General features: G+C 69.6%; 37 protein-coding genes and 1 pseudogene (1 of these 38 running past the window's edge). 23 read left to right on the forward strand and 15 right to left on the reverse strand.

Features of this window, described 5'->3' with window-relative positions:
- Positions 1-459: 459 nt before the first annotated feature.
- Both ahcY and Q7C18_RS15160 read right to left on the reverse strand, forming a co-directional pair.
- Positions 460-1,935 carry an adenosylhomocysteinase gene (gene ahcY / locus Q7C18_RS15155; RefSeq protein WP_311026080.1) on the reverse strand — a complete coding sequence of 492 codons (1,476 nt, stop codon included), beginning with the start codon at positions 1,933-1,935 and terminating at the stop codon, positions 460-462.
- A complete protein-coding gene (locus Q7C18_RS15160; RefSeq protein WP_311026081.1) occupies positions 1,932-2,141 on the reverse strand; it encodes a hypothetical protein in 210 nt (69 codons plus the stop codon). Before Q7C18_RS15160 ends, ahcY begins: the two co-directional genes overlap by 4 nt.
- Positions 2,142-2,242: 101 nt before the next feature.
- Here Q7C18_RS15160 and Q7C18_RS15165 point away from each other — a divergent pair, with 101 nt between their 5' ends.
- Positions 2,243-3,901: an ATP-binding protein gene (locus Q7C18_RS15165; protein ID WP_311026082.1), complete on the forward strand. Its 1,659-nt coding sequence runs from the start codon at positions 2,243-2,245 to the stop codon at positions 3,899-3,901.
- Positions 3,902-3,957: 56 nt separating this feature from the next.
- Entirely contained in the window at positions 3,958-5,811 is a 1,854-nt protein-coding gene (locus tag Q7C18_RS15170; protein ID WP_311026083.1) for a glycosyltransferase, read from the forward strand.
- Here Q7C18_RS15170 and Q7C18_RS15175 read toward each other — a convergent pair.
- Both Q7C18_RS15175 and Q7C18_RS15180 read right to left on the reverse strand, forming a co-directional pair.
- On the reverse strand, positions 5,798-6,166 hold the full coding sequence (locus tag Q7C18_RS15175; RefSeq protein ID WP_311026084.1) for a response regulator: 369 nt from the start codon (positions 6,164-6,166) through the stop codon (positions 5,798-5,800). The genes Q7C18_RS15170 and Q7C18_RS15175 overlap by 14 nt on opposite strands.
- Before the next feature lie 60 nt (positions 6,167-6,226).
- Entirely contained in the window at positions 6,227-7,045 is an 819-nt protein-coding gene (locus Q7C18_RS15180) for an RDD family protein (RefSeq protein ID WP_311026085.1), read from the reverse strand.
- Positions 7,046-7,115: 70 nt separating this feature from the next.
- Here Q7C18_RS15180 and Q7C18_RS15185 point away from each other — a divergent pair, with 70 nt between their 5' ends.
- From Q7C18_RS15185 to Q7C18_RS15205, 5 genes and pseudogenes are all read left to right on the forward strand, one after another.
- Entirely contained in the window at positions 7,116-8,105 is a 990-nt protein-coding gene (locus tag Q7C18_RS15185) for a stage II sporulation protein M (protein WP_311026086.1), read from the forward strand.
- Positions 8,106-8,214: 109 nt separating this feature from the next.
- The gene (locus tag Q7C18_RS15190) at positions 8,215-9,576 is read left to right on the forward strand and encodes a TIGR01906 family membrane protein (protein ID WP_311026087.1); all 1,362 of its coding nucleotides are present in this window, start codon (positions 8,215-8,217) and stop codon (positions 9,574-9,576) included.
- A 182-nt stretch (positions 9,577-9,758) separates the two neighbouring features.
- Positions 9,759-10,139 (forward strand): annotated as a pseudogene (gene panD / locus Q7C18_RS15195) (aspartate 1-decarboxylase); the annotation flags it as partial.
- A 455-nt stretch (positions 10,140-10,594) separates the two neighbouring features.
- The gene (locus Q7C18_RS15200; protein ID WP_311026088.1) at positions 10,595-12,178 is read left to right on the forward strand and encodes a hypothetical protein; all 1,584 of its coding nucleotides are present in this window, start codon (positions 10,595-10,597) and stop codon (positions 12,176-12,178) included.
- Positions 12,175-13,194 carry a hypothetical protein gene (locus Q7C18_RS15205; RefSeq protein WP_311026089.1) on the forward strand — a complete coding sequence of 340 codons (1,020 nt, stop codon included), beginning with the start codon at positions 12,175-12,177 and terminating at the stop codon, positions 13,192-13,194. Before Q7C18_RS15200 ends, Q7C18_RS15205 begins: the two co-directional genes overlap by 4 nt.
- A gap of 27 nt (positions 13,195-13,221) precedes the next feature.
- On the opposite strand, the gene Q7C18_RS15210 is transcribed toward Q7C18_RS15205, so the two are convergent.
- Positions 13,222-14,412: a sugar-transfer associated ATP-grasp domain-containing protein gene (locus Q7C18_RS15210; RefSeq protein ID WP_311026090.1), complete on the reverse strand. Its 1,191-nt coding sequence runs from the start codon at positions 14,410-14,412 to the stop codon at positions 13,222-13,224.
- A 115-nt stretch (positions 14,413-14,527) separates the two neighbouring features.
- Between Q7C18_RS15210 and Q7C18_RS15215 the strand changes: the two genes are divergently transcribed.
- The 11 genes from Q7C18_RS15215 to Q7C18_RS15265 all read left to right on the forward strand — a co-directional run bounded on the left by Q7C18_RS15215 (position 14,528) and on the right by Q7C18_RS15265 (position 33,391).
- Positions 14,528-16,009, forward strand: coding sequence for an asparagine synthase-related protein (locus Q7C18_RS15215; protein WP_311026091.1), 1,482 nt, complete (start codon positions 14,528-14,530; stop codon positions 16,007-16,009).
- Positions 16,002-17,213: a hypothetical protein gene (locus Q7C18_RS15220; protein WP_311026092.1), complete on the forward strand. Its 1,212-nt coding sequence runs from the start codon at positions 16,002-16,004 to the stop codon at positions 17,211-17,213. Before Q7C18_RS15215 ends, Q7C18_RS15220 begins: the two co-directional genes overlap by 8 nt.
- Before the next feature lie 24 nt (positions 17,214-17,237).
- On the forward strand, positions 17,238-20,255 hold the full coding sequence (locus tag Q7C18_RS15225; RefSeq protein WP_311026093.1) for an acylphosphatase: 3,018 nt from the start codon (positions 17,238-17,240) through the stop codon (positions 20,253-20,255).
- 236 nt (positions 20,256-20,491) lie between these two features.
- Complete coding sequence (locus Q7C18_RS15230) at positions 20,492-21,442, forward strand: hypothetical protein (RefSeq protein ID WP_311026094.1); 951 nt, start codon at positions 20,492-20,494, stop codon at positions 21,440-21,442.
- Positions 21,443-21,551: 109 nt separating this feature from the next.
- Positions 21,552-23,336 (forward strand): ATP-grasp domain-containing protein, encoded by a 1,785-nt coding sequence (locus tag Q7C18_RS15235; protein WP_311026095.1) that lies wholly within the window; start codon positions 21,552-21,554, stop codon positions 23,334-23,336.
- 122 nt (positions 23,337-23,458) lie between these two features.
- The gene (locus Q7C18_RS15240; protein WP_311026096.1) at positions 23,459-25,582 is read left to right on the forward strand and encodes a PQQ-binding-like beta-propeller repeat protein; all 2,124 of its coding nucleotides are present in this window, start codon (positions 23,459-23,461) and stop codon (positions 25,580-25,582) included.
- Complete coding sequence (locus tag Q7C18_RS15245; RefSeq protein WP_311026097.1) at positions 25,579-26,868, forward strand: nucleotide sugar dehydrogenase; 1,290 nt, start codon at positions 25,579-25,581, stop codon at positions 26,866-26,868. Before Q7C18_RS15240 ends, Q7C18_RS15245 begins: the two co-directional genes overlap by 4 nt.
- Positions 26,869-26,880: 12 nt before the next feature.
- A complete protein-coding gene (locus Q7C18_RS15250) occupies positions 26,881-28,059 on the forward strand; it encodes a UDP-N-acetylglucosamine--LPS N-acetylglucosamine transferase (protein ID WP_311026098.1) in 1,179 nt (392 codons plus the stop codon).
- Positions 28,060-28,177: 118 nt separating this feature from the next.
- Positions 28,178-30,895 (forward strand): hypothetical protein, encoded by a 2,718-nt coding sequence (locus tag Q7C18_RS15255; RefSeq protein ID WP_311026099.1) that lies wholly within the window; start codon positions 28,178-28,180, stop codon positions 30,893-30,895.
- 17 nt (positions 30,896-30,912) lie between these two features.
- Positions 30,913-32,355: a hypothetical protein gene (locus tag Q7C18_RS15260; RefSeq protein ID WP_311026100.1), complete on the forward strand. Its 1,443-nt coding sequence runs from the start codon at positions 30,913-30,915 to the stop codon at positions 32,353-32,355.
- A gap of 100 nt (positions 32,356-32,455) precedes the next feature.
- The gene (locus tag Q7C18_RS15265; protein WP_311026101.1) at positions 32,456-33,391 is read left to right on the forward strand and encodes an alpha/beta hydrolase; all 936 of its coding nucleotides are present in this window, start codon (positions 32,456-32,458) and stop codon (positions 33,389-33,391) included.
- On the opposite strand, the gene Q7C18_RS15270 is transcribed toward Q7C18_RS15265, so the two are convergent.
- The 9 genes from Q7C18_RS15270 to Q7C18_RS15310 all read right to left on the reverse strand — a co-directional run bounded on the left by Q7C18_RS15270 (position 33,392) and on the right by Q7C18_RS15310 (position 50,856).
- Complete coding sequence (locus Q7C18_RS15270) at positions 33,392-34,447, reverse strand: hypothetical protein (RefSeq protein WP_311026102.1); 1,056 nt, start codon at positions 34,445-34,447, stop codon at positions 33,392-33,394. It abuts the gene before it with no gap.
- 88 nt (positions 34,448-34,535) lie between these two features.
- The gene (locus tag Q7C18_RS15275) at positions 34,536-37,304 is read right to left on the reverse strand and encodes a glycosyltransferase family A protein (RefSeq protein WP_311026103.1); all 2,769 of its coding nucleotides are present in this window, start codon (positions 37,302-37,304) and stop codon (positions 34,536-34,538) included.
- Positions 37,301-40,006 (reverse strand): glycosyltransferase, encoded by a 2,706-nt coding sequence (locus tag Q7C18_RS15280; RefSeq protein ID WP_311026104.1) that lies wholly within the window; start codon positions 40,004-40,006, stop codon positions 37,301-37,303. The genes Q7C18_RS15275 and Q7C18_RS15280 overlap by 4 nt, the downstream gene beginning before the upstream one ends.
- Positions 40,007-40,044: 38 nt before the next feature.
- Positions 40,045-40,668: a hypothetical protein gene (locus tag Q7C18_RS15285; protein WP_311026105.1), complete on the reverse strand. Its 624-nt coding sequence runs from the start codon at positions 40,666-40,668 to the stop codon at positions 40,045-40,047.
- A gap of 172 nt (positions 40,669-40,840) precedes the next feature.
- Complete coding sequence (locus Q7C18_RS15290) at positions 40,841-41,941, reverse strand: ATP-grasp domain-containing protein (protein ID WP_311026106.1); 1,101 nt, start codon at positions 41,939-41,941, stop codon at positions 40,841-40,843.
- The gene (locus tag Q7C18_RS15295; protein ID WP_311026107.1) at positions 41,938-44,724 is read right to left on the reverse strand and encodes a glycosyltransferase family A protein; all 2,787 of its coding nucleotides are present in this window, start codon (positions 44,722-44,724) and stop codon (positions 41,938-41,940) included. The genes Q7C18_RS15290 and Q7C18_RS15295 overlap by 4 nt, the downstream gene beginning before the upstream one ends.
- Positions 44,721-47,630 carry a glycosyltransferase gene (locus tag Q7C18_RS15300; RefSeq protein ID WP_311026108.1) on the reverse strand — a complete coding sequence of 970 codons (2,910 nt, stop codon included), beginning with the start codon at positions 47,628-47,630 and terminating at the stop codon, positions 44,721-44,723. Before Q7C18_RS15300 ends, Q7C18_RS15295 begins: the two co-directional genes overlap by 4 nt.
- A complete protein-coding gene (locus tag Q7C18_RS15305) occupies positions 47,627-48,052 on the reverse strand; it encodes a hypothetical protein (protein WP_311026109.1) in 426 nt (141 codons plus the stop codon). The genes Q7C18_RS15300 and Q7C18_RS15305 overlap by 4 nt, the downstream gene beginning before the upstream one ends.
- Positions 48,053-48,381: 329 nt before the next feature.
- The gene (locus tag Q7C18_RS15310) at positions 48,382-50,856 is read right to left on the reverse strand and encodes an acylphosphatase (RefSeq protein ID WP_311026110.1); all 2,475 of its coding nucleotides are present in this window, start codon (positions 50,854-50,856) and stop codon (positions 48,382-48,384) included.
- Between the two features lie 200 nt (positions 50,857-51,056).
- On the opposite strand from Q7C18_RS15310, the gene Q7C18_RS15315 reads away from it, so the two are divergent.
- Genes Q7C18_RS15315 through Q7C18_RS15325 form a run of 3 tightly spaced genes read left to right on the forward strand, consistent with a single transcriptional unit; the run spans position 51,057 to position 54,309 of the window.
- The gene (locus tag Q7C18_RS15315) at positions 51,057-51,512 is read left to right on the forward strand and encodes a hypothetical protein (RefSeq protein ID WP_311026111.1); all 456 of its coding nucleotides are present in this window, start codon (positions 51,057-51,059) and stop codon (positions 51,510-51,512) included.
- A gap of 8 nt (positions 51,513-51,520) precedes the next feature.
- Complete coding sequence (locus Q7C18_RS15320; protein ID WP_311026112.1) at positions 51,521-53,155, forward strand: hypothetical protein; 1,635 nt, start codon at positions 51,521-51,523, stop codon at positions 53,153-53,155.
- Positions 53,155-54,309, forward strand: a complete 1,155-nt coding sequence (locus Q7C18_RS15325; RefSeq protein ID WP_311026113.1) for a hypothetical protein — start codon at positions 53,155-53,157, stop codon at positions 54,307-54,309. The genes Q7C18_RS15320 and Q7C18_RS15325 overlap by 1 nt, the downstream gene beginning before the upstream one ends.
- A 12-nt stretch (positions 54,310-54,321) precedes the next feature.
- Here the strand turns inward: Q7C18_RS15325 and Q7C18_RS15330 are convergent, their stop codons facing one another.
- Positions 54,322-55,584, reverse strand: a complete 1,263-nt coding sequence (locus tag Q7C18_RS15330) for a sugar-transfer associated ATP-grasp domain-containing protein (RefSeq protein ID WP_311026114.1) — start codon at positions 55,582-55,584, stop codon at positions 54,322-54,324.
- A 110-nt stretch (positions 55,585-55,694) separates the two neighbouring features.
- Between Q7C18_RS15330 and Q7C18_RS15335 the strand changes: the two genes are divergently transcribed.
- Together Q7C18_RS15335 and Q7C18_RS15340 are read left to right on the forward strand one after the other, a co-directional pair.
- On the forward strand, positions 55,695-57,386 hold the full coding sequence (locus tag Q7C18_RS15335) for an asparagine synthase-related protein (protein WP_311026115.1): 1,692 nt from the start codon (positions 55,695-55,697) through the stop codon (positions 57,384-57,386).
- A gap of 9 nt (positions 57,387-57,395) precedes the next feature.
- On the forward strand, positions 57,396-57,671 hold the 5' portion of the coding sequence (locus tag Q7C18_RS15340) for a hypothetical protein (RefSeq protein WP_311026116.1). Its footprint extends 198 nt past the window's final position; only the first 276 of its 474 coding nucleotides appear in the window; it begins with the start codon at positions 57,396-57,398; the stop codon falls past the right edge of the window.

The raw sequence follows: 57,671 nt of genomic DNA on the forward strand, positions 1-57,671 counted from the left end.
CACTGAAGACGGTGGCACTGAAGACGGTGGCACGTTGGCCTCTACGGGTGTCACCGGTTTCGCTCTGTCGGCCATCGCAGCTGTGGCTGCTCTGAGCGTCGGCCTGGTCCTGGTCCGGCGCAGCAGGGTCCGGGCATGATGAGCTGAGGACCTGTCCCGATTCCGGTCCTGGACCAGGAGTGTGGCCCCCGCCGTTCATCGAAATGGCGGGGGCCACCTGTCTGGCCGGGCGAGTCAGCGGACGAGCCTGATGTGGAAGATGGCCATCGCGGGCTCACTGTCCCGTTCGTCCCGCATCCTTGCGAGTAGGCTGGCCATCTGGGATACGTCGGGTGATGGACTCCCCGCTGCAATGGCTTGCTGTCGAGTGCTGAGCGGGCCGGCTCATAGCCAGGGCCCGCCCCGGACACTCTGGTCGAGCGTCGGGGCGGGCCCTGTGCTGTCGGGCTCGGCTATGTGTCAGTAGCGGTAGTGCTCCGGCTTGTAGGGACCCGCGACATCGAGGCCGAGGTAGTCGGCCTGGTCCTTGGTCAGCTCGGTGAGCGTCGCACCCAGCGCGGGAAGGTGCAGACGTGCGACCTTCTCGTCGAGGATCTTCGGCAGGGTGTAGACCTCGTTCTGGTAGCTGCCGTCGCCGGGGCGGACCTTGTGGGACTTCGCGAAGATCTCGATCTGGGCGATCACCTGGTTGGCGAAGCTGGCACTCATCACGAAGCTGGGGTGGCCGGTGGCGTTGCCCAGATTCAGCAGGCGGCCCTCGGAGAGCACGATGATGGAGCGGCCGTCGGTCTCCGGGAAGACCCACTCGTGGACCTGCGGCTTGATCTCCACCTTCTCGATGCCGGGGATCGCGGCCAGTCCGGCCATATCGATCTCGTTGTCGAAGTGGCCGACGTTGCCGACGATGGCCTTGTCCTTCATCTGCTGCATCGCCTCGGCGGAGATGATGTCCTTGCCGCCCGTGGTGGTGATGAAGATGTCGCCGATGCCGACGACCTGATCCAGGGTGGACACCTGGTAACCGTCCATGGCGGCCTGCAGCGCGGTGATCGGGTCAATCTCGGTGACGATGACCCGGGCGCCCTGCCCGCGCAGCGCCTCGGCCGCGCCCTTGCCGACGTCGCCGTAGCCGCACACCACGGCGACCTTGCCGCCGATGAGCACATCGGTGGCGCGCATGATGCCGTCCGGAAGGGAGTGGCGGATCCCGTATTTGTTGTCGAACTTGGACTTGGTGACCGAGTCGTTGACGTTGATCGCCGGGAACAGCAGCTGGCCGTCACGCGCCAGCTGATAGAGGCGGTTCACCCCGGTGGTGGTCTCCTCGGTGACGCCCAGCAGGGTGTTGGCCACGCCCGTCCACCGGGAGGGGTTCTCCGCCAGGGAGGACCGCAGGGTCTCCAGGATGATCCGGTACTCCTCCGGGTCCTCCTCGGTGGCCGAGGGGACGGCGCCGGCGGCCTCGAACTCGACGCCCTTGTGCACGAGCAGGGTGGCGTCTCCGCCGTCGTCGAGGATGATGTTGGCACCCTGGGAGGGGTCCTCATCCACACCGGGCCAGGCGAAGATCTGGCTGGCGGTCCACCAGTACTCCTCCAGCGTCTCGTTCTTCCAGGCGAAGACCGGCACGCCCTGGGGGTCCTCAGGGGTCCCGTCACCGACGACGACGGCGGCGGCGGCCTCGTCCTGGGTGGAGAAGATGTTGCAGGAGGCCCAGCGGACCTCGGCGCCGAGGGCGGTGAGGGTCTCGATCAGCACGGCGGTCTGCACGGTCATGTGCAGGGAGCCGGCGATGCGGGCGCCGGCCAGCGGCTGGGACTCGCCGTACTCCTCGCGCAGGGCCATCAGGCCGGGCATCTCATGCTCGGCCAGGCGGATCTGGTGCCGGCCGGCCTCGTGCAGGGAGATGTCGGCGATCTTGTAGTCGAAGCTCATGGGGCGTGGGTCTCCTCGTCGGTGGTGCTGGAGGCGGCGTCGGCCAGGAGTCGGGGCACGCCGTGCTCGATGGGGTAGCGGATGGTGTCATCGCTGACGGAGACCAGGTGGTCGCCGTCCTGACGCAGCGGTGCCGCGGTCACGGGACAGCGCAGGATCTCGAGGACGTCGGGGGAGATGACGGTCGTCTGGGGTGCACTGGGCATGGATCCCAGCCTATCGCGGAGCGATGACGGGGGCCGGTGCCCACGTCACCTGCGGACACTCGCAGTGTCAGGAAGGGCTGCGCCCGTGAGATAGTTCCCGCATGCCGAGGATCGAGACCTTCGTCAATGCGCTCCTCCACAAGACTGCCGGGTCCGCCTTCATCTTTGTCCAGCAGATCACGTTCCTGGTGGTCCTAGCCGTTCCCAGTGTCTCGTTGGCGGTCTCCGCTCCTGGGCCCTCGACGTGGACGTTGGTGGCTGTGGGCCTCAGCCTGCCGGCTGCCGGTGTCGTGCTGCTGCTGTGGCTTCGCAGCCGGGGTGTGCCCCGTCGTCTCGAGGTGCTCCTGCCCACCACGAGCATCGTGGCCTGCGGCATCTGCAGGATCGCGACGTACCCGGATGGAGCCATGCTCTCCACTCTGGTTCTCGTGCCGTCCCTGTGGCTCGTGGCCCGGTTCCGGGTCCGCGGCGCGGTGGTGGCCACGGTGACTGTGATCGTCTCCGTCACATTGCCTTCCTTGGTGCTGTATGTGGAGGATGTGACGTTCACAGATGTCGCCCGGTACTCGGGCCTGCCTGTCACCCTGGTGCTGATCTGTGCTGCGGTTCTGGGCCCGCTGCAACAGCTGGAAGCCAGCCGGAGGACGGCGGAACGTGCTCTGGTCCGGGAGCAGGAGCTCCGTCAGGACGTGGAGAAGTCGGACAGGAGATTGGCGGGGGTCCTCGAGAACCTGAACGTCGGTGTGCTGGTGATGGACGCCGAAGGACACGACGTCATGATGAACAAGGCCCAGCGGGAGATCCACGCGATCGTCTCCCCGGACTCCAATACGGACAGAACTGAGGCGGGTCACCTGATCTTCCACTCGGATGGAAGCCCCGTGGAGCCTGAGGCGCGACCGGCGGTTCGGGCCAACCGGGGGGAGGACTTCGACAGATTCGTCTTCCTTGCGGGAGCTCCAGGGGCGGATCAGCGAACCATCTCCTGCAGCTCGCGTGCGGTCCTGAAGCCGGACGGCAGCCGGGAGTCCGCCGTGCTGATCTTCCGCGATGTGACGGAGGAGCACTCGGCGCTCGAGATCCAGCGGAAGGTGATCGCTTCCGTGTCCCATGAGATGCGGACCCCGCTGACGTCGATGATCGGCTTCGCCGACCTCGCCGACGATGCGCTGGAGGACATTCCGTGGTCCTCGCAACGTGGCGTCGCCTCGGAGCACCTGGCGGTCATCCGGCGCAATGGCGAGAAGCTGGAACGGCTGGTCCGGGACCTGCTGGACGAACAGCAGGCGGCCCTGCGGGTGATGACGCTGAACAAGGAGCCCTTCGACATCGGGCTCTTAGTTTCGCAGTGTCTCGAGGCGGCGAGGCCGTCTGCAGTGCGCCATGGCATTCAGCTGGACGTGGAGAGCCGCGGCCCGTGTGTGGTGTCGGCCGATCGGTCGCGGATCACCCAGGTGCTGGACAACCTCATCGAGAACGCCGTGAAGTACGGACGAGAGGACGGTCGTGTCAGCGTCACGGTGCGGCAGACCGCCGAAGGAGCCGTCGTCGAGGTCGCAGACGACGGCCCTGGCATGACCCAGAAGGAGGCGAGCCAAGTCTTCGTTCCGTTCTACCGGGCGGCGTCTGCCAGGAGGTCCGTGGTCGGCGGTGCCGGCCTGGGACTGGCCCTGGTGCACAGCATCGTGGAGGCCCATGGCGGGACCATCAGCGTGACGTCAGCCCCGGATGAGGGGACGACCTTCAGAGTTATCCTGTGATAGTACCGTGGCCGGAGCAACGCCCGAGCCGGGAATCGACGATGTGCGGAGGGTGAATGCCCGAGACTGACGCCGCTGACGCGAACCGCCCGTCGCGTGTACGGGTGCCGCTGCTCGCTTTCGTGGGCTGCGTGGTCTATGGGGCGATGGCCGCGGTGGTCTTCTGCTTCTCCGGGGCGTTCGGCACCTTCGGGGACTCCCCGTGGCGCGACGCAGCATTGGTGATCGTCACCGGGATCTCTGCGTTGGCGCTGACCTATGTCAGCCTGCTGGTCGTCACCTATGTGAGGCGTCGCCCGAGCCGGTCGGGGGACCTCGAGGATCTGAGCTGGCATGTGATGATCCCGTGTCGGGACGAGGAGAGCGTCATCGCTGAGACGGTCTCCGCGGCCCGCAGCAGCTTTCCGGGCATGCACGTGTGGGTCATCGACGATGCCAGTGAGGACGCCACAGCAACGATCGTGACGGGTCTGAGCGACTTCGACGACAAGGTGCACCTGATCTCCCGACGTCGACCTCACGCCCGGACGGGAAAGGGCGACGCCCTCAACAGTGCGTATCGGGTCATCGCCGATTGGGTCGCAGAACACTCCACGGACTGCCGACGCACGATCATCGGGGTGCTGGATGCGGACGGCTTCCTGTCAGACAACGCTTTGGACCTGTTGGCCGGCCCCGATGCCTTCGGTGACGAGTCCGTCGGAGCGGTTCAACTCGAAGTCTGGATGAAGAACCGGGATGACAAGCGGCCACGCCCGACCTCGGGGAGGCTGGTCAACTGGCTGGGTCGGGTATTGGTGCGGCTGCAGGACATCGAGTTCCGCACCTCGAACTCTGCGATGCAGATGCTGCGCGTCCAGACCGGGACGGTGGGGATGGGAGGCAACGGCCAATTCACCCGACTGTCCGTCCTGGCCGATCTCGACGACGCGTTCGGTCAGCCATGGGGCCAGAAGCTGTGCGAAGACTATGAACTGGGCCTGAACATCCTGGCACGCGGCCACCGGACGCACTACATCCCTGATGCCCACGTCTCGCAGGAGGCGCTGCCGTTCGGCAGGCGTCTGCTGACCCAGCGGACCCGGTGGTCCCAGGGGAACCTCGAATGCGCGAGCAACCTCCGGGACCTGCGCAGGAGCAGCCACGTACAGGGTGCCGGCTTGGCAGAGATCCACTACTTCATGGCGCAGCCGTGGCTCATCATGATCAACCTGCTGCTGGGTCCGGCCCTGCTGGTCCACGCGGTGGTCACGGGCAATGCTGGATTCGCCGCGGGGGAACCTCTGGAATGGATGATCCTGCTCGCCGCAGTCTTCATCGTGTTGCCCTACGCACTGTGGGGGCTGGTCTATCGTCGATCTTGCGAACCTGGACTCGGCGGCGGGCAGGCGGTCTTCCTGGGAGCCTGCTACCTCATATACGTGTACCTGACGTACCTGTATTACCCGCGTGCGATGGCGCGCATGCTCACCGGCCGCACCGGCTGGGCCAAGACGCTGCGCAATGCCGATGCCGTCGACCTCGGCCCGATACCCGCTGTGCCTGCAGGACTGCTGGCGCATCCGCTGGTGTCAGCCACCGTCGTCGACGATCTCGCCGTGGAGCTCGGAGGCGACCGGGAGTCCTCTCGGGAGGTTCTGGGCATGTTCGCCGTGGTCTGGCCGCGGCGTTGGGCGAACCTCAGGCTCGCCGTATCCGCCGAGGACGAGGTGGCGATCCGCGATGCGCTCGGAAGCATCCGCGTGTCGTCCGACATGCTTGGCGCCGAGCGGCTTGCCCAGTGTGCTCGGGACGTGGAGGTGGTTCTCGAGGGGGGCGACCACGCGGAGGCCGATCAGAGCATGAAGATGCTGCATCGCGTGGGAGAGGAGACCGTGGAGGCTGTCCGGGGGATCGTCATCCCTCGGTGAGCAGCTCCGTCAGGGAGGCGCGGAGTTCCCGCGGCCTGAAGGGCTTCGTGATGTAGGCGTCCGTGCCGGCGTCGCGACCGGCGGCCTCGTCCGCGGCGGATGCCCGAGCGCTGATCATCACGATCTTCCCCGAGAACGAGTCGCGTACGCGTCGCACCAGCTGATGACCGTCCATGTCGGGGAGGCCCACGTCGACGCTCAGCAGCGAGTAGTCCGTGTGCTCGGCCAGCCGCAGGCCTTCTCCTCCCTCGGACACGGAGTCCACCTGAAAGCCCATCTGGGTGAGCACCATCTCCAGGAGCCGCCTGATGTCGTCATCGTCCTCAATGATCAGTGCCGTGGTGGCTGAGCCCATCGTCTCCGTCCTTCCGTCGAATAGGGCGTTGGGGCTGAGGTCCGAAGTGCTGGGAGACCGTCAGGAATACGGCAGCGTGTGCAGCCGGCGGCTGAGCTCTCCGGTGCGGTCCTGCTGGCGGCGCAGCCTCCGGTACTCGCGGTTGCGCCGCTCGGCCATGACGGCGATGAGGAAGTCCATGGACGACGACGGCGGCGGGGGAGGGGAGATGTGCGGGCGCAGCTGATCGGCGAGCTGGTCGGCGGTGCGGTGCAGCACGCCGAGGTTGTCCCCGCGGCCGGTGGTCTCCATGCGACGCAGCAGCCGGGAGATGCGCAGCGCGAGCCGGTCCGGGATGCGACCCAGGTCCGCAATCTGGGTCCAGGACGTCAGGTGCTGGGGCACCGGCAGCATCATGGGCTTCACCTTCGGCTGGCGGACCAGGATGCCGTAGGTGCCGGCGGCCATGTCGCCCAGACGCTTGCCGCGGGCGTTGATCATGCCGCAGAACAGCGGCAGCACCCCCAACGTCATGAAGATCTCCGGGAAGCCGATCAGCCCGCGGATCAGCGCATGGCGCAGCCGGACGGTGCCGCCGTCGTCGCGGACGATCCGCACCCCCATGATGAGCCGGCCCACCGAGCGCCCTCGGGAGAGCGTCTCGATGGTGATCGGTAGGATCACGAAGCACAGCACCACGGTGCTCAGGGAGAATGCTGCGTACATGGCAGGGTCCATGGTCTGGAAGATCTGCCCGGAGTAGTACCCGAAGAGCAGCTGGATGCCGATGTAGACCACCATGTAGAGGGCCAGATCGAGCAGCAGCGAGGTGCCGCGCACCGCCACGGAGGCTGGCGGCAGCTCAAGTCTGACGGCCTCGCCGGTGATCACGGTGCGCATGGCACCCACTGTACTGGGACCGACGTCGCACGTCAGCGTGTTGAGCCGGCCCTGGGTTAGGCTCGGTGCCGTGGACATCGATGCGTTCGTCGCCGTGCATCAGTCGGAATGGGACCGCCTGGCGGTCCTCTCCGACCAGCGCCGCCTGAGCGCGGCCGAGGCTGATGAGCTGCTGCGCCTCTATGAGCGCACCTCCACGCATCTGTCCATGGTGCAGGCGGTGGAGCCGGGGGGCTCCCTGGCCGCCGGGCTCTCCGCCCGGCTGGGGCGGGCCCGCACCCAGCTGACCGGCTCAGGCGGCAACGTCTTCGAAGGCATCGCCTACTTCTTCGCCCAGTCGCTGCCGGCGGCGTTCTATCGGATCCGCTGGCTGACTCTGATCCTGGGGGCGGCCTTCATCGCCGTGGCCGTGGGCTACGGCATCTGGACCTATCATCATCCGCAGCTCGACCTGCTGATGCCGGAGGCCGAGCGGGAGGCCTATGCCGGCTCCCAGTTCGAGGACTACTACTCCGAGCATCCCAACTCGTCCTTCGCCGCCCAGGTGTGGACCAACAACGCGTGGATCGCCGCCCAGGAGGTGGCCTTCGGTGTGACCGGGGTATGGGTGCCGTTCATCCTGTTCATCAACGCTCAGGGTGTGGGCATCGCCGGCGGCATCATGGCCGAGCAGGGCGCGGCCGACGTCTTCTGGCTAAACATCCTGCCGCATGGGCTGATGGAGATCACCGCGATCTTCATCGCCGGCGCCGCGGGCCTGCGGATCTTCTGGGCCTGGGTGGCGCCGGGGCAGCAGCGTCGCCTGACCTCCCTGGCCTATGAGGGGCGGCGGCTGATCACCGTGGCCGTGGGCCTGGTGATCGTGCTGCTGGTCTCCGGGATCGTGGAGGGCTTCGTCACGCCCAGCGCCCTGCCGTCGTGGCTGAAGATCGGCATCGGTGCGCTCGTGCTGGCCGCCTACTGGGTGTACACGCTGGTGCTGGGCGGCCGGGCGCACCGGGCCGGGGTCACCGGCGACCTGGGCCGCTACGACGCCGGGGCCCACGAGCTGACGGCCTGAGGCGGCGTCTCCCGGCCGACGGTTCCGACACTCTGCGGCAGGTCTCCACGGAAATGCCGTGTCAGGACCGTACGCTCGACAGTGGAAAGCACTGCGTGGAGAGGCGATCATGAGCGCGAATTCGAAGCGGCCTGAGAACGAGGAGACCGCCGGGACCGGCCACGACTTCGAGTCGGGTCTCGACTACGGCGCCTTCGCCGAGGACGCCCCGGACTTCCCGGAGGATCGGCTCGAGGGCACGGACCCGGACGGACCCCAGCACGAGGCGTCCGGCGACGCCGCCGCGCCGTCGGCCGACGAGGACGCCACGACGGCGGTGCCGCGTCCCGACCAGGACGCGACCCGCCCGCTGGACGACGTCGCGGCGGCAGAGCCTGCCCCTGAGCCTGCCCCCGAGCCTGCGGACTCGGACACTTCCGCGACGGCCGCGCTGCCGCGGACCGGAACTCCAGAGGGGACGGCCTCCCCCCAGACGGCGACCTCCCCGGAGTCGATCTCTGCGGCGGCCGAGGCCCCCGCGGCCGTCCCCGCTCCCGGGACGGCGTCGCCAGCCGCCTCGCCGGCTGCCGGTTCGCCTGCTCCGGCCGACTCGGAGGAGCCGTACCGGCCCTACGAGGCCACGACGACGGCCACGACCGTGCCGCGCCACGAGTCCGGGGAGGCGATCACGGATGCGGATCTGGACGAGGAGGTCGCCCGGGACAAGCGTGGCGTCTCCCGTTTCTTCCAGGTCCTGGTGGCGATCTTCGTGCCACTGATGATCACGGTCGCCGCCATCCGGTTGGTGGCCTCCCCGGTCTTCCTGTGGATCGCCTACAACCGGCCCGGGTTCCCCGAGGACACCGCAGGATTCGACGTCACTGACCGGCTGCTCTACGGCTCCTACGGCATGGACTATCTGTTCAACGCCGCCAACTCCCGGTACCTGGCGGAGCTCGCCCCGGGCGGGGAACCGCTGTTCACCGAGGCTGAGGTCAGCCACATGACCGATGTGAAGCTGGTCATGGTCTCTGCCATGGGCGGCGGACTCGTCCTGCTGCTGCTCACCCTGATCTTCGCCCTGCTGCTGCGTCGTTGGCGCCCCGGTGGAGTGGCCCGCGGCTTCTTCGCCGGAGCATGGGCGACCCTGGGGCTGATCGCTGCAGCCGCCGTCGTCGCGGTCCTGAGCTGGCAGCAGTTCTTCGACACCTTCCACCGCATCTTCTTCGCGGACGGCACCTGGACCTTCAGCCCGGACTCCACACTGATCCGGCTGTACCCGGAGCAGTTCTGGATGGACGCCGGCATCGCGGTGGTCGGGCTGGTCGCGCTCATCGCGGTGATCACTCTGATCGTCACGTGGCCCACCAAGCGTCGCCGTGCCCGGCGCAGGGCCCGCCTGGAGGAGGTCTACGCGATCCGGCGGGAGAAGCTGGTCGCCGAGCTGACCAAGGACGCCGAGTACTCCAACGCGCCGAGGGTGGGCCGCTGAGCGTCACCTTATCAGCGGCTGATCAGGAGCTGAGCAGTGCCACAGCAGGGGGCCTCGCCGGGTGGACCGGCGGGGCCCCTTGCGTGTGTGTACTCTCTAGTACTGTGTTGGAGGCGCAGACGCCGTCCTGCACATCGAGAGCACCATGGTCCGATCGGGCCGATGTCGAAAGGGAACCCCGCATGCTGAGAACCGTCATGGGTGGCAAGATTCACCGGGCCACGGTCACCCAGGCTGATCTCCACTACGTCGGGTCCGTCACGGTCGATCAGGACCTCCTCGACGCCGCGGGCATCCTCGAGGGCGAGCAGGTGCAGATCGTCGACATCACCAACGGGGCCCGGCTGGAGACCTACACCATCGCCGGAGAGCGGGGCTCCGGGGTGATCGGCATCAACGGCGCCGCCGCCCACCTGGTCGCCCCCGGTGACCTGGTGATCCTGATCTCCTACCAGATGGGAACCGCCGCGGAGATCGCCGAGCACACTCCGAAGGTCGTCCATGTCGACGGCGAGAACCGCATCGTGGCCCTGGGCGACGACGCCGCCGAGCCGGTGCCGGGTGCCGAGGGGCAGGTCTCGGGGCAGGATCCGCAGGAGACCGCGGCGACTCCGACGCTGAACCAGAGGCTGGAGACGCTGGAGAGCCAGCACGAGCAGACCCGAGCGCTGGTGAAGGACCTGGCAGAATCTCTGATGACCGAGCTGAAGTCGCAGGGCAAGCGGACGCGTGTCGACCTCAAGACCATCGTGCGCCGTCACTCCGGCCGCGGCGCGGCCGGCGCCGAGCAGTTGCGCGAAGCGGTGGATCTGCTCACTGCCGAGCTCCATCGGGTCCGCGGGGAGGCCGAGACCTCCTTCGATGCGCTGCACCGCGGTCTCCGTGACGCGCAGCGCCAGCAGGAGGCGGTCCAGGACCGGGCGCGCCGCATCCGGTACCAGGACGCGTTCTCCTCGATCCCTGGGACGACGGTGACGTGGGACGGCGCAGAGGGATCGCAGGGCGGTGCCGGCTGAGCATGCAGACACGTGCAGAGTTCGACGTCGTCCAGGTCTCCGACTTCAGGCTCCCCGGCGGCACAACGAGCAGCATCGCCGAGGAGGTGCGGGCCCAGTCGCAGGCGGGCCTCTCCACCGCGCTGATGCACGCCGCCGGGTCCGTCACGGGGTACCCCATCCCGTGGAGCACCCACATCCGCCGGATCCTCGACCTGCCCGGGGTCCATGTGGCCACCCCGCGGGACACCCTGCATGCGCGAGTGCTGGTCATCCGACACCCCACCGTCATCTGGTCCACTCCGTCGACCTTCGACGGAGTCACGGCTGACCAGGTGGTCGTGGTGGTCAACCATGCGGCCATCGACGGCGGCGGCACCCAGCACTATGACGTCGAGGCCACGGACCGGCGCGTCCGCGCCCTGTTCGGCAAGGACCCCATCTGGGCGCCTATCGGCCCGGTGGTCCGCGGCACGGTCCTGCAGCAGACCACCGCCGTGCCGCTGCGTGAGACCGACTGGGTCAACATCTTCCAGATGCCCGAGGGAGCGACCCTCCGTGAGGGCTTCGTCGGCACGAAGCCGGTGATCGGCCGTCATTCGCGCCCGCAGCCGGGCAAATGGCCGGACACCAAGGACGACATCCTGGCGGCTTACCCGAACTCGGCTGACTACGACGTCCAGATCCTCGGTGGGGCGAAGATCGCTCGGCGCAAGATCGGCTGGATCCCTGACCGCTGGACGGTGATCCCCTTCGGCGGGGAGGAGCCCTTCGACTTCCTGCGGCGCATCGACTTCTGGGTCTACATGCACCACCCGGACCTCCGGGAGGCCTTCGGCCGGGCGGCTATGGAGGCTCTCGCCGCCGGCTGCGTGGCGATCCTGCCTCCCTATATGAAGGAGCTCTTCGGCGACGCCGCCCTCTACGCCGAGCCCTCGGGTGTGCTGACGCTGGTGGATGAGCACTGGAGCTCTCCGGAGACGTTCCTGGAGCAGTCCCGCCGGGCCCAGGAGTTCGCCCGCGGATTCAGCCCGGAGATGCATCTTCGGCGCCTGCAGGAGCTCGGCGTCGAGGTCCCGGAGGAGCGCGACGTTGCGCCGCGGGACCGATGGCCCTCCTCGGGTGCGGAGCAGCCCGTTGCGACCGTCCTGCTGGGCCTGGACTCGGCAGGTCAAGAGCTCTCGCGCGGACTCGCCCGGGAGCTGCGTCGCAGCGGGGCGCCTGTGGTCACCGGCCAGCTGACCGACGAGGCAGCCCATCAGGCTCTGCAGGACGGGGAGATCCATCTGCCGGGTCCCGGGGCGTTCAACACTCCCGAGGAACAGGGCGACGGGACGTGGCGCCGGTACACCGTCCAGCGTCTGCGACTGCTCCTCGAGGCCGCCGATGCCCGTCGTGTGGTCTCCGTGGGCGGGTCCGTCCCCGAGCCCGTCATGGAGGCGCTGGCGGGGCGGCCGATCGAACACCACTGGGTGCGCCCGGAGGACGGCGCGCCCCTGGACGTGCAGCTGGCCGTGCGGATGAGTGCGGTGACCGCCGTCGACGCGGAGACGGCCCCGGAGGATCTGGCCCGGACCATTCACGAGGAGAGCACACTGTGGCGATGACCAGCACGATCACCGACCAGGCATCGGGTCCCTGGACCCGGACGCTCGAGCAGTGGACCCGGGCTCGATACCGGGACGCCCCGGTGCCGGTGCGCGACACCCTGCCCTTCGCTCCTCGGGAGGCTCCCAAGCCGAAGGCGTTCCAGAAGATCCCCGTCGTCATGATCGTGCTGACCCGACGGACGCGTCATCTCCACGCAGGCGTATGCCAGGCCGTGGAGATCATCCGTGAGTCCACCTACGGGTTCCGCGCCGTGGTCTTCACCGACGACGCCGTCTCCCCCGCGTTCGGAGCCGTCGACTGGGCGATCGAACACTGCCTGCCGGAGGACGCCCTGCACCGCCTGCAGCCCGGCAAGAACTGGTTGGAGACGGCCAGCGACCACCTGGAGTGGGCCCAGCGGGAGTACGGCGCCTCCCTGGTGCTGGCTCCGGACGACGAGGAGTCCGCCGTCGAGGCGGTGCACCGCCTCGCCGTCGCCTTCCGCGCGCCCGCCAAGATCGTGGACTCCGCCTGCGAACGTGCCAGAGCGGGGTTCACCGCCGCCGCCGACGTCCGTCACGGCCTGCGCGGCTGGTGGGAGACCCTGCCGGTGGGGCGGTCCGACGTCGTCGTGGAGTGGTCCGGGACGCAGATCAGCTGTGTGGTCCACCGTTCGGACACGGCCTCGCCCGAGTGCGTCGGAGCCGTGATCGACGCCACCGGGCGGGAGCCTTCCTCGGGGCTGGCCGTCGCCCACGCCTCCGGGTGGAGCACGGCGCACCTCATCGGATCCGCGGGGCAGAGCCGTGCTGCGGTCGTTCGGGCGGCGGGGGAGGGCCTCGCCGGCGACGGGCCGGTCGTGGAGTGTGTGACGGAGCCTGAAGCTCTGGCCGGCGACTGGAGCGGAATCGATGCCCGGCTGATCCTGGAGGCCGGCCGCGGGCGGCTGGTCACCCGCGTGGGTGCGGCCGTGGACTTCGCCGCGGAGCAGCTCCGCGAGGTGCTGGACGCGCTGCGCGCCGCCCACCGGTGAGCCGCAGGGCGCGGCCGGCCGTCAGCTTCAGAGGACGCCGCGTTTGAGGTAGTAGCTGCGGACCCGCTCGTCGGCGAGCAGCGGCCCGTGCACCTGGAGCACGTTCATCCCGGAGTTGATGTTGCCCTCCAGGATGACCGGACCATCGGGACTGATGATGATGTCCCAGCCGATGTACTCCATGAAGCTCAGGCGCCGCGAGGCATCCATGACGAGCTCCTTGGTCTCCTCCCAGAAGGGCACCGTGGTCCCGTCGATGGGCGCTCCGGAGTCCGGGTGCTCGGTGAACCACACCGGCTTCCGGCCCTCCGGCAGCTGGCCGGCCCGGCTGAGCCGCCCGGTGTCGATGTCGATCTTGGCGCTCAGCCCACCCTGCGTCCAGTTGTCCACGTGTCCCGAGCGGGCCGTGCCGATCCGCTGCACGGCCACGGCGATGAAGGGGTCCTTCCCCTGGTCCACGTCGGGCATGGTGAGGATGCGCAGCGTGTTGGTCGCCTCGGGGTTCAGGGCGGCCTGCGCCTCGTGCTGCTCGATGCCGCGCTCGAAGATCATCGGACGCTTCTGGTCCTGGATCCACTGGCGGATGTCGGAGAGGGTGACATCCTGGCCGTTCATCCGGAAGCCCGAGGACGTCCGGGTGATGGCGCGCACGCGGCGACCCTCGGCACCGCGCAGCGGCTTGACGAAGACCTTCTGGTCGACCTCCATATGGCTCTGTAGGAACACCTTCAGGGGGACGCGCCGGTCGTGGGGGAACAGGTTGACCCCGCCGCGCACATAGAGACCGAGCAGCGGGACGACGTCGGCTTTCAGCCCCAGGTGGTGCATCAGCAGGAAGAACGCGAACTTGTTGTCCAGCAGCTCCTGGAGGGTGGGGTGCACCATACGCTTGGTCCGGGTGTACCGCTGGACGTCGTTGATGTAGAGGGACGGGTCGTTCTTGTCCAGCTCGTACAGGGTGACGGACCGGGAGAGGAAGCCTCGCCGCCACCACAGGGGACGCCGGTGCGTCAGAGGAGCCTCCCAGCGGAACTCCTTGCGCAGGAACTTCCGGTAGTCCTCCCACGTGCGCTGCTTCTTCCGCACTGTGGAGCTGAACCGCCGACGCGTCTCGTCGGCCTCCTGAGCGAGATCGATCAGCTGGTCGCAGATCGTGGAGAGGCTCACGGGGAATCGGCGGTCCCGCGGAGCGGAATCGTCCTGACCGGAATGGTCCATGGGTGCTTCTGCCTCATATCAGGGTGCTCGGGTCTGGGCGCGCCGTCGGAGGGAGTCCCCGCGCCGCCTCTCAGAGCCACGGAACGGGGCGCGTCAGCGCGCTATGATCGTAGCAGTGCCAGCCCTCGACGCCTCCGCCCAGACGGTCCACGCGACCCCCTCCGCCGTCGCCCCTGTCTTCGTCCGGACCGGGCGGGTGAGTGCGGCATCCGACGACGCCGCACCGCCGTTCGCGGCCGATCGCCTCGACCTCCTGCTGGACGGGGAGTCCCCGCTGACCCCGGATTGGACTGCGTGGGCCGAGATCCTGGCCTTCGGCGCCCCGCTGGCGGGACGCACCCCGTTCCAGGAGATCCGCCGTCTGCAGCCGGGGGAGTCCGCGGGACGCCACGGCGACGAGGTGACGATTCGGCGCGGCACCTGGGACTGGGCCGAGATCGACCCGGAGCCGGGGCTGGATCCCCGCGCCCTGACGGACGACGTCTTGGAAGTCCTGCGCGCGCGGCTCGGGCGGGACGCCGACGTCGGCCCCCTTCTGCCGATGCTCTCCGGGGGACGGGACTCCCGCCTGCTGACGGCCTTGGCCCACCAGGTGCGGCCGGAGGAACTTGTCGCGTGGACCACCTCCTCGGACACCGGCACCTCGATGGAGGAGCTGGCCGCCGCACGAACGGCCCAAGTCCTGGGCGTGGAGCAGAGGATCGTGCCTGCCGCCGTGGAGGACTTTCCCCGCGATGCACGGGACTACGGGCGGGCCGTGCACCACATGGCCTCGTTCCACATCTGGCTCATGCCGGTCTCCCGGGCGATCGCCGAACACTCCGCGGCCTCGGGAGGCGTGGTGCTCGACGGCCTCGGCGGTGGAGTCTTCCTCGGCGGCGGATTCCCGGACGACCCCGCGCTCGAGGGTGAGGGCGGGAGCGCTCCGGACGTCGACGCCGTGGTCGCCTCCCGCTTCGCCCGCTTGGGCCGCTACCTCGACGCCGCCGAGGACATCCTGCCGCCAGGGCTGGGGGAGGAGCTGGCCGAGCGCGCCCGCGCCGACTTCGAGGACGTCGCCCTGCCCTTCGCCCAGCATCCGAACGGCGCGACGCTGACCGCGTACCTCACCCGGACGCTGCCGGGGATCAGCCTGGCCCCGGTCAAGGTGCTGGGCTCGGCCGCCCCCACGCGCACCCCGATCATGGCCGACGAGGTCGTCCGCCAGGCGCTGCGGGTCCCCGCCGAGCAGAAGCAGGACGGCCTCTGGTACCCCCATCTGCTGGAGCGCGCCGACGCGCGCCTGGCATCCCTGCCGACCGCCGCTGACCGCACACGGCGCCGTCAGCACGTCCGACGGATCGAGAGCCTGGAGTCGGCGGGCTGGCTGCGGGGTCTGATCCTCGGCAGCCCCGCGGGAGATCTGCTCTCTGACAGGATGCGGGAGGCCCCGGTCGAGGCCTGGGCCGAGGAGCTGTCCCGGACGAAGCCTCAGCATCTGGTGCGCGGTCTCGCCCTGCTGGCCCTGTGGCTTCACGAGCACCGGGACCGGCTGGCCCAGGCCGAGCCGGACGTTCTGCTCCCACCTCGTGCCGCTGGGGAGGCCCGTCATGGATGAGCTCCCGGAGATGCGCGCCCCCGCCGCGCCCTACCCATACCTGCGGGTCGGGCACCTGGCCGCCGAGCCGCTGCCCCACGGCGTCGGCACCGCCGTCGACCTGGACGGTCTCACCCCGCAGGATCTGGAGCGGGAGCTCCGTCAGGGACTGGACCTGGTGGTCCTCGGTGCGGGGGCCGAGCAGGCCGACGGCGGGCCACGGCTCTCCGCCGACGTGCTGGAGCTGCTGATGGTCTGTGAAGCCGAGGGCATCCCCACTGTGCTGCGCATCGACGCCGAGCCCGACCTCCAGGGACGGCTGGCCGCGGTCGTCTCCCATGCCGTGACCACTCGGCCCGAGCTCCATGAGCTGATGCGTCGACGCCTGGGCATCGAACGCGCCTTGCTCCTGAAGCCGGTCATCGACCCCCGTCAGACCCTGCTGGAGGCGCTCGATGATCCTTCCGGGCTCGCGACCGAGCGGATCGTGGAGCGGCGGGAGCTGATCGCCTCCCGCAGCCCGGAGGCCCAGGCATCTCGGCTGCTGACGTTCCTGGGACTCCCTACGGTGGAGGAGCCGCTGGTCACTCCGCTGATCGTCTCCCGTCGGGCGGAGCACCTGCGGCACGCCGAGGCGAACCTGGCACGTCAGCGGCACCGTCGCCTCGACCCGCTGCTGGTCATCGATCCGCTCTTCGAGGATCAGGCCCGTGAGGAGACGGCCGACTGGGAGACTCCGGTGCGCATCATTACCGCCGGTCCCCGCAGCACGCTCGCCGACCGACTCAACATCGGCATCGACCAGGCGGCGGGACGCTACGTGACGGTGATCGAGGAGACGGCGACCTACGGCCCCTGGCACATCACGGACCTGCTGCAGGCCGCCCAGCACTCGGGGGCTGACCTGGTGGGCCGGGCCAGTTGGTTCGTCAAGACCGACGACGGCACTGTGCGGGTCAAGTCGCCGAAGCTCCAGCGGACCTTCGGCGAGGCTCCGGCGCTGGGCACGATGATGCTGGCCACCGAGACAGCTCGGCGCCTGGGGTTCCCGCGGCGGGCGGCCTCCATCGGTCCGGCGTTCGCACAGAGGGTGATCTCCACCGGTGGTAGGATCTTTTCGATCCACGCTCATGACATGCTGATGATGCGGCGTGGGCAGTCCCTTGGGGATCTGAGCCAGGAGGATGTCCTCTCCTCCTGGCTTCCGAACTCGTCACAGCCCTGAATGAAAGCCTGACAGCCGCCACGCATGACCTCTTCGATTCCCGCCGTCTCCGCCATGTCCCCTGCATCCGGTGCCGTCCTCCATCCGGGCAGAGCGACGATCGCTCGAGCCCGAGCCTTCTCCTACAAAGTCCCCGGTCAGTCGAAGGTCACCACCAACTACGTCGTGTCCCTGACCGCCGCCGACGGCGAGGGGAACACCGTGGAGGGGCTCGGCGAGGGCCAGCCGCGATCCGCGCTCACTGGCGATGCGGCCGATCCGTCCTGGGAGTTCCTGGAGGCGATGCTGGACCGCCTCCACGGACGGAGCCTCGAGATCGGGGCGCCGGCGCAGGCGATCACCCAGGTGCGCACGCTGATGGCAGAGTTCACGGAGCTCGCCGGCCAGATGAACCAGGAGCCGAAGCAGAAGCGCCCTTATCGTGGCACTCTGCTCGGTGTCGAAGTGGCGCTGCTGGACCTGTTCGCCCGCGCCGCCGGAACTCCGCTTCACCGGCTCCTGGGCACGGTCCGGACTGAGGCCCCGGTGTTCCCACCCACGATCAGGGCCGGATCGTCGGTCAAGAGTCTGCGTCGCACACTGCGGAAGCACGGCGACCAGTACGACCGCATTCGGGTCGAGTGCAGGCCCCCAGTGGACAAGGCGCTGGATCAGCTTGAGGCCCTTGCGACCGTCAGCCGCTCCCGGACCCTGGGTGGGGCCGAGAAGCCTCTGTGGGTCGAATGTTCCGGACGACTGGACCGCGAGGAGTCCTCGGCCTTGGTCGACGAGGTGGCGCGCAGCATGGTGCGCGGGCATCTCCCTCCGAACGTCTTGCTGGAGCAACCTGTCCCTGCTCGATATGCGGATCACCTGCCGGCCCTGCAGCGTCGGGCCGACCGGATCATCGCCGACGCCGGTGCCTCACACTTGGACCTGAAGGTTCTGGGAGACGAATCCATCTGGGACCAGCACAGTCTCGGGCGGCTGCGGAAGCTGGGAGGGCTGCGCGCGGTCACTGTCCGTCCGGCTCAGGCCGGCGGTCTGCTGGCGGCGATGGACCTGGCCGAGGCCGCGCTGCGTGTCTCTGACGACGCCGTGGTGATGCTCAGCAGGATGGCCGGTGCTGGGTGGATCACCAAGTCGGTGATTCAACATCTTGCCTTGTCGATGCCTCAGGTGCACGGCGTGCACACCTCGGCCTTCCCTCATTCTGAGCTGCCTTTTGCCCAATGGCTGGATTGCGACGTGGATTTCGTCGAGGCGGAGGAGGCCGACGAGGACGACACCCAGAACGGGGATTCCTCGTCGGAGGATGCGGATGAGGAAGAGAGCTCCTCGGATCGTGCCGATCGCGCCGATGAGGAGGACGAGGTCGAGGACAGCTCTGAGGCCGAGGCCTTGGGCCCGCATTCTCGTGTGGTGCCGGCCCGTCAGGCATCACGCGTCCTCCGACGATCCGCTGCGACAGAAGCGGCTCTCGGGAGCTCGGGGGTGCGGGCGACGACTCCGCGGGATCTGGCCGGGCATGGCCTCGTCATCGACTATGGGACCCTCGTCAGCGAGGTGCGCCGGTTCGCCCAGGTTCCCCCGCTGCCTGAGCCCCGCAACGAGGGGCGCCTGCCGGCCCGCTATGACCACGTCGAGGACGTCCGGGCGTTGGGTCCCAACGGTACGAAGGGCTACCTGCTGGAGAAGCGCGCGCTGGCACGCGGGCTGTCCACGACCCGCTACTCGAAGAGCGCCTTCGTCGCCTTCGACGGGACCAATCCGCCGGTGAGCTTCAAGTGGAGCCGCAGCCCCATCTCCAGCGCGGTGGCGATCTCCGTGTGCACCCACAAGGAGGCCACGCGCCTCATGCTCGAGGACGCCGGGGTGCCCACTCCGCAGGGCCGGACGTTCCGGAACGGAGACTTCGACAGCGCTCGGGCCTTCGTCGGGATGATCGGCTTCCCGGTGGTGGTCAAGCCCAGCATGGGTATCCGTGGCATCGGCGTGATCGCCGGCATCGAGACGCCGGAGCAGCTCGAGGACGCGTTCGCCCTGATGTCGGACAGCAAGTTCGGCGGCCAGGACTTCATCGTGGAGAAGCACATCAACGGCCGGGACCACCGGATCCTGGTCGTGGGCGGAGAGGTCGTCGCGGCCATCCAGCGCAAGCCCGCCTCCGTGGTCGGGGACGGCAGCAGCACGATCGCCGAGCTGCTCATCCACCGCAACGTCGCGCGGCGGAGCAACCCGCACCTGTGGACCCGCCCGGCCAAGATCGACGGCACCATGGAGCACCAGCTGGCGAAGCTCGGTCTCGATCTTGCCTCGGTGCTTCCCGAGGGTCGGGAGGTCCTGCTGTCGAACACGGCAAACATCTCGCAGGGGGCCGACTCGATCGATGTCTTCGACACCTTGCACCCGAGCATCACTGCCGCATGCGAACAGGCGGTGGCCGCCGTGCCGGGGATGCAGTATTGCGGCGTGGACTTTCTGCTGGAGGACCCGTCGAAGCCCCTGAGCGTTCAGGACGCGGCGATCATCGAGCTGAACGCGCATGCGGCGATCGGCAACTGCGAGTATCCGATGTTCGGGACCGGGCGTCCCGTGGCGCAGCGGCTGCTCGACCTGACGATCGAGCAGAAGGGGTTGCAGGCCACCGAGCCGCAGGACCAGCTGACCGTCCATGTGACGGTCCGAGGCCGCGTCACGAAGGTGGGCTACCGGAAATGGCTCCGACGACTGGCAGAGAAGGCCGGGGTGCAGGGCTGGGTCCGAAACCTCGACCGCCGTACGTTGGAGGCGGTGCTCAGCGGGCCCACCGACCGGGTGGCGCCATTGGTCGCTTCCTGCATTGTGGGGCCGGCGCGTGCCATCCCGACGTCCTACAATGCTTCGGTCGTGGCGACTGAGGAATGGCCCCTGCCCGTCTCGGGCTTTGAGATCCGTGTGAAGCCTCAGCCTCATGAGGTCTCCGCCCAGGAACGGGCAGAGATGTCGGAGCTCGCTCGGGCGGACGATGACGATTCTCCCGGCGATGTCCCGGGTGGCTACGACAGAGAGGGGGCCTGGTGAGCCACGCCATCGTCCAGGGTCAGCGTCCTTCCATGCCGATGCCCGCTGGGGTGACACGCGGAATGCGCGACGGAGTCGAAGTCCACAAAGCCGCGCTGGCGTGTGGGTTCACCACCCGACTTCTGCCGAGGCAGGTCCTGCAGGTCTTCACGCGGGCTGGTGAGCAGACGGCCTTCACGCATGGCATCCCGCAAGGATCGAGCCTTTCCGGGGTCACGTTCATCCAGGACCTCCGGATGCGGCGAGGGCTTCTGGGCAAGGCCGGTGTGCCTCAGCCGCGGGGAGCGACGTTCTCCGTGGGCCGCAGCCGAGGCGCTGCGACGCGCTATGCCAGGGCGATGGGCTATCCCGTGGTGGTGAAGCCTGCCCTCGGCGACAGCACGATCGACGTCGCGCGCGGCATCCAGAATCAGGATCAGTTCGCTGCGGCCGTGGACAGGCTGCTCACTCCGCCGGAGGATCGACCGGACAGCACGCAGGCGGCCTACGGGATCACGGAGCTCCGGAAGCCGGGAGAGAAGGACGGTCGCGTCACCGTGCCGCCGGGGTATCGGTTCCTGGTGGAAGAGGAGGTCCAGGGCGAGTACCTTCGGCTGCTGGTGATCGACGGGGAGGTGGTCGACGTGATGGCCTGTCCCGGAGGGCCGTGGAGCGGCCGGGCCGCAGATGCCTCGCCGCGTCCCGGTTCGCAGGCGGCCTTGGAGCGGACGGCCGGGGCCGTTGTCGCGGCGTTGCCGGGGCTCGCCGTCCTGAGCATCGATGTGGTGGTTTCGGCGGTGTCCGGTGATCAGCCGGTCGTGGTCGACGTCTCGGAGCGTCCGTGGCTGGAGGTCCAGAGTCGGACGCGGCCTGCCCGTGTGGCGGGTCTGGCTCGTGCCCTGCTGGCCTCTGGCCTGTCGGGCGTGCTGCCTCCTGCCTCTCACGCGGAGCAGATCGTCGATTTCCGTGTCATGTTCGAAGGTGTAGTAGCCCCTGAGGAGTTCGTTCCTCTGGTGAGTGATCACGGTGCCTCGCAGGGGACGTCCATTCGTCTGGAGGTCACCGATGCGGCGCGTGGGCACGTCGCGGGCACGGTCCGCAGCACGGCGGGGAAGACCGCAGAGCTGGTGGAGATCATCCTCAATTCAGGAATCCAGGGTCAGACGGCCATGAAGGCCGAGATTGTGCCGCACGAAGTGGCGATCTGAATGCGCTCAAGAACCTAGTAAAGTTCGCCGTATGGATTCTCCCCACGCTCATCTCCTTCCTCATTTCGACGGATCTCCTCGAGTTTATGAGGACCGGGAGACGGAAGAAGTGCTTCGTCAGCATGTGGAGGAGAAGAAGAATCTGGGGAGCATTCTGAACGTTCTGGCTGCCGAAGCCGCCGGGGCGCACGTCACGTGGTACGGACGAAAGACGGCCGTTGCGACGCTGGACGGGCGGCAGGTCCTCCTCGGAGGATACGTCTGCGACCAGTCATGGGTGGGCAGCAAGATCGCCGCCGACAAGTGGATGACCAAGGAGTTCCTGCTCAGATCAGGAGTGGCCACTCCTGCGGCGCGGAGGTGCTCGTCCGTCGAGGAGGCGGTGGAGTTCTGGCGCACGGCGGGCAGGAGCGTCGTCATCAAGCCCCTGGGCGGTATGGGTGGCAAGGGCGTCTCTGTGAATCTCCGCGACGAGCACGAGATATCTGCCGCCTTTGAGCGCGCCCTCCGGATCGATGACGGGGGCGTCATCGTCGAGGAGTACATCGAGGGGGACCGCGAGTACCGTGTACTCGCGACCCAGGAGCGCTGCGTGTCGGTGGTGCAGAGGCTGTTGCCCAATGTGACCGGTGACGGAGTCAGCACGATCCGCGAGCTCATCGAGGCCAAGAACACGGCGCGTCGTCGAAATCCGGCGCTGATCAATCGCTATACCCCCATCGACGTGATCACAGAGCGCTTCCTCGCCTTCAAGGGGCTGTCCCTGGACTCCGTGCTGGAATCTGGCCGTCAGGAGGTCGTCCGGGACGTCGGTGGCCTCTCCAGCGGGGGTGAACCCGTCGAGCGGCTCGACGAGGTCGAAGAGGCCATCAGGAGCACGGCTGTGGCTGCCTCTGCCGCGGTGCCCGGCCTCACGTGGAGCGGCAGTGACATCTTGGTGGAGAAGGGCACCGGGAAGCCCTGGGTCATCGAGATCAACTCCACGCCGGACATCCTCGGCTCCACCTATCCCTTGTACGGTCAGCCGCGGGACGTGGCGGGCGAGACGTGGAGGTTGCGCTGGGCGGCGGCGCCTCCGGTCGTCACGGGTGCGGCAGATGTGCCTCCACGTGGCACGACCGGCTCGGAGCTCGCTGCCGTGGTGGGGGGCGCCCCCGATGCGCGACGCTGGACCCGACTCTCCACTGTGATGCAGACCGTCCTCCGAGACATGGGATATGCCGTCCGTCGACATTCGGACGACATCGTCTCCGTGGAGGACGATGACGGCTCTCAGGCCTGGTTCACCCGGAACTTCCTCGGTGTGCGTGACAAGATCGCACCGCGCCAGTTGGTGGGGCGGTCCGGAACGACTCGCCGGCTCGTGGGTGCCGCAGACTTGCCCCGCGTCACGGGCCGACTGGTCTATTCGACTGATCAGGCGGCGCAGTTCATGGAAGAGCACCACGGAGCCTGCGTGATCGTGCCGCAGCTCAAGGAGTGGGCGTCTTCGTCCTCCTCTGTGACAGTCCGCGGCATCGACGAGCTGGAGGAGGGACTCGCCTCCATCCCGGGGCCGTGGCTGATCCAACGAGCGGTGGCGTCTTCGAGGCGCGTCACGGTGATCACCACGCCCCGACGGGTCCTCTGGATGTGTGGAGCGCCAGGGACCCACGATGACCTGCCACCGGAGATGATCGGGCGGATCGCGGAGGTGGCGGTCGGTGCCTGCCGGGCAGTGCCTGAGCTGCGGTGGGTGGGCGTGGACATCAATGTTCGTCTCGATGGACGGGCACAGGGCGAGGACCCGAGCGTGCTGGTGGAAGGGCTGACCTTCAATCCTCGTCTTCGTCGTGATGCCATCACCATGGTGGGCTCCCTGAATCATGTCATCAGCAAGGTCATCCGCAGCTGACTCCGCACGGTGTCGAACACGGTATCCTCGAGCCGGTGCGACGACAGCGAGGTTCGGGACGGCAGCGAGGTTCGGGAAGGCTCTGGGTCAGTGTTCTGAAGCTGCCCGTCCTCCTCGCCGCCATGGCGTTAGGCGTCTCCTCCGGAGGGTCCGCCGCGGCGGAACCGGCTGACACGGTCTCGGTCGAGAACCTCGGCACAGGCAGCGAGGCGTTCCCAGTGACGGCCTCCGGGCTGATCGACGACACGATGTTCGTGGTGAGCCGTCATATGTCGCTGCGGCCTGGTGTGGTGGCCGGATTCGACCCCGACGACGGCTCGCTCACCCATCAGGAGGAGGTCGTCGTCGAGGGCGAGCCCAGTCATGGGACCTGGGGCGCCACGGTCTCCGGCGAGGAGCTCTACATCGGAATGAGCTTCGACGGGCCGCGGCGGTCGTCCATCATGCGTCTCGATCCGGTGACCGGTGCGCTCGACGAGGTCGGGTCGACGGCGCCCGCCCGGGTGATCTGGGACATGGCCACCGCACCCGACGGGACCATCTACGCGGTCACCTCCCGGCAGAACAACGCAGGACTGTGGGAGCACGATCCCGACGACGGCTCCACCGAGTTCCTCGGGCACTTCCAGGACGACGTCCGCCAGGACGCCCGCAGCGTGGCAGCGACACAGGACACCGTCTTCATCGGCCTCGGCAACGCCTCGGCGGACCTGATCGCCTATGACCGCCACAGCGAGGACTCGACCTCCATCCTCCCGTCCGAGCTCGACGAGGCCACCTACATCTATGCGCTGGAGGCGTCAGAGGACGTGCTGGCCGCCGGCACCCGGGGCCCGGCCACGTTGACGGTCATGGACCCCGAGGACCCGGAGGACTATGAGGTCCACGAGGTGCCCACCGGCACGGTGCAGGCGCTCGAGATCGTCGAGGACACGGTGTACTTCACCAGCGGATCCACGGTGTGGCGCCAGCGGATCGGGGAGGACGCCCCGGAGCAGATCGCGGAGCTCGACCTCCCGGGAGGTCAGACGCGCGGCCTCTACCACCGGGACGGGATCCTCCACGGTGTGGGGAACCTGGGCCATCTGTGGAGCGTGGAGGTGGATGACGGGTCCTGGGAGGTGCTGGACCTCGCTCCCGCGCAGGCGACCCTGTCCGGCGGGGCCGACCGGAGCGGAGTGCATCGGACCCGGATCCGCCAGGGCGAACCCGCCCAGTCCCTCGTCGCAACGCCTGAGGCCGTGTTCACCGGCGGGCACTTCACCCTCGGCGTGAGGGACCTGGTCACCGGTGAGGCCGATCAGGTGTCCCTGCCCGGAGAGCCCAAGGGCGCTGTCGCCGTCGGCGACCGCCTGTATCTGGCCATGTACTCCTCGGGCGAGCTGCTCCGCTACGACGTCGACACCCAGGAGCAAGAGGTGGTCGCCCAGGCGCCGGAGGGCCACAACCGGCCCCGCGCGCTGGCCCACGATGAGGACACCGGCCGGCTCGTCATGGCGGTGCAGGCTGATTCGGGCGGAGGCGGGTCGGTCCTGCTCCATGATCCGGCCGACGGGGGCACCCAGATCCTCGAGCCGTTCCAGGGCCGATCCGCCAGCGCCGTGGCGGCCGACGGCGGCCTGGCGTACGTGGCCGGCAGCACCGGCATGCAGGACGACGAGGCGCCCGCGGAGGTCATCGCCCTCGACCTGCGCACCGGTGAGGTCCTGTGGCGCACGACGCCGGTCCCGGATTCCGGGGTCATCACCGGGCTGGCGGTGGATGGAGACCGACTCCACGGGCTCACCGCCGACGGGCAGACGTTCGTCATGGACACCGGGACCCAGCGGGTCGCTGCCCGGTCGGAGGCGCCCGGGCCCGGGGATCTGCTGCTCCACCGCGGCGACGTCTACGGGGCCTCAGACGACCAGCTCTACCGAGTGGACTCGGAGACGGCGGAGACCGAGGTGCTCCTGGACGACCTGGAGGGGGAATGGTTCACCTGGCCGGGACTCGCCTCGGACGGGAGCTCCCTCTATGTGATGTCGGGCAACGACGTGCTGAAGGTCGGCGGGGGGCCGGCGGGTCAGTCGTCCCCGGAACCCGTGACGACCGACCCGCCGATCGCGGTGCTGGTGCTGAGCATCGGCGGTGCCGCCGCAGGCGTCGTCGTGCTGGTCCTGCTGCGGGCGCGGCGACGTCGGGACGCCCGCAGGCCGGTAACATGGCCCCCTGGAGCATCACCCACCGACAGGAGAGACCCGTGACCGATCCGAACCGCCCTGAGCGTCCTGTGGTGATTGTGGGGCAGGGGTATGTGGGGTTGCCGTTGGCTCAGGCGGCGGTGGCTGCGGGTGTTTCGGTGGTGGGGTTTGATGTTTCGGAGTCGTTGGTGGCTCAGCTGAATGCGGGGGTCTCGCATGTGGATGATCTCAGTGATGCTGACGTCGCGGTGATGGTGGGTCAGGGGTTCCGTGCCAGTACGGATCCGGCCGATCTGGCCGCTGCGTCGGTGGTGGTGATCTGTGTGCCGACTCCGCTCAGTGAGGAGGGTGGTCCGGATCTGCGGGCGGTGGAGGCGTCGGCGGGCACGATTGCGGAGCATCTGAGTCCGGGGACCACGGTGATTCTGGAGTCGACGACGTATCCGGGCACCACTGATGGTGTGGTGCTGCCGATTCTTGAGTCTTCGGGTCTGGTGCATGGTCGGGACTTTCTGCTGGCTTATTCCCCGGAGCGGGTGGATCCTGGGTCGACTCGGTTTGGGATCGTCAATACGCCGAAGTTGGTGGGTGGGTTGACTGCTGAGGCGACTCAGGCGGCGGTGGCGTTCTATTCGCGGTTTGTGGCTGAGGTGGTGCCGATGTCGGGTACTAAGGAGGCGGAGACGGCGAAGTTGTTGGAGAACACGTATCGGCATGTGAATATCGCTCTGGTCAATGAGATGGCGCGGTTCTGTCATGATCTGGGGATTGATATCTGGGAGGTGATCCGGGGGGCGGCGACGAAGCCGTTCGGGTTCCAGAAGTTCACTCCGGGTCCTGGGGTCGGGGGGCATTGCATTCCGATCGATCCGAATTATCTGAGTTTTCAGGTGCGGAAGACTCTGGGGTATCAGTTCCGGTTTGTGGAGTTGGCGCAGGAGATCAATAATTCGATGCCGCAGTATGTGGTGTCGCGGGTGGGGGATGCGCTCAATGAGGTGGGTAAGCCGCTGAATGGGTCGCGGGTTCTGTTGTTGGGGGTGACGTATAAGCCGGATATTGCGGATCAGCGGGAGTCTCCGGCGGTGCCGGTGGCGAAGGTGCTCAGGGAGAAGAGGGCCGATGTCTGGTTCCATGATCCTTATGTGGAGTCTTGGCATGTGGGTGGTGGGGTGTGGCAGCGGGTTGCTGATTTGGATGAGGCGTTGGTAGAGGCGGATGTTGTGGTGGTGCTGCAGCCGCATGGTGTTTATGATCTGGGGGCGATTGGGCGGGTTGTTCGGCGGGCTGGGGGGTTGGTCTTCGATACTCGGGGGGCGACGTCCTGTGATGACATCGAACGGCTCTGAGGCAGGCGCGTCATGACAGCACAGCACCCTGTGCGGGCCGAGGCACGGGCCGAGGTGCGGCGTCGGATCCTGGTGGTGACCAGCAACGGATCCGGGATGGGGCATCTGACCAGGATGCTCGCCGTGGCCACCCGCATGCCCCCGGAGACCGACGTCACCTTCGCCTCGCTGTCCACCGGCGTCTCCGTGGTGGGCCGCTATGACATGCCGTACGAATACATCAGCTCTCCCTCAGCGCTGAACATGGGATGGACCGCGTGGGAGGGCTATCTCCACGGACGGCTGTCCCTGCTGCTGGACGCCCTGGAGCCGGACACGCTCGTCTTCGACGGCACCCAGCCCTACCGCGGGCTGCTGCGTGCCATGGAGGGACGCGACCTGCGCGCCGTCTGGATGCGTCGGGGCATGTGGCTTCCCGACGTCGGGGAGGGCGTGCTGGAGCGCGGCCGGCACTTCGACCAGATCATCGAGCCCGGGGAGCTGGCGGCAGACCACGACGCCGGCGTCACCGCGGGCCGTGACGATGCGGCCCCGGTGCCCCCGATCACTCTGCTCTCCGACGAGCAGCTCCTCACCCGGCACCAGGCCCGCCGCGAGCTCGGCTACGACGAGGGTGAGGACGTGGCGCTGGTGACGCTGGGCGCCGGCAACATCAACGACACCTCCAGCCTGCAGGAGACGATCCTCGACTGGTTCCGGCGGGAGCGCCCGGACTGGCGGGTGGTGGTCACCCGCTCGCCGATCGCCCGCGGCCGAGCGCAGGATGTCCGGACGCAGGTGGAGACGCTCCGGGAGTACCCCTTGGCCCGATTCGCCCGCGCCTTCGACGTCGTGGTCTCCGCCTGCGGGTACAACGCCTTCCACGAATGGCACCAGGCCGGGATCCCCGCCCTCTGGGTGCCGAACACGGAGACCGCCACCGATGATCAGCAGGCCCGCGGGCGGTGGGCGTCCGAGACGGGGACCGGTCTGTTGCATCGTCCGACCTGCGACGATCGGCATGCGCACGCCGACCTGGAGCAGCAGCTGGCCCGACTGACCGATGACGGCATCCGGGCGGAGCTCGCCCGTCGATGTGCGGAGGTCGCCTCCTCAGCCGGGGGGTCCGCGGCAGGGCCTGGTGGAGACGGCGCAGCCCAGGCGGCCCGGCTGATCCTGGGCGACGGCGACCACGAGACAGCACGAGACTGAGACAGCACGAGACTGAGACAGCACTTGTCGGAGACAATACGAGTCTGAGCGTCTGCGCCGTCGGAGGCAGACCGGCGGAGCGGCGAGACACTGAGGGAACGGAACTGAGAGAGCAACGATGACGTCCACGGAAGCACAGCATGACCAGAGGCCGAGCACCGGCCCGCGCCGTCGTCGGTCTGGGGGGATGACCGTGCTGGCGGACGAGCCGGGGCATCGCATCGTCCACCAGCCGGCCGAGGAGCCGAGCAGCGTGCTGCTCATCGGCTTCGGCGGCCCGAACTCGGGCGACGCCGACCGGGGGATCGGCCACCGTTTGGCGGCACGTCGCGGCTACGACTACATCTTTGTGAGCCGGGCAGCCTCCTCGCAGTACCAGGACCTGTCCCTCGAAGCCTTCGTGGACGCGGTCGGCGAGACGGCGGCCCAGCATGACCGCGTCGTGGCCTACGGCGCCGCGGTGGGCGGCTACGCCGCCGTCTACTACGGCGGCGCGATCGGAGCGAAGGTCATCGCGGCCTCACCGCGGAACCCCGCCCACCCGTCGGCGGGCAGCCGCCGCCATCGGGAGCAGCCGTTCCGCCACCGGGAGATCAGCGAGCAGCCGACGTCACAGGTGGCCCCTGTCATCCTGTGCGATCCGCAGCGGGACGAGGACGTCCGCTTCATCGAGGACCACATCCGCCCGGTGTACCCGGGGGGCGACTATCTGCAGTTCCCGTACACCGGACGCCGCGTGCTGGAGGTTCTGCGGGAGAACGGACTGGCGGACGAGTTTCTGGTCAGCGTCATCGAAGCGGACATCGTCCCGCCGATCGAGCTGCCGACCGAGGGAGAGCCGACCTATCATGCCGAACGTGGTCGCGAGCTCGCCCGGCAGGGCCGATGGGCCGAAGCCGAGCGGCACCTGGTGGAGGCGCTGCGGCTTCGGCCCACCCGTTCCGCCGTCCTGAGCCTGGGCAGGGTCTATGCGCAGACCGACCGTCCCGCCGCCTTGGCGGAGCTGGAGGCTCAGGCCCGGACGCACCAGACCGAGACGTGGGTCGAGCAGCAGTTCGCGAAGCTCCGAGCCGGGCTGACGGCACCGGATCGGACGGCCACGGCGTCGTCCCGCCCCCGCCTGGGCCAGGCACCCTGGCCGCCGTCGGACGTGGGGGCATGCCGCTCCTCGGATGCTGTGATCGTGGAGCACCGCCCCCGGCAGACTGAACCCGCCGAACCGCGCGAGGACTTCAGCCATCTGCGGTACAGCCGCGGTTACCTCTACGTCCGGGACCGGAGCGTGCAGGCCCCGGCCAAGCACTGGGAGCACGTGGCCTTCGCCGGCGGCACCTTCCACTGGGACCCCCGGTCCGCTCTGGCGGTGGCACGTCAGGGGGACGCCGAGGTGCTGGTCTGTGGGCACGTGCTCCACACCGGCTGGCGCACCACAGACGCCGCCGAGGTGGCTCGTCGACTGGCGGCCTCTCTGGCGGTCAGCCGAGAGAGCTTCCTGGACGACCTGGAGGACATGTTCGGCCAGTACGTGGTGCTGGACCGTCAGGGCGGCACCCTGAAGGCCCAGACCGACGGCTCCGGGGCCCGGGCGATGTTCCACGACACCGAGGCCCGGCTGTTGGGGTCCCACATCAACCTGGTGGGCACGGCCGCCGGTGCCCCGCCGAGCCGGATCGCGAAGTGGATCGGGGACACCCAGTCCTTCGACATGCCCGGCCGGTCCACCGAGTATGAGGGCATCTGGTTCCTCATGCCGAACACGGAGGTCACCGTCGGCACCGGGCAGATCACCCGGATCGGCCCGCGCCCCTATGACCCGCTCACCGTGGACCAGGCGGTGGACGCGATGCTGCCGCAGCTGGAGATCCAGCGGGACCTGCTGCTGGCCGAGGACCGCCAGATCCTGCTGTCCATGAGTGCCGGGGTGGACACCCGCACCTCGCTGGCGGCGTTCCACGGGCACTATGACGCCCTGAAGACCTTCACCTACTCGAAGGAGAAGCGGAAGGGCGACGCCACTGCGCGCATGCTGTCCCGGGACGGGCAGCTGGCCGCCCGCATCGCTGAGCGCTTCGACCTCGACCATACGGTCTTCCACCTCGACGAGGAGGAGCCCACCCCGGAGGCGTTCCGTGCCGTGTTGGAGGAGGCCAGCCCTCGGGCGCACATGCGCAAGCTCGCCTGGGTGTATCACCGGAAGCTCCCGCATGACGCCATCCACATCCGTTCCCAGGTCAACGGCATCGGCAAATGGCACTACGGGCACCTGATGCACCACGCGGAGGACCACAACTTCAGCGCGGAGCGGATGGCGACGCTGACCAAGCACGGCCGCGCGCTGCGCCGGACCAAGAAGCCCCGCTCAGCCTTCCGCCCCGGCATCGAGGCCTTCCAGGAGTACATCGACTCCACCCAGCTGCGCAGCGTGCCCAACGGCTATCTGCTCAGCGACATCTTCCAGTGGGAGCACCGCACCGCCTACTGGGGTCTGGCACACCTGGTCGAATCCGACTTCACCTTCGACACGTACTCCATGTACGGCTCTCGGCGGATGATCCAGCTCATGCTGCACGTCCCGGAGGCCGTCAGGGCGCAGAAGGGGCTCTTCCGGGCCATCATCGAACGCAGCGAACCCCGTCTGGCGCGCTATTACGTCAACGGCAAGAAGTGGCGGGCACCGGATCTGAGCATCCCGGTGGCCGAGTTCCAGCGCGGCGAGAAGTCCTACGGCCACAAGAAGGAGCTCCAGCGGGAGAACGCAGCCCTGAAGAGGCAGCTCGAGGAGGCCCAGGCGGAGCTCGCCGAGCTGCGGGCGGATCGCCAGTCTGACGAGGGCTGACCGGGGAGGACGACATCGTGACGCTGGAGCCTGTGCGCACCGGGAGCCACCCAGAACCCTTCTCTCCGGAGATCATGCGAGATGCCTGGGGGTACAAGCTGGTCAGCTACTCTCTGGCTCTGGAGGCCTGGCGCCGTGGGCTCACGGTGCGAGTCCTCGACGGCAGCATCCGGCGCTTCTCCGTCGCCGACGGGGAACGGACCGTGCGATTCGACAAGTCGCGACCCTCGACGACCAGCCACACCGCCGTCGTCCTCGAACAGGACAAGGCGGCCGCCAACCAGCGCCTCGCTGCCGCAGGCGTCCCGACGCCGGAGACCTCGGTCGTCGATGTCAGTCGCCAGTCGGAGCAGGCGCTGTACGACGCGGTGCATGCCAAGGGATGGCCCGTGGTGCTCAAACCGGCGAGAGGCAGCATGGGCCGGGGAGTCTTCACCGACGTCCGGGATGACGCGACCGTGGAGTCCTGCCTGCGCATCCTGCGCGACGAGATGGCGGTGGATCAGATCATCGTGGAGCGCCACGTGCCGGGAGATGACCACCGCGTGCTCGTGGTCGCCGGGCGTGCGGTGGCAGCCTGTCGTCGCGATCCCGCGAACGTCGTGGGGGACGGGGACCACACCGTGGAGGAGCTCGTGGCGGCGAAGAACCGCGCCCGTGCGGCCAACCCTCATCTCACCTCGATCGGATGGGACGCCGAGACCGATCGGTATCTCGCCGCTCAGGGCCTGGCCCTCGACGCGGTGCCGACGGCCGGCCAGACAGTGCGTCTGAGGGGCAAAGCGAACGCCAGCGCCGGCGGAGACAGCATCGACGTCACGGGCCGGCTCCCCGAGCATGTCCTCACGATCGCTGAGAACGCCGCCCGAGCCATCCCCGGGCTGGTGGTGGCCGGCGTCGATGTCCTCTACTCTCCCGAAGGAGCAGACGGCGCCCCGGAGAGCTGTGCCGTCATCGAGATCAACTCCCGACCCGGCATCGCGATCCACATGTACCCCTGGGAGGGCACCGGGCGGGACGTGCCACGAGAGATCATCGACGCCGTGTTCCCCGACTCCCAGCCTCCAGGGGCGGCGGACGCGCAGCTCCACTGGCCGTTGCGTCCCGTGCTGGACCTGATCGGCGACGGTGTGGCCTCTGAGGTCGAAATCGCGCCGGTGCCTGCCCATCGTTTCGCCCATCGCCGGCGCTTCCGGCTGACCGGCGGGATCACGGTCACCTCCCGGCAGCGGTCCCGGCTGGTCTACGGGGTGAAGAAGCTCGGTGTCACAGGCTCCCTGACCGCCCGGACCACGGCCGACGGCGAGACGGAGACCGAGATGATCGTCTGCGGTCCGCGCTGGGCGGTGCGGTCCTTCACCGCGCATGCGGGAAAGGTCCTCGGGGTGGACTGGGGGAGCGGGGAGCCATGGAAGGGTCCGGTCACTCCGGGATTCGACCTGTCGTCGCCGAACCCGTGACGAGGCTGAGGGTCCGGTGGCCCCAGTTCGGCAGTGATGCGGGCCACCAGCGGCTAGGATCGACAGGAAGCCCTGCGGACGTGCCAGTGAAGGAGCTGAGATGGCGCTCGAAGAGTTCGACTTCCCCTCCCACAACGGCCGGGACCGTATCCACGCGTGGATCTACACCCCCGTCGTCCCACCACGCGGAATCGTCCAGGTGATCCACGGCCTCGGTGAGCACTCCCGCCGCTACCTGCGGCTCATCACGCGCCTCCTCGACGAGGGCTTCATCGTCGCCGCAGACGACCACGCCGGCCATGGCAAGACTGCCATGGAGTCCGGGGTGTGGGCCGACACGGGACCGGAAGGCGCCGAAGCCGTGGTCGCCGACGAGGCCGCGCTCCGCAGGTCCGTCACGGCCCAGCACCCGGACCTGCCCTACTTCGTCTTCGGCCACAGCTGGGGTTCGATCATCGCCCGCATGCTGACCGCGCGGGACCCTGAGGGGATCTCCGGACTGCTGCTCGGCGGGATCGCCGCCCAGGTGCGTTCGATGGACACCCTGGACCTCGCCGCCGTCGAGGCCGCGATCGCAGACGGCGACGGCTCCCGCCCCGCAGAGGAGTTCCTGCCCGCCCTGTTCGACGGATTCCTGGCGCGGTACGAGGACGTCCAGGGCCCCACGGACTGGGTGGCGCTGGACCGCCATGTGGTGAGCGACCACGCGCAGGACCCGCTGAACAGATTCGGCGAGCCGCTCTCTCTGCGCTTCCTGCATGACTTCGTCTCGCTGTACCGGGAGTCGAACGACCCCCAGACCCTTTCCAGGATCCCGACCGACCTGCCGGTCCTGATCCTCGCCGGCGATCAGGACCCCGTCACCAACTACGGCGAGGGCGCCTACCATGTGGCCAACGCGCTTGCTGAGTCCGGGAACCGGAAGGTCCGCACCCGCGTCTACAGCGGCTACCGCCACGAGGTGCACAACGAACCGCCCATCCGTGACGACGTCGCGGGCGAGATCCTCTCGTTCCTGGAGACCGCCCTGAGGTGATCAGCCTCCGGCCGGGGCGGGTGCGCCGATCCGCTCCATGGCGTCCAGGATTCTGGCTGTGACTTCGCGTCCGGTCCCGTAGGCGGGCCACTGATTCATCGACAGGTTCGCCCGGGAGTTCAGCTCCGTGATGTAGGCGCCCTCGCCGCTGCGCACATCGGGCACCATGAGGTCCAGGCCGACGGCGTGCAGCCCGGGGATCGCCGCGGCCGTCTCCACCGAGAGCCGCGCCAGGTCCTCATGCAGCTCCTCGGTGACGTCTACATTGATGCCGCCGGTCCCCAGGTAGGGTTCCGCGTTGAGCAGCACCACCTGGCCCTGGGCGGGGCTGTCCTGCTTCTCCAGACCTTGGGCGGCCAGCACGGCATCATCGACCATGAGCTTCTTCGACCGTAGGTAGGCGTGCGAGGAGCGCATGGTGGTCAGCTCCTCGACCAGCCCGGACACGCTGGTGGTCCCATCGCCCACCACATGGGCGGGCACCCGCACGGCGGCGCCGATCAGCTCTCCTTCGACCACGTAGGTACGCAGGTCGATGCCTTCCACGTGGTCCTCCAGGATCAGGCGGCCGTTGGCGGTCTCCCGGCGTGCTTGGGCCCAGGCGGAGCGCATCTGCTCCTCGGTGGTGATGTTCGTGGTCACCCCGCGGCCGGCGTTGCCGTCCGAGGGTTTGAGCACCAGGGGGCGGAAGTCCACGCTCCTGAGATGCTCGAGCGCGGCCGGCAGCTGCCGGACCGTGAGGAACACCCCCTGGGGGATCGGGGCCCCTGCCTGGTCCAGGGCGACCTTGGTCAGTGTCTTGGACAGGCACACCCGCTCGGCCAGGCCGCCGGTCAGGGAGGGGGCGAAGCGGTTGAGCCCACCCACCAGGGTGCCGTCCCGGAAGAACATAGCGGTCTTGCCGTGCTCGATGACTTCCATGCCGCGGGTTCGGGCGCCGGCCATGATGCCGCCCCGGTGGCCGGGCCACTCGGCGTAGGTGTTCATCTCCCGGTACCGGGGGGCGATGTGCCGCTCGATGAAGCGGCGGTGCGGGGCCAGGTGAGCGATCGTCACAGGGGTCTCCTCATAGCGGCTCCGGGTGTCCTCTCAGCCCTGGAGCGTGGGTCGAAGGTCAGGTCGAAGGTCGGGGTCGACGCAGGGGTCAGTCGTTCTCCACGGCGGTCCGCAGGTCGGTCAGGAACTGGTCGATCTCCGGCCTGGTCCACGGGCCGTCCTCGTAGAGGGCCAGGATCTCGGCGATGTGCTCGGCCGCCTCCCGCCACTGCTCGGAGGAGACCAGGCCGAGCTTCTTGAGGTACCAGTTGACCACGTAGCCCTCCAGGCGGGTCCGCCGGTAGTCCTCCAGCAGGCCCTCCTCGCGCAGCCAGGCCACCCGGTCCTGTTCCAGGGGCAGGTACCTGGCGAAGTACCGGGGGGAGACGGCGTTGACCGCCGACCCGGTGACCTCGCTGTAGTACGCGTTGACGTCGACGTCCACCGTGCGGATCCGCCGGGCGTGATGCAGCATCTGCTGGGACAGGTAGTTGTCCTGGCCCAGCGCACCCAGCGGCATCTGCAGGTCCAGCGGCTGCAGCCAGGAGGTGCGGATCACCGCCGCATGGATGCGTAGGGAGCGGAATCCCCACCGGGCCAGCGAATCCTTCGGCAGCACCAGGGTGCCGGCGGCGTCGGGAGCCGGGGTGTCGTCAGCGGACTCGCCGAACACCTCCTGGAGCTCCTGGTGATGGTCGATGCGCAGTCTCCGGGTGGACCAGCGCAGCACGTTGCCCATCGCCAGGTCCGCCTCCGGGTGGGCATCGAGCTCCTCCACCAGTCGGGCCAGACCCCCGCAGACCATCTCGTCGTCGGGATCCAGATAGGCCACGTACTCGGTGGCCGTCAGCTGGATGCCCAGGTTCCGCGGTCGGGAGGCCGAGCCGGAGCCCCCCGGCGCGAAGTGATACGCGGTCACGTTCGGGTGCTCCGCTGCCAGCTCGTCCACCGTGGTGGCGGTGACCGCATCGGTGGAGCCGTCGTCGATCAGCAGCACCTGCATCTGGGAGAACAGCGCGGACCGTCGCAGGGAGGCGAAGCCCTTGTGCCGCAGATGGGAGCCGTTGTTGTACACCGGCACGATGACGGTGAGCCGCAGCCCCAGCTGCTCGGCGCGACGCCGGACCTCGACGGCGACGGCCGCCGCGTCGTCGTCACGATCCCGGGGCGCGGCGCTGCGGGCGAGCACCCCGTCAGCGGGCCCGTGCTCGCCATGGTCGATCGCGTAGACGGCGAATTCCCGGCGCGCGGCGCGCAGCCGCTCCCGGTTCGCCAGCAGCGCCGGCTCCGGCCGCCACCAGGCGGTCAGCTCCAGGGGCGCGGCGTCGCCGTCGAGACGTCGATGCGCCCACCGGTCGGCGGACTCCGCCGGGCCCTCGAGCTTCGTGGTCACCGGTGCCGACTGGTAGGCGAAGGCGGCCAGATGGTCGGCCGCATACTCCGGCCCGTAGGCCCGCTCGGGGGAGACCGGAAGCAGCATCTCGACCGTCCCGGCCCGTGCAGGGGCCTGCTCCCAGGTCACCAGCTCCACCGGACCGATGCTCTGCCGGTGCAGCTGGTGGGACAGCTCGGGAGTGATCCGGTCGGCGACGGCCAGCACCCTGGGCTCGGCGGGGCGCGCCGTGCCGGCGTCCACCCCGGCGACGCTGGCCAGATCATGGAGCCGGTCCACCACGTGGTCATGCAGGAACACCGTGCGCAGCCCGGCGGCCTGGATGCGCCGCAGCTCCTCCAGCGGCAGGGTCTCCAGGTGGGCGGCCACATCCTCGGCGGACTGCGCCAGATGCACGTGGGGATAGGCCGAGCTGAGCCCCTGGTTGTACGTGGAGAGCACCGCGGTGCCGCAGGCCTGCAGGGTCAGAGCGGTCGGGGAGCACGCCGTCTGGGAGGCCACGGTGGAGTTCAGGGCGATGGCCGCATCCGCGGCCCGATGCAGGGCGATCAGCTTCTTCGGCCCCAGCCGGGAGGCAAGATAGGGGGTGAACCCACGCGGGTAAGAGAACCGGTCGTCGCGGGTCGCCGCCTGAGACCGCGGATCGAGCAGCACCAGACGGCGGCCGGCACGGATCACCCCGTCCAACAGGGCGGCGGCATACTCACGGCGCTGGGGGAAGAGCTTCGCATGCCAGGTGCCCGCATAGGTGACCAGCTCGGCCGAGGCCGGACGGGTGCCGAGCGGAGAGTGCAGCAGCGGATTCACCGCAGGACGCATCACCTCCACCGTCCTAGCCCGCGGGCAGTCCGCGGCGTAGCGCTCCACCAGCTCCTCGGCGACGGTCAGCACATGGTCGGCCTGCTGGGCGACGTCCACCCAGTCGTCATAGAACCGGGTCTCTTGGGTCCCCCAGAACACCACGGGGATCCCAGCCTCACGGAAGGCCGGCATGATGGCACCGGTGATCCGACGGCGCACATACGTGCCGGGATCGCCTGCGCCCTTCCACGCATCCCGTCGCCCCTCCTGCACGGGGGCCACCAGCAGCAGGTCCGGGCGCTCCTGGATCGCGGCGTCGAGTGCGCCCCGCCAGGCGGTGGGCGCCAGATGGACCAGCTCCGCCGCTCCTTCCAGCGTATGGACCAGGTGCCGCTCGGCGATCAGCGCGATGCGCAGCCCGGTGCGCGGCCGGCTGATGCCCTCCTCACCCTCGGGCAGCGCGGCCAGCACCGGCCGCAGCTGCCGCAGCAGCTGGTCCGCGCCCGCCGCCCCGTGGGCGAAAGGGGTCGACCGGTGCGGCCCGGCCAGGTCGGCGTCGAGCAGGTACTCCTCGGCGGTGAGCCGGCCGGCGTGGACCTGGTCCAGCTGAGAGGAGGCGAGCTCCAGCTGACGCAGCCGGGAGGACAGCTCCGCCGTCGGGGTCGCAGGAACGTCCAGGCTCATCGGGCGATCTCCTTCACGTGCTCCTCATCCGGCTGCAGGAAGCGGCGGATGTCCGGGTCCTGCCAGTCATGGTCGCCGTAGAGCGCGGCCAGCTCACGGACGACGGCGGCGGCCTCCTCGCGTTGGTCCGCCGGAACCTGGTCCAGCTTGCCCAGATACCAGGAACGGAAGAACGGCTCCAGGCGGGTGTCCCGGTAGTCCTGCATCAGGCCGGTCTCCTGCAGCCAGGCGGTCCGGTCCTTCTCCAGGATCAGGTACTTGCGGAAATAGCGCGGCGAGACCACGTTCACAATGGAGGTGTCCACCGCACCGTAGTAGGTGTACACCGCCTTGGGCACCGTCAGGATCGCCGTCGAGTAGTAGAGCATCTGCTGGAAGAAATAGGTGTCCTGGCCGGTGGCGCCGACCGGCTGCACCAGGCCCAGTGACCTCAGCCAGGAGGTGCGGGCCACCACGGCCTCGATGGAGACCGGCACGAAGCCCAGCTCTCGCAGGGAGGATCGGGTGGGCCGCAGCAGCCCGTCACGCTCCTCGATGTGGCGCTCCATGTGGCTCACATAGTGCATGTGCTTGCGGCCGCTGCGCCACCGGATCATGTCCCCGACCGCGAACTCCGCCTCCGGCTGCTCCTCGAGCGCCTCCATGAGCACCGAGTATCCGTCCCGGTACTCCTCGTCATCCGGGTCCAGATAGGTGACGAACTCGGTGAAGCTCAGGGCCAGGCCGGTGTTCCGTGGCCGGGAGGCCGAGCCGGAGCCGCCCGGTGCGTGATGGAACGCGGTCACGTTGGGCCAGGCGGCGGCCAGCTCGTCCACCGTGTCCACCGTGTGCATGTCGGTGGAGCCGTCGTTGACCAGCAGGACGTGCATCGTCTCGAAGCTCCGGCTGCGCCGCAGCGACTGGAACGCCTTGTGCCGCAGATGGTCGGCGTTGTTGTAGATCGGCACCACCACGGCCAGCTTCAGGTCCAGCTCCTCCACCAGGGCCTGGCACTCGGCGGCCTTCTGCTCGAGATCATCGCCCCGGTACAGCGGCGCGTCCCCGGGGGCCGGGGTGGAGACGGTGATCGCGTCCTCGGCGGACCGGTGCCCCAGGTGGTCGATGGCATAGATCTCCGCGGTCTCCGCGTGGCGCCGCAGCGCCTCAGGGGAGGCCAGCTGCTCGGCGGCCGGCCGCCACCAGGAGGACAGCGACAGGTCCGGCAGGTCCGCGGAACCCCGGTGGCGCCGGTGCGCCAGGCGGTCGGTCTGCTCGGCGTCGCCGGCGAGCTTGTGGCTGGCAGCCGTCGCGCTGTAGGCGTAGGAGGCGGCGTGGTCGGCCACATAGGTGGGGGAGTAGCGCCGGTACGGCGAGACCGGCAGCAGGATGTCGAAGTCCCCTCGCCGCTGCGGCAGCTGGTCCCAGGAGACCAGCTCCACCGCCGAATGCGTCTGATGCTGCAGGTCTCGGGCCAGCTGCGGCGTCGGGTCCTCGGCCACGGCGAGGACCACGTCATGGTCCTGCGGCTCCGGCACTCCGGCCACCCGGCAGATGGCAGCCAGCCGGTTCACGCCGTGGTCGTCGCTGAAGACCTTCCGGATGCCGTCTCCCTGGATGCGCCGCAGCTCCTCCAGGGTGAGGGACTCCAGCATCGCGGCCACATCCCGGGTGGAGTTGGCGATGTGGACCTGCGGGTAGTAGGAGTTCACGCCCTGGTTGTAGCTGGAGATCACCATGGTGCCGGTGGCCTGCAGCTCCAGCACCCGGTTGGCGAACATCGTCTGGGAGGCCACCACCGAGTTCAGGTTCACCGCGATGTCCGTGCCGCGCTGCAGCAGCATCAGATCCTCGCGGTCCCGGGCCGGGGCGATGTAGGGGGCGTAGCCGGTGGGGAACGCGTAGCGAGGATCGCCCAGGAACAGGTCCGAGTTACGGTCGAAGATCACCAGCGGCCGGTCTGACAGGGCGATGCCGCTCAGGGCCCACATGCCGTAGCGGCTGCGCTGCGGGTACTTCTCCGGGAGCCAGGACCCGGCGAAGTGGACCAGGTCGCTCACGGCCGGGCGGGATCCGATGGGCGAGTGCACCAGGGGATTCACCGCGAAGGGCAGCACGTCGATGCTCTGCGCCTGCGGGCAGTCCCGCTCATAGTGCAGGATCATCTCCGCGGCCGTGGTGAAGATGTGGTCGGCGGCCTGGGCCAGCCCCACGAAGGAGGAGTAGTTCGGCGGGTCCTCCTTGCCGTAGAACACCACCGGGATCCCCCGCCGACGGTACGCCGGCATGATCTCTTCGACCGTCAGCCGGCGACGGTTCGACTCCGGATTCGACAGGCCCCGCCAGGAGCGTTCGTTGAGCCCGCGCCAGGTGGCCGCGACCAGGAGGATGTCCGGGAGCCGCTCCTGCTGCAGCGGCTCCTCCCAATTCCGGGGAGTGACCGGCACCAGATCAGCCAGGCCCTCGAAGGACTCGAAGAGGAACTTGTCAGAGATGATCGCGATGCGCAGTCCCGTGTGGGGCCGCGAGATGCCCATCTCACCGGCGGGCAGCTGACGCAGCTGCGGCAGCAGAGACTCGAAGAGCTCGCGGGCGTCCCGGACGTCATGGACGAACGGGGTGGAGACCGGTGCGGTGACCTCCGCTGAGGAGACCGGCTCAAGCAGCGAGGTGCGCGGGCGCAGCCCGGAGCTGACCTCCTCAAACTGCTGGAGACGGCGTCGCACCTGTCCGAGTCGGAACCTGACCGAGTGCGGCGCCCCGCTCACTGGCCCGCATCCGTCCGGGGGCCGGACTGGCGCACGCGCCGCAGCACGGGTTCCGGAGTGACGGTCCGCACCGCACGCTTCACCGAACGCTGCACCGCCCCCCGGGCCTGCTCGGCCCGGACCAGACGGTCCACCGAGCGGTCCACCTTCTTCAGGGATGTGCTCAGTGCGGCGAGCGGCTTCTCCAGGGCGGTCAGCCGCTTCTCCAACGACCCCAGCCGCTGCTCGACGCCGTCGAGACGCCGCTCCAGCTCCTGGAACCGCTTCGGGAAGCCGGACGGGACGCGCTGGGCGTAGTTCCCGGCCCTGCGGATCTCCTTGCGCAGCGTGTTCTCCGCCTGGCCCAGCCGCTCGTCGGAGACGGCCGGCGAGCTGGCGATCTTCGAGGCCAGGTTCTTCAGCACCCGCTGGGTCTCGTTCCGGTTGAACGTGTCCAGCTGCTGATACGTCCACTGCAGCTCGCGCAGCAGGGCCCGCTGCTGATCGAGCAGCGCCTCGACCACCTCCGGCATGGGCTCCTCGGCAGGCGCCGACTGGGCGGCGCTCACCTCATCTGCGGTGGTCTCCGTCGTCCCCTCGAGGATCGTCGCCTCATGGTCCGTTGCTGCCCCTGCACTCACGCGTGACTCCTTGTCCGTCCAGTCATCAAAGGTGTGCTGTGTTCTGTGCATGCCGTGATCAGCGCATGCTCTGCCCCGGAAGCCTCCCCCAGCTTCCGTGCCACTCAGTCTAAACGCCTCCGCAGACCTCTCCGGGCGGACGGCTGGGGGTTCTCAACTGCTGGAAGGCCGTTCATCGGCCGGTCAGCATCTCCTCCAGCATCGCCGCCGCCACGTCCCGGGGCGGGCCGTAGCCGGGCACCTGATTGATGGAGAAGTTGGCCGAGGTGTTGATCTCGATGACCGTGGCACCCTCCGGAGCGCCCAGATCCGGGACCAGCAGGTCCACCCCAGCGGCCCGCAGGTCCGGGAAGGCGTCCACGGCCCGGACCGCCAGATCCAGCAGCTGGGGATGGATCTGCTCGGTCACGTCTACGGTGACCCCGCCTTGGGAGACGTTCGCCGTCCCGTTGAGGAAGACCACCTCCCCGGGCGCCGGGACGTCGTCGAGGGCGACGCCGCGACGCCCCAGCAGGCCGACGTCCAGGTATGTCGGCCGGGACGACAGGTACGTGTGCACCGTGCGGGCCTGCTCATACTCCTCGGCCAGCGAGGCCACGCTGCGGGTGCCGTCGCCGATCACGTGGGCCGGCACGCGCACGGTGGCTGCCACGGCGCGTCGGCCGACCACGAAGACCCGGGTGTCGACTCCCGCCACCTGCTGCTCCACGATGATCTGCTTGCGGCTGGACTCCCGGCGGGCCAGCTGCCAGGCGGCTCGCAGCTGCTCCTCGGTGCGCACCTCCACGCTGACTCCGCGGCCGGCGTTGCCGTCCACCGGCTTGACGACGACGTCGCCCGCCGACCCTGCCTGCGTCTGGTCGGCCCACCAGGACACCGCGGACTCCAGCCGCTTGGCACCGAAGTGCCGCCCCTGCGGCACCGGCAGACCCGCCCGGGAGAGCAGATCCTTGGTGAGGGCCTTGGACCCGGTGGTGCGCACGGCGGAGTACCCGGCCAGGGTGCTGATCAGCCCCACCGTGCCGCCCACGCAGCGGCCACCGTCGAAGAAGTAGCTGGCCTTCTCCGCGTCCCTGACGGTCAGTCCGCGTCGCACCGCCTCCTGTTTCAGGGCTCGGCGGTGCCCCGGCCAGGAGGGCACCGGGGTGAACTGCAGATGCCGATGTGCCAGCTGTGTGCGCACGAAGTCCAGATTCGCATCGCCGGTCCGCTCGGCGGGCTCCGGCGGTGCAGGGTGCTCTGGGAGGTCGAGGCTCTCTGCCTGGTCAGTCATCGGTCTCCCCTCCGCGCTGCGCGGGCGGCCGCAAGGTCGTCGAAGAACGCCAGCGCCGCCGGATCGGTCCACTCGTGGTCGCCGTAGAAGGAGAGGATCTCCGCGATCGCCTCCGCAGCCTCCAGCCACTCGTCCTCCGGCACGAGCCGGAGCTTCTTCAGGTACCAGTTGACCGTGTAGCCCTCGAACCGCGTGCGGCGGTAGGTCTCCAGCAGGCCGTGCTCCCGGAGCCAGTCCGCCCGCGCCCGGTCCAGCGGCACGTACTTGCGGAAGTACCGCGGAGACACCGAGTTGACCATGGAGCCGGCCACCTCGCTGTAGTAGGCGTTGACCGGCACGTCCACCGTGCGGATCCGACGGGCGCGGTGCATCATCTGCTGGGCCAGGAAGTTGTCCTGTCCGGCCGCGCCCTGGGGCTGCACCGGCTGCAGCCCCTGCAGCCAGGCGGTGCGCACCACGGCGGAATGGATCCGCAGCGAACGGAAGCCCCACAGCTCGTGGGGGTTCTGAGGCAGCACCACGGTGCCGTGACCGTCGAGATGTTCGGCGAAGATCTCCCGGACCTCCGCATGATGGTCCAGCAGCTGGTGCCGGGTGGACCAGCGCGTGAAGTTCCCCACCACGAAGTCCACCTGCGGATGGGCGTCCAGATCGGCCACGAGCTTCGCCAGCCCGTCGGAGACCATCTCGTCGTCGGGATCCAGGAACGCCAGGTGCTCGGTGGCGGCCAGCCGCACTCCCAGGTCACGGGGCCGCGACGCCGAGCCCGAGCCACCGACGGCGAAACGGTACGCCGTCACGTTCGGATGGCGGCGCGCCAGCTCCTCCACGGTCTCCACCGTGGCGCGTCCCCGGGAGCCGTCGTCGATGAGCAGCACATGCATCTGCTCGAAGATCGAGGAGCGGCGCAGCGAGGCGAACGCCTTGTGCCGCAGGTGCTCGCCGTTGTCGAAGACCGGGATCACCACGGTCAGCCGCAGGCCCAGCCGCTCGGCGGTGCGTCGCACCTCGGCGGCGACGGCCTCGACGTCGTCGTCACCGGTTCGGCCCTGGAGGCTGACCCGCTCCTCGGCGGGGCGGTGCCCGAAGCCGTCGCTCGCGTACGCCTGCACGCTGCGGGAGATGTGCTCCAGCCGCTCCGCGGAGAGCAGGCGATCCGGTCCGGGACGCCACCAGGCGCTCAGCGTGAGGTCCTCCACCCCCACCCGGTGACGGTGGGAGCCGGTGTCGGCCCGCAGGATCTCCGCCTCCTCGGCCTCCGAGCCTCCGATCGCCAGCTTGGTGGAGACGCAGTCCCGCTGGTGGGAGAACGTGGCCAGATGGTCTGCTGCATAGGTGGCGCCATAGCGTCGGCACGGGCTGACCGGCAGCAGCATGTCCACCTCGGAGGAGCCCGCCGCAGCGCGCCGGGAGAGCTCCTCCCAGCTCACCAGCTCGACGGCACCGAGCGTCTGACCGGCCAGATCATCGGCCAGGACGTCGGTCGGCTCCTCTGCGACGGCGAGCACACGACGCACGGAAACCTCGCCCGGCGCCTGCGTCGCGGCTCCGGAGGCCCCTGCGACCGCGGCCAGAGCCCACAGCCGGCCGGCGGCGTGATGCTGCAGGAACGCAGTGCGGATGCCGTCCCCCTGCGCCCGGCGCAGCTCGGGAAGCGTCAGCACCTCCAGTGCGGCGGCCACATCCTCGGGAGACTGGGTGATGTGCACATGCGGATGGGTGGAGTTCACCCCCTGGCTGTAGGTGGAGAGCACCATCGTGCCCGCAGCCTCCAGCTCCAGGATCCGGTCGCTGAACATCGTCTGCGAGGCGACCGCCGAGTTCAGAGCGATCCCCAGATCGGCGGCCCGGTGCAGCCGAGCCACCAGGTCGCGGGACCTGGTGGTGGTCAGATACGGGGTGCAGTGCGGCGGCCAGGCCGTCTCCCCGGTGCGGGACGGGTCCTGGGAACGCCGGTCCATCAGGGCCAGCGGACGTCCGGAGTACAGCACACCGTCCAGCAGCCAGGTGGCATACTGCCGACGCTGCGGGAACAGCCGCTCGTGCCAGGTCCCGAAGAACGGGATCAGATCGGTGGCCGCCGGTCGGCTGCCGATCGGCGAATGGTGCAGCGGGTTCACTCCGAGGGTCAGCAGCCCCACCGACTCCGCCCGCGGGCAGTCCTCGGCGTATCGGTCCAGATGCTCCGCCGTAGTGGTCAGCACATGGTCCGCTTCGGCGGCCACGCGCCGCCACTGCGGATAGAAGCGGGGCACCTGCGTGCCCCAGAAGACCACCGGGACGCCCAGTGCCCGCACATGCGGCAGGATCTGCCCCACCAGCAGCTCTCGCTGCAGGGAGGTGGCGTCCTCCAGCTCTGCCCAGCCGCCGTCGGGCCCGGACACCACCGGGGTGATGAGCATCAGATCCGGAACGCCGGACTCCTCCAGCTGGGTGCGCCAGTGGCGCGGAGTCAGCGGGGTCAGCTCGGCCAGCCCGGAGAACGTGCGCAGCAGCGGCTCGTCACAGATGACCGCGACCCGCAGGCCGGTGGGCGGGGCGGCGATGCCGTGCTCGCCGGCCGGCAGCTCCTCCAGCACCGGCGTCAGCTGGTCGATGAGCTCCCCGACGTCCTTGGCGTCCCGAGCGAAGGGGCTCGAAGGGTGCGGAGCTCCCTGACGCAGCAGCGTGCGACGCAGGGACCGCTGCGAACCGCCGCCGGCGACCAGGCCGTCCAGGGCCCGGAGTCCAGCGTCCAGCTCCTCGATCCGGGAGGCGAACTCTCCGGTGGGCGGACGGGTCATCGAACGTTCTCCTCACCGGTCCGCAGTGCGTCATAGAAGGCCAGGATCTCGGGACGGTCGCCGTCATAGCCCCCGTACAGATCCACGATCCAGGCCAGGGTCTGGGCGGCCTCCAACCACTGATCGGCCGGGACCCCTGCCAGCTTCTTCAGATACCAGGTGACCAGATAGTCCTCCAGGCGGGTCCGCCGGTACGCCTCGAGGAGGCCGACCGACCGCAGCCACTCGCACCGGTCCCGTTCCAGCGTCACATACCGGTGGAACAGCCGGGCGCTGACCGTGTTGACCGTGGAGTCGCTGACCTCGCTGTAGTAGGTGTGCACTTTGGTGCGCACTGGTCGGATGCGTCGGGCGTAGTGCAGCATCTGCTGCGAGAAATAGGAGTCCTGGCCCACGCCGCCCACGGGCTGTCGGATGCCCAGGGCCCGCAGCCAGTCGGTGCGGGCGATCATCGCCTGGATGCTGAACGGCATGAACGCGGTGCGGGTCAGCACGTCGTCGTCGCTGAGGAGGTTTCCCTGCTCGTCCTCCTCCATGCCTTTGGCCAGGCTGCTGAGGAACTTCACCGTCTTGACGTTCTTCTGGCGCCGCCGGGTGGGGGTGTTCCGCCACAGCGTCATGTGACCCAGGGCGAAGTCGACCTCCGGGTGATCCACGATCTCCTCGTAGAGCCTGGTGTATCCGGACTCCACGGCCTCGTTGTCGGGATCCAGGTAGGTGACGAACTCGGTGGCGGCCAGCTGGAGGCCCGTGTTCCGTGGGCGGGAGGCGGAACCCGAGCCGCCCCGGGGGTGGTGGAAGGCGGAGACGTTCGGATAGGTGTGCGCCAGGTCCTCCACCGTGTCCGTGGTGGCGGCATCGGTGGAGCCGTCGTCGATCAGCAGCACATGCATGGTGTCGAAGATCGTGGAGCGGCGCAGGGAGGCGAAGCACTTGTGCCGCAGATGGTCCCCGTTGTTGAACACCGGCACCACCACGGTGAGCGTCAGCCCGTACTGCTGGGCCACGGCGCGGAACTCCCGGCGGGCCCCGTCGAGGTCGTCGCCGAGGACCGGGTCCGGTGCGGGACGGCGTGGGGTCAGGATGCGCCGGGCCAACGGTCCGTGCGCGGAGTGGCCCAGCTGGGCGGGGTCGGCGTTGGAGAACACCAGGTCGTCCTGGATGTCCTTCAGCGCCTGGGCCACGCCCGAGAGCTCCCCGGTGTTCGGCGAGATCGTCACCGCCCGGTTCGCCGGGTGATGGTTCAGGTGGTCCACCGCGTAGACCCTCGCCTCGCGCGCCCGGGAGGCCAGAGCGCCGGGGGAGTCGACGCCGTCGACGCTCGGGCGCCACCAGGCCGTCAGCTCCAGTCGCCGGATCCCGCTGTGGTGGCGGTGGGCGTCGTCGTCGGTCTCAGCCGCGGTGCCCTCCAGCTTGGTGGTGATCCCCGCCGACTGGTAGGCGAAGGCCGCCGCATGGTCGGCGGCGTATCGGGGGGTGTAATGCCGATCCGGGGTGACCGGCAGCAGGATGTCGTAGTCGCCGTCGTGCTGGGCCAGGCGGTCCCAGGTGGTCAGCGGGATCTCGGAGTGCGTCTGCTCGGCCATCTCCCGCGCCAGCGCCTCGGTGGGCCGGTCCGTGACCGCCAGGATGCGCTCGCTGTCCTGTGGCGGCGTGACCCCGGCGGCACGGGCGATGGCGGCCAGCCGGTTGATGGCGTGGTCGTCCAGGAACACCTTCCGGATGCCGTCACCCTGGACGCGCCGCAGCTCCTCCAGGGTGATGGAGTTCAGCATCGCGGCGACGTCGTCGGCAGAGTTGGCGATGTGCACCTGCGGGTAGAACGAGTTCACACCCTGGTTGTAGGTGGAGATCACCATCGTCCCGGAGGCCTGCAGCTCCAGGACCCGGTTGGCGAACATCGACTGGGAGGCGACCACCGAGTTCAGATTGACCGCCACATCGGTGACCCGCTGCAGCTCCATGAGATCCTCGCGGGGCTGGGCCGGCGCGATGTAGGGGGCGTAGCCGCGGGGGTAGCTGTAGCGACGGTCGTAGGGGCTGGGCTCGAAGGCGGAGTGCCGGTCGATGATCACCAGCGGGTAGCCGGACTGGATGACGCCGTTGAGTGCCCAGGACCCGTAGGTGGTGCGCTGCGGGTACTTCTCCGGCAGCCAGGACCCGGCGAAGTGGATCAGCTCTCCGGCGGCCGGACGGGAGCCGATGGGGGTGTGCACCAGGGGGTTCACCCCGAACGGCAGCACTCCGATGCTCTGCGCGTCGGGGCAGTCCCGCTCATACTGGGGGACCATCTCCTCGGCGGTGGTGAGGATGTGGTCGGCGGCCTGGGCCAGGGAGAGGAACAGCTCGTAGTTCGGCGGGTCCTCCTTGCCGTAGTAGACCACCGGGACGCCGTGCTCGCGGAAGGTCCGCATGATGACGTCGGTCAGCTGCCGCCGTCGCCAGGAGCCGGGCCGGGCGTTGCCGATCCAGGACTTGCCGTCCACGCCCTTCCATGTGGCCGCGACCAGCAGGAGGTCGGGACGGTTCTCCTGCGTGAGGTGGGCCCGCCAGTCCTTCGGCTTCAGCGGCAGCAGGTCCACCAGGCCGTCCATGGACTGGTAGAAGAAGCTGTCACAGACCACGGCGATGCGCAGCCGACTGTGGGGTCGGGAGATGCCCATCTCCCCGGCAGGCAGCGCCTCCATGGCGGGCCGGATGCTCTCCAGGAGCTCCTCCGCGTTGAGCGCGCCGTGGGTGAACGGGGTGGCGCGCAGAGGGGAGAGCTGGCGGAAGCGGGAGTCTTGGAGCAGATCCTCCAAGGGGGCCGTCGCGGCCGCCGGTTCGGAGCTGAGCGTGTCGAAGAGCTCCAGCCCCTGCTCGAGCTGAGCGATGCGGTACTGGAGGGTGTTCGGCTCCGACGTCATCGGCCGGCGCCTCCGGCGAGGCGCTTGAGACGGTCCTTCACGGGGCGGGGCAGGCGGCGGGCCGCGGCACGGGCCGCGCGCTTGGGGTCGGTGGCGGCCACGGCGACGGCGCGCCGGGCGCTGCGGGTGAACCGGGAGGACAGCTCCGGGGTGTTCCGGCGCAGATACTTCACGTCCCGGGTGAGCTTCTCCACGTCCTTGGAGAGCCGCTCGACCTTCTTGGTGAGCTGGCGGTCGGCCATCTTCTCATCGATGCTGCGGGACAGGTCCTTCAGCACGCCCTCGACCTCCAGGCGGTGGAAGGTGTCCAGCTGCTTATAGGCCCACTGCAGCTCGCGCAGCAGGGCCCGGTGCTGCTCGAGGAGCTGCACCACCAGGGGGTCCAGCTGGTCGCCCGAGGTCGGAGGGGTCAGCTCCGGCACGGGCGTCAGCTCCTGTGTGCGCTCATTCGGGGGTTCCGTGACCGTTCCCGTCATAGCTGCTGGACTCCTCATGGTCGGCCTCTGCGGCGACGGAGCGCATCCTTGCTGCGTCCCGTCCGGGAAGCGTCCGTCCATCCGCATGCGTGATTCTGCGACTGGGGCCGGCCCCTGAGCAGGCCACAGTCGCTCTCAGTCTACAAACCCGCCCGCCGCGCCGGTAGGCGAGGGGCCGGGGCAGGACCGTCGTGATGCCTGCGAGGAGAGTCTAACGCGCGTCGGTGACAGGGCCGGCCCGCCGGAGAGGCCTCACCACCAGGACCGCCCCGCCGTCAGCCCAGCAGCACGGCGTCGGCCCGGGGTCCGCTGCGCGAGGAGAGGAGCAGGCAGGCGAGCAGCGCGAGCTCGGCGGGTCGGCCGGAGACCTCCGCCCGCAACGTGGCCTCCTCGCGGTCGACCTGGGCCGCGTCGCACCGGCAGCCGACGACGGCGGCGCGGTCCTCCAGCCGTTGAGCGGCCTCTTCGGGGGCCGGGACGCCGAGGGCCACCAGCTGCCGGGTCTGTTCGACCTGACCTGCCTCCGTGCCGGCGTCCCTGTCGACGAGTCCGGCACGGTCCAGCTCCTGGCCGACGAGCGTGCGGGCCAGGGACAGCGCATCGCGGTACCCGTCGGCGCTGAACGTGCTCAGCGGCCGCGGCGGCGCGATGTCCTCCACCACCACGGTCTGCTGTGCCCCCAGTGGGGCCTCCGGGTCGCTGACGGCGAGTCGGACCTGGGCCAGTGACACACCGGGGACCTCGGCGAAGGCCCGCAGCGCCATCCCGCGCAGTCCGGGGGAGAGCCGCTCCACGGGGATGACGGTGCCGCCGTCGGGTCCCGGTTCCACCGCGGCCAGCACGGCCCTGTCCGTGGTGAGCAGATCCACGCGTCGGCCGGGTCGGCAGGAGGAGACGATCACGGAGCGTCGTCCCTCCTCGGCCCTCACGCGTGCGGCGGCGGCCAAGGCGGCCGCATCCTCGGCGACGGCGTCGTCCGCGCTGCCGCGCGCCCCGATCGCCACCGGCCAGCCGAGGGTCTCGGCGAACTCGGTCATCAGCTCGACGGCGCCGACGCGGAACCGGCGCCACTGCGGCGTCGGCACCCCGCGGGCCTCCAGCACCGGCCACAGCACCGCACGATCCCGGGTCATCGACCCGCCGCCGAAGGTGGCGCCCACCGACCGCATGTGGGTGAAGGGGACCGAGGGCACATCGGGGCCCGGACGGGTGCCGCGGGGCGACGCGGCCAGAGAGCCCCCGGGCAGCGCTCGGGTGCTCAGCCCGGCCTCCAGCAGGGCGGTGTGGACCAGCCAGGTGTCCTCCTCGTGACCGCGCAGCGCGCCGCGGGCGGCCTCCCCCGGCAGCGGCTCGGCGGTGGAGACCGACGGGGCGCCGTCGGGCAGCACGGCGAAGCCGCTCTCCGCAGGGGTCGGGCAGGGGCGAGACTCGATCGTGCGCACGGTCGAGCGCGCCGACCCCTCATAGGCCAACGACAGGAAGACGCCCACATGCTCGGCCGGGCCCGCGACCACGGCCCGCGCCGTGCGCTCGTCGAGGCGACGATACGTGCCGCGCAGTCCCATCGCACGGGCCTGGTCGGTGAACCACTCGGCGTGCTCGCGTCGCGGCAGCCGTCCGGTGATGGTCATCTCCACGCTGAGGGTGTCGGCCTTCTCAGTCGTCTCGGTCTTCTCGGCCTCCTCGGCCTCCTCGACTTTGTCGCTCTCCGGCGTGCTCAGCCGCAGGCCCGCCGCCGCGGCGGCCCGCGAGACCATCTGCGCGGCGACTGGGAGCGCCGGACCGTAGACGGGGTACTCATGGGAGTCGATGGCCGGCACCGAGTTGATCTCGCAGATCGCGGCCCGCTGCTGGTCCACGGGTCGGGTGATGTCTTCGATGAGGAAGTCCACTCCGGCGGACCCCAGTCCCGGGATCTGGGCAACCGCCCGGCAGGCGGCATCGATCAGGGACGGGTGCATGTCCTGGAGGACCTGCTCATGCTCTCCGCCCTGGTGCGTGTTCGAGCCGTAGGAGTACTCCACCCGGACGCCCGGCTCCAGGACCGTGTCGAGGGCGGCACCCTGCCGGGCCAGCAGCCGCTCCAACGGCTCACCCCGGGGGATGGGTCGCCCGATGAGATGCGGGTTCATCTCGCGCAGGCGCTGGCGGGCGTCGATGAGCTCCTCCACAGTGTGCTCACCATCGCCGACGACGGCGCCGCGTCGGCTGATCAGCGCGGAGACGGCCACCCCCTCCAGCACGATCACCCGGTAGGCCTCGGCCTCGATGTGCTCCTCCACCAGGACCTCCCGGGCCCCGCGGGCCGCATCCACGGCCGCGCGGAATGCCCAGCGCAGCTCTTCGGCATCGCGGATGCCGGTCACCACGCCCCGGCCTTCAGCTCCCTCGACGGGTTTGCAGACCACCGGCCAGCCGATCTGCTCCGCGAAGGCCAACGCGGCCTGCAGTCCGTTCCGGGAGAAGCGCCGGCCCCGCGGGGCGGGCACACCGGCCTGCTCGAGGAGCAGCCGGGTGGACTGCTTGTTCCGCGCCACCGGCGCCGCCGGGTTCGAGTTCAGCACCGAGCCGGTCCGCGAGAACGCCATGCGCCGTCCGGCCGGGTCGGCGGCGGTGAAGGTGAGGGCGCCGCTGCGCAGCGTGGTGAGTCCGTGCCGGAGGCATTCGCGCTCCAGCAGGACGGTGCTCAGCGGCCGCTTCCCGAAGGGGGCCATGTGCGCAGCGATCTCGTAGACATGGGGTTCCGTCACGCCGCCATCATGGGGCCGGATCCTGGGTGGTCGCTGGAGGTCCGCTGACCGTGCGATGCATGCTGCGGCGCGACGTGGCCGCCCGTCCTGATCAGTGGCTGTGAGCCGCCTCTCCACGCGGTGCGGCGGCGACGCGGCGGGCCTCGGCTCTGATATGAATGATGCTGTCGATTCCGGACGAACCATGGAGAGTGGGACAGGTGATGATGATCGGTCGGCGACTGCGCCGGATGCGCCTGCTGCTCGCGGTGTTCGCGGCCACGGCGGTGGTGTCCCTCGGGGGCGTCGTCGCGATCCTGCTGGGCCAGGACACGGTGGGGCTGGTCGTGCTGCTGCTGGCCACTCAGGGGCTCATCGCCGGCTGTGCCGCGGTGATCCACCGGGCCGTCCTGCGCACCAGGACCCGTTCTGACGAGGGACGGGTCGGCGAACCGCGTCCGGAGATCTCCCCGGAGGACGTCATCGCCGGCGTGCGGGAGGAGCTCGAGGCCCACGGGGCCAATGAGCAGCGCCTGGCGCAGCTGCTGCAGCAGCAGGAGGCCGCCCAGGCCCAGATGCGGCGCAGGCTCTTCGACGAGTCCTTCCCCGGCGGCGCCGGTGGGTCCACCGGAGCGACCGACGTCTCGGCCGCCCCGCGGACTCCCGAGCAGGGCTGAGGGCGGCCATGGCTCCAGTCCCGGCCGGCCCCGCGGACACCCCCGACGTCGACGTCGCGATCCTCTCGGACTTCCGCCTCCCCGGCGGCACCACCAGCAGCATCGCCGAGGAGGTCCGAGCCCAGTCAGAGGCGGGGATCAGCACCGCCCTGATCCACGCGGCGGGCTCGATCACCAATTACCCCAATCCGTGGAGCACCCACATCCAGCGCATCCTGGACCTGACGGGGGTGCGGATCGCCTCCGCCCGGGCGAGGCTCCACGCCCGGGTGCTGATCATCAGGCACCCCACCGTCATCTACAGCACCCTCTCCGCCTTCGAGGGGCTCACCGCGGATCATGTGATCATCGTGGTCAACCACGCCGCCGTCGACGCCGCCGACACGTGGCACTATCCGGTCGAGGCCACCGACGCCCGGGTCCGCCGTCTCTTCGGTGTGGAGCCGGTGTGGGCGCCCATCGGGCCGGTGGTGCGCCAGACCGTGCTCGACCAGACCACCCGGGTCCCGCTGCGCGAGACCGACTGGGTCAACATCTTCCGCACCACCGGGGAGGTGCGCCGGCGCGCCGGATTCATCGGCGATCGGCCGGTGATCGGACGGCACTCCCGCCCCCAGCCCGGCAAGTGGCCGGCCACCGGGAAGGACATCCTGCAGGCCTATCCGGACTCCCCGGACTACCAGGTGGAGATCCTCGGCGGTGCCCAGGTGGCTGAGCACAAGCTCGGCTATGTGCCGTCCCGTTGGCATGTCATCGAGTTCGGCGGCGAGGAGCCCACGCACTTTCTGGAGCGCATCGACTTCTGGGTCTACATGCACCACCCTGACCTCAAGGAGGCCTTCGGGCGGGCCGCGATGGAGGCTCTCGCGGCCGGCTGTGTGGCGATCATGCCCCCGTACCTGGAGGAGCTCTTCGGCGACGCCGCCCTCTATGCCTCCCCCCGGGAGGTCCGTGGCCTAGTGGACGAGTACCGCGCGGACCGGGAGAAGTTCCTCGCCCAGTCCGCCCGCGCTCAGGACTTCGCCCTGGCCTTCAGCCCGGAGATGCACATTCGTCGGCTCGAGGAGCTGGGGGTCCAGGCGCCGGGCGTCGCGGCTCCCGCCGATCCCTACGACCTGCCCGCCCGCCCCGGCCCGGCCCTGCTGATCGCCGCCGATGCGGAGACCGACCTCCTCGACGCCGCCCAGGCCCATCTGCACCAGGGGCGCCCCGTGCTCCGGGTGGAGCTGACCGACACGCCCGGCCGACGTGCGACGCACGCCGCCGGCGCGGCGGGCGGCGGGGGAGCCGGCACGTCGGTGCTGCAGCTCAGCACCGCGGCCGGGCTGCAGACCGATGAGCAGACCTGGCAGCGCCACCTGCAGGACGGGCTGCGCCGCCTGCTGCGCGTGCACCGACCCGGTGAGGTCACCGTGGTGGGGGAGCATGTGCCGGACGCGGTGCTGCGGGCTCTGACATGGTCCGACATCCCCGGGATCTGGGTGCGGGGCGTGGGCGGCGACGACGTCGCCCCGGATCCGCGCACCGCCAGTTGCTTCCGCCGGGTGCTGTCGCCCGCTGAGGTGGGCATGTCATCGGCCTCCGCCCTTCCAGCAGCCCGTGATTCCCAGCCCATCGTCACCCCCGGACAGGAGACCCGCTGATGCCGACCTCCGGCCCGTCGAACAGTGCCCCCTCAGCCAGCGCCGAGCAGGGCGCCCCGCGAGATGAGGAGCTCCGCGGCGTCGTGCCGACCGAGTCCTGGTCCGCGAGCCTGGAGTCCTGGGCCCGAGCCCGGCACGGGGAGAAGGTCCTGACCGTGCCCTCCACCATGGACTTCGCTCCGCTGGGGACTCTGCGCCCGCAGACGTTCTACGAGCTGCCCGTGGTGCTGGCGGTGATGACCCGACGCACGGCGTCGCTGCATGCCGCGCTGACCCGGGCGGTGGAGATCATCCGGGAGGCGACGTATGCCTTCCGCGCCGTCGTCGTCACCGACGTGCCCACTGCCGAACCCATCCGCACAGTGGACTGGACGGTGGAGCACCTGCTGGGAGAGGCCGACTGGGCCGCTCTGCAGGAGCAGAACTGGCTGCCCGCCGCCGTCGACCACCTCGAGTGGGCGCGGCGTCAGTACGGGGCCTCGTTGGTGCTCGCGCCCGAGACCCCCGACCAGGTGCTGGCCGAGGTGGCCCGGGTGGGCGCCTTCACCCGTGCTCCGGAGAAGATCCTCGACACCGCTGGGGAGCTGGCCCGCGAGTCGCTGGCGCTGCACGGCGCCGGCGAGACCGCGGGCGAGGATGCGGCAGGGGGTGTGGAGCAGTCCCTGCGCGGCTGGTGGGCCGACGCGCTGCAGGACGGCATCACCCGTCGGGTGCGCCCGGGAGGAGGCTTCTCCGCGGAGGTCTCCGCGCTCGCCGGGCCCGGCGCCGGTGTGCTGGTGGCCGACGGGGAGACGGCCGGGCAGGCGCTCCAGGGCTGGGCCGCGGAGTCCGGATGGACCGTGGCTCGGCTGACCGGCTCCGGCGGCACGAACCCTGCCGATGTGCGCCTGCACCAGGCGCTGGTCCGCGCGGCAGGCGAGGGCCTGCTCCAGGCCGTCCAGGCGGCCGGGCCGGTGCTGCTGATCACCGATCAGGCTGACGCGCAGACCACCGGCACGGACGGCGTCGTGGTGCTCCAGCGCCCCGAAGCGGAAGGGACAGGCTGGACAGCCCGGCTGCAGATGTCCTACGGCGCCTCCACTCGGATCCGAGCCGCCGAGCTGCCCTCGGCGCTGGACCGGCTGCGGCGGATCCACCTGGCCACCACGCTCTGAGCGGCCGCCGGTTCAGTCGCGCCGCTTCGGCACCACGCCGCGCTTCTCGAAGTACCGTCGCACCCGCTCGTCGGCCAGCAGCGGACCGTGGACCTGCAGCACGTTCATCCCGGAGTTCACATTGGCCTCCAGGATGACCGGGCCGGTGGGGCTGATGATGATGTCCCAGCCGATGTACTCCATGAAGCTCAGCCGCCGGGCCCCGTCGAGCACCAGCGCCTTGGTCTCCTCCCAGAACGGGACGACCGCGCCCTCGATCTGCGCCCCCGAGTCCGGATGCACGCTGTGCCACACCGGGGTGTGGTCATCCGGCAGCTGACCCGCCCGGGACAGCGTGCCCGTCTCCAGGTCGATCTTCGCGCTGAGGCCCCCCTGGGTCCAGTTGTCCACATGGTTGGACCGCGAGGTGCCGATGCGCTGGACGGCGACGGCGACGAAGGGCTCCTTGCCCCGCGCCAGGTCCGGCATGGTCAGGACCCGCAGCGTGTTGGTGGACTCCGGGTTCAGCCGCGCCTGGTCAGGGGCCTGAGGGACCGCCGCCTCGAACAGCATGGGCTTGGGACGTGCCTCGATCCAGGACGCCAGTTCGTCGAAGTCACAGTCCCGCCCGTTCATCCGCCAGCCGTCCTCCGTGCGTCGGATCGCGACGACGAACCGGCCCTCGGCGCCGCGCAGCGGCTTCACGAACACCCGCCGACCCACCTCCAGGCGGGTCTGCAGGAACTCGCGCAGCGGGACCTCGTCGTCGTTCGGGAAGACGCTGACCTCGCCGCGCGAGTAGAGGCCCAGCAGGGGCACCACATCGGAGTCCAGGCCCAGCTGGTTCATCAGCAGGAAGAAGGAGAACTTGTTGTCCAGGACCTCCTGCAGGTGCTCATGCACCATGCGCTTGGTGCGCGTGTAGCGCTGCACGTCGGTGACGTAGTCCTGCTGGTCTGCGTTGGGCAGGTCGTAGAGCGTCACGGAGCGGGACAGGAACCCCTGGGCCCACCACTGGGGGCGCCGCATCGTCGGCGAGGTCTCCCAGCGGAACTCCTTGCGGAGGAACTTGCGATAGTCCTGCGCCCAGCGCCGGGACTTGCGCAGCTCCTTGCGCCAGTTGCGGCGCTTCTGGCCGGCGCGTCGCGCGATCTGCCGGGACTTGCGGACCACCTTGCGCGGAAGGGACGGGGCCGGAGGCGCGGGCGATGTCGCCGGGCGGGCCGCACCCTGGCCGGCTGCGCCGTCGGCGGCGCCCTCCGAGGGGTGGGCAGAGGATTCCCGAGCGGATTCCATGGGGTGTGGTCGCCTCCAGGTGAAGGGGTTCTCGAGCGTTAGGATCGTACCAACCCGAGGCCTCGGTCTCGGGAGGACGCACCTGAGACGCCGACGTGAGATGAGGCCCTGTGGCAGAGACGACCCGAGTCTGCGGGATGCTCGGCGCCGGCGACCCGGAGCGCGTGCACCGGATGGCCCGCGCCGCGGGGATCGGCGCCGTCGTCGTCGACCGCCCCGGCCTGCTGCTCATCGGCAGCCAGGGGCTGCGTGCCCGGCCCGCGACGACCGGGGAGGCCTGGATCTTCTCCACCGCCACCCCGGACCCGGCGGCTTTCGGGCTCTCCGGCGGCTGGGAACATGCCGCCCGCGACGGAGACGTCGCCGGGGTGGCCCGCACGCCCGAGGGCAGCTCCGTGCTGCACGCCTCGCTCTCCGGGGTGCAGCCGCTCTACGTGGAACAGACCCGAGACGCCGTCTACTTCGCCACCCGACTGGACCTCCTCGTGGACACCGCCTCGGGCCCGCTGACTCCGGACTGGAACGGGTGGGCCCAGATCATCGGCATCGGCGCCCCGCTGGCCGGGCGCACCACCGTCTCCGGCATCCGCCGCCTGGGGCCCATGGAACACCTCGACGTCGCCCCCGGGGGCTCCCCGCGCAGCGGCCGCGCCGCCTGGCCCTGGGAACAGATCACGCCGGAGCCCGGGCTGACGCCCGAGGAGCTCACCGGTGACGTCGTGGACGCGCTGCGTGACCAGGTCGGCCAGCACGCCGCGGGCGGCCCCCTGCAGCCCATGCTCTCCGGCGGGCGCGACTCCCGCATGCTCACCGGTCTGGCCCGCGAGGCCGCCGTCGCCGCCGGGACGGCCCCGGCGGCGCTGACCGCCTGGACCACCAGCTCCGACACCGGCACCACCCTGGAGGAGCTCACCGCGGCCCGCATCGCAGCCGACCTGGGCATCCGTCAGCGGATCGTCTCCGGCCGGCACGACGGATTCAGCCAGGACTTCCTGGACTACGCCGAGCTCACCGGCCACCAGGCCTCATTCCACGTGTGGCTGATGCCCGTGGCCCGTGAGCTGGCCGCCCAGGCCGGAACTGTGCTGGACGGACTCGGCGGCGGAGTGTTCCTGGGCGGTGGATTCCCCGACGACCCCCAGGCGCTCGCCGACGGTGCCGGGCCGCAGCGGCTCCTCGAGACCCGGTTCGGCCGCCTGGCGCGCTACCTCCAGGTGGCCGAGGAACTGCTGGCTCCGGGGGCGGCGGACCGGCTGGCCGCCGCGGGCCGAGAGGACTACACGCGCATCGCCGAGCCGTTGGCGGACCATCCGCAGGGGGCCACGCTCACCGCCTACCTGACCCGCACCCTGCCCGGGATCAGCATGGCACCTGCCGCGGTGCTCGGCGGCAGCCGGCCGACGGCGGTGCCGATCATGGCGCACCAGGTGGTCTCCCAGGCGCTGCGGCTGACCCACGAGTCCAAGCGGGAGGGCCGCTGGTATCCGGACCTGCTGCGCCGGGTGCGCCCCTCCTTCGGGGAGATCCCCACCGCTGCGGATCTGACCACGGTGCGTCAGCATGTGCGCCGTGGAGCGGCTCTGGACGCCGCCGTCTGGTACCGGGAGCTGATCCTGGGCTCCCCGGCCGCCGTCCTGCTGGGGGAGAAGCTGCGCGACGGCGACGCCGAGCTGTGGCGTCGCCAGCTCGCCCGCACTCGGGCTCAGCACCTGATCCGCGGACTCGCCCTGCTGGCCCTGTGGCTGCGCCGGTATGAGGACCGGCTGACCGAGACCGACCCGACCCCGCTGCTGCGCGGCTGAGGAGGAGCCATGACCCCTGAAGTCGATCTGGCGGCACCGCTGATGCTGGACCCGCGCCATCTTGACTCCGAGACGCTCGACCCACACCTCGTCGACGACCTCGTCCGGGCCGAGCAGCAGGGGGTGCCGTCCGTCCTCTGGGTCACCCGGGCGGAGGACCTGTCCGTGCCGGTGGCCGCTGTGGTCACGCACGTCGCCGTGCCGACGTCGACCGAGGCCGCCCTGCAGCAGGAGGTCCGCGGGCGCGTCGGCCCGGAGCGGATGCTTCTGGCCCCAACCCTCGAG

Source organism: Nesterenkonia sp. CL21, from assembly GCF_031705515.1.
In the GTDB taxonomy this organism is placed as follows: domain Bacteria; phylum Actinomycetota; class Actinomycetes; order Actinomycetales; family Micrococcaceae; genus Nesterenkonia; species Nesterenkonia aethiopica.

What these genes read in the sequence shown, in the direction of transcription:
- Q7C18_RS15275 (WP_311026103.1), bottom strand. Translation starts at nt 37,304, where the DNA reads ATGAGCCTGGACGTTCCTGCGACCCCGACGGCGGAGCTGTCCTCCCGG.
- Q7C18_RS15200 (WP_311026088.1), top strand. Translation starts at nt 10,595, where the DNA reads ATGCAGACACGTGCAGAGTTCGACGTCGTCCAGGTCTCCGACTTCAGG.
- Q7C18_RS15240 (WP_311026096.1), top strand. Translation starts at nt 23,459, where the DNA reads ATGGCGTTAGGCGTCTCCTCCGGAGGGTCCGCCGCGGCGGAACCGGCT.
- Q7C18_RS15205 (WP_311026089.1), top strand. Translation starts at nt 12,175, where the DNA reads ATGACCAGCACGATCACCGACCAGGCATCGGGTCCCTGGACCCGGACG.
- Q7C18_RS15295 (WP_311026107.1), bottom strand. Translation starts at nt 44,724, where the DNA reads ATGACCCGTCCGCCCACCGGAGAGTTCGCCTCCCGGATCGAGGAGCTG.
- Q7C18_RS15175 (WP_311026084.1), bottom strand. Translation starts at nt 6,166, where the DNA reads ATGGGCTCAGCCACCACGGCACTGATCATTGAGGACGATGACGACATC.
- Q7C18_RS15225 (WP_311026093.1), top strand. Translation starts at nt 17,238, where the DNA reads ATGACCTCTTCGATTCCCGCCGTCTCCGCCATGTCCCCTGCATCCGGT.
- Q7C18_RS15160 (WP_311026081.1), bottom strand. Translation starts at nt 2,141, where the DNA reads ATGCCCAGTGCACCCCAGACGACCGTCATCTCCCCCGACGTCCTCGAG.
- Q7C18_RS15265 (WP_311026101.1), top strand. Translation starts at nt 32,456, where the DNA reads ATGGCGCTCGAAGAGTTCGACTTCCCCTCCCACAACGGCCGGGACCGT.
- Q7C18_RS15230 (WP_311026094.1), top strand. Translation starts at nt 20,492, where the DNA reads ATGCGGCGAGGGCTTCTGGGCAAGGCCGGTGTGCCTCAGCCGCGGGGA.
- Q7C18_RS15170 (WP_311026083.1), top strand. Translation starts at nt 3,958, where the DNA reads ATGCCCGAGACTGACGCCGCTGACGCGAACCGCCCGTCGCGTGTACGG.
- Q7C18_RS15250 (WP_311026098.1), top strand. Translation starts at nt 26,881, where the DNA reads ATGACAGCACAGCACCCTGTGCGGGCCGAGGCACGGGCCGAGGTGCGG.
- Q7C18_RS15180 (WP_311026085.1), bottom strand. Translation starts at nt 7,045, where the DNA reads ATGCGCACCGTGATCACCGGCGAGGCCGTCAGACTTGAGCTGCCGCCA.
- Q7C18_RS15325 (WP_311026113.1), top strand. Translation starts at nt 53,155, where the DNA reads ATGCCGACCTCCGGCCCGTCGAACAGTGCCCCCTCAGCCAGCGCCGAG.
- Q7C18_RS15210 (WP_311026090.1), bottom strand. Translation starts at nt 14,412, where the DNA reads ATGGACCATTCCGGTCAGGACGATTCCGCTCCGCGGGACCGCCGATTC.
- Q7C18_RS15190 (WP_311026087.1), top strand. Translation starts at nt 8,215, where the DNA reads ATGAGCGCGAATTCGAAGCGGCCTGAGAACGAGGAGACCGCCGGGACC.
- ahcY (WP_311026080.1), bottom strand. Translation starts at nt 1,935, where the DNA reads ATGAGCTTCGACTACAAGATCGCCGACATCTCCCTGCACGAGGCCGGC.
- Q7C18_RS15290 (WP_311026106.1), bottom strand. Translation starts at nt 41,941, where the DNA reads ATGACTGACCAGGCAGAGAGCCTCGACCTCCCAGAGCACCCTGCACCG.
- Q7C18_RS15220 (WP_311026092.1), top strand. Translation starts at nt 16,002, where the DNA reads ATGGATGAGCTCCCGGAGATGCGCGCCCCCGCCGCGCCCTACCCATAC.
- Q7C18_RS15300 (WP_311026108.1), bottom strand. Translation starts at nt 47,630, where the DNA reads ATGACGTCGGAGCCGAACACCCTCCAGTACCGCATCGCTCAGCTCGAG.
- Q7C18_RS15330 (WP_311026114.1), bottom strand. Translation starts at nt 55,584, where the DNA reads ATGGAATCCGCTCGGGAATCCTCTGCCCACCCCTCGGAGGGCGCCGCC.
- Q7C18_RS15255 (WP_311026099.1), top strand. Translation starts at nt 28,178, where the DNA reads ATGACGTCCACGGAAGCACAGCATGACCAGAGGCCGAGCACCGGCCCG.
- Q7C18_RS15320 (WP_311026112.1), top strand. Translation starts at nt 51,521, where the DNA reads ATGGCTCCAGTCCCGGCCGGCCCCGCGGACACCCCCGACGTCGACGTC.
- Q7C18_RS15165 (WP_311026082.1), top strand. Translation starts at nt 2,243, where the DNA reads ATGCCGAGGATCGAGACCTTCGTCAATGCGCTCCTCCACAAGACTGCC.